This window comes from Anaeromyxobacter soli, from assembly GCF_022808855.1.
Taxonomy (GTDB): Bacteria; Myxococcota; Myxococcia; order Myxococcales; family Anaeromyxobacteraceae; genus Anaeromyxobacter; species Anaeromyxobacter soli.
Genome location: NZ_JAKZLF010000004.1, coordinates 56,960 through 114,630, shown reverse-complemented (window position 1 = coordinate 114,630; position 57,671 = coordinate 56,960). Strand labels below are relative to the sequence as shown.

The window sequence follows — 57,671 nt, the reverse complement described above, 5'->3', positions numbered from 1 at the left end:
GCGGCGCCCGGTGCCTGAAGGCCACCTTCCCCAGGGTCGAGGTGGCCGGCGCACGGCGGGCGTACCTCGCCTACGAGGCAAACGTCCCGCGCGCCTTCGCGCTCGAGCGGATCCTCGACGGCGACGCGGTGACGGGCGGATTCTGGGTGGGGAACGTCGCGACGCCGAGGACGCTCGTCGACGAGCTCGACCCGGAGCGGCTGGGGACGGCGAGCGGGGTCACCCTCTGCGTGCCACCCGACGCGACGGGGAAGGTGCAGGTGGCGGGGCTCCGCCTGCTCGTGGTGTCGGACGACGGGCTCGATGTCTTCGATCGAGAGACGCACCTGAAGCAGGCGGACGCGGTGGACGGTGAGGCGACGCCGTCGCCGGTCTCCGGGACCGTGGAGCTCACGCTGGATCGTCCGATCGCGCTCGACGACGGCTCCGTCCGGCTCGGATCGGCGCCGTTGACGCTCGCGGCGCTCGAGCTGCGGGACGCGAGCGGCTGGGATCGGGTGCCGGACGTGGAGCTCGCGACGGAGTCGAGCACGCTGCCCGTGGCGGGGCGCGAGGCGAGCGCGCTGCGGCTCGTCTTCCCGTCGTCCGCGCGCGCCGACGTGCCGGCGGCCAGCGTGGCGGAGATCTCGGTGGCGGGCAGCGGCGTCGGTCCGAGGGTCGGCGCCGCCCGCATCGTCCTGACCGCGCCCCACCTCACGTTCGAGGGGGGACGCGAGGTGGGTGAGCGCTTCGGCGATCGCGCGTGGATCGCCGGCTGGGCGGAGTCGCCCGCCGGCGTCGGGCGCGTGGAGATCGGGGGCGCGGAGGTGGGCGTCGCGGGAGTGTTCGGGGTCGCGCTCGACCGCCCCGCGGCGGCACCGACCCCGTGGACGGTGGACGTCAAGGCCACGTTCCCCGACGGGACGACGGTGGTGCGCACGGTGGTCCTCGAGCGGGACGGCGCCGCGGAGCTGCTGACCGGCGCCTCGGGGAGCGCGGCGCTGCTCTCCGATGCCGCGCGCTTCGGGCAGGAGAACCAGACCGGCTGGGGTACCATCGATCCCGACGCCGGAGGGAAGGTGATGCTCGGGACCGACGTCACCTTCGAGGCGGGGCCGGGCGCCGTCGGAAAGCGTACGAACGTAGGCATCACGCGGAAGGGGCCCGAGTTCATCCCGCCGCTCGACGCGGGGATGGTGAACGTGACGGCGCCGGCCAACGGCGCGTACCGGTTCCTGCCGAAGGGGCAGAAGTTCGCGAAGCCCGTGCGCGTCGGGCTCCCCTACGACCCGTCGCTCCTCCCGGAGGGGATCGCCCCCGAGGAGATCCAGACGTGGTTCTACGACGAGGCGGCCGAGCAGTGGACGGCGCTCCCGCGCGCCGAGCTGCAGCGCTCGACGAACCGCGTCGTCAGCGAGACGACGCACTTCACGTTCATGATCAACGCTGTGCTCGTGCTCCCCGAGCACCCGGGGCCGTCGTCGTTCAACCCGAACTCCATCAAGGATCTGAAGGCCTCGGATCCGTCGGCCGCGATCGACCTCATCGCGCCCCCCGGCGTCAACAACCTGGGGACCGCCCAGCTCGCGTTCCCGATCCGCCTGCCGGCGGGTCGCGGCGGCTACCAGCCGGAGCTGCGCCTCGCGTACGACTCCGGCGGGTCCAACGGCTGGCTCGGCGTCGGCTGGGAGCTCCCGTCGTCGAGCGTCCAGATCGACACGCGCTTCGGGGCGCCGGAGTACGGCGCCAGCGAGCCCCGCTACCTCCTCGACGGCGAGCAGCTCGTGCCGACGAGCGAGTCGCCGAGGTGCGAGGACGGCTCGGCGGGGACGCGCTATCGCGCCCGGGTGGAGAAGAGCTTCCGCAGGATCCTCCGCTGCGGGACCGGCCCGACCGACCACTGGTTCCAGGTCCAGGACAAGCAGGGGAACCTGTACGTCTACGGCAGGAGCGGCGCGGCGCGCCTCACCAGCTACGAGGGGCTGGCCAACATCGGCGCGTGGTACCTGGAGCGTGTCGTCGACACCAACGGGAACCTGACGCAGTTCGTCTACGACACGGACGCGAAGGCGCGTCCCACCGTCCGGCACCCGCAGCAGACGGCGGCCACGCACGAGGAGGACTTCCGGCAGCTCTACCTGAGCAGCATCCAGTACACGGGGCGCGCGTACGACGGGGCGCGGGATCCCTTCGGGACGGCGGAGATCGGCCACTACCACGTCGAGCTGCGGAGCGAGCAGGACACGCGCGGCCGTTACCTCGATCGTCCCGACGAGATCACCTCGGGCCGGCTCGGCTTCAAGACGGTGCTCCGGCGCCGCCTCAAGTCGATCCTCGTCCAGCTCGACCGGGACGGCAGGACCGACACCATCCGGGAGTACCGGTTCTCCTACGAGCGGAAGGCGGAGAGCTTCTGGAAGTCGCGCCTGACGAAGGTCGAGGTCTTCGGAGCGGGAGAGGGGACCGCGCGGAAGCTCTTCCACACCCACGCGTTCTCCTGGTTCGACGCCGACTACAGGAACTCCTTCGCTGCGCCCGTCGCCTGGAGCTTCAAGGAGGCGCCGGACGACCTCTCGCTCTCGCACGCCGAGGAGAGCGGCTGGTCGATCCACGGCTACGGAGGGATCGGCTTCACCTACGACAAGATCACCGGCACCGTCGGCGCCCGCGTCGGCCGCACGCAGCACCGGTCGGTGACGAACAGCCTCTTGCTCGACGTGAACGGCGACGGGCTGCCGGACCGCGTCACGGGCCGAGGCGGAAGCTACGACGTCCGGTTCAACAGCGGCTCTCTCGTCTCCGGGTCGCGCGAGCTGCGGCGCGCGCTGCCGGCCGGGGATCCGGGCGACGGCGAGGTGGCGTCCGTGCCGCTCCCGACCCTGGGCAAGGAGGAGGGCAAGGGGTGGAACACGGCGGGGCAGGCGTCGTACGGCCCGGTCTCGGTCAACGCCGGCTACTCGCACTTCTCGTCCAAGACGACGGAGTTCCTGGGAGACGCCGACGGGGACGGTCTCGTGGACGTCGTGCAGGAGTCCGGTGTCCTCCTGAACCAGCACCGATCGGGCACCGCGAAGGCGTTCGCCTTCGCGCCGATGGTCACCGGCACGAGCCTGGCGTCGACGCCCACCGGCGCCAACCCGGACCAGGAGGCGCTCGAGCAGAGCATCCGCGAGCAGCTCAAGCCCTCCGACGCCGTCCTGGAGTGGATCGCGCCGTTCACGGGACGCGTCGACGTCGCCGGGAACCTCTTCTTCGTCGATCACGCCCAGCCTTCCCCCCTCCCGGCGGAGCGGGACGGAGTCCGCATCCAGGCGTTCGTCTGGGACGGAAGCCGCGATCACGCTGCGGTGAAGGTCTTCGAGCGCGTGAAGACGCTCGCGGACGCGGGCGTGCCGACCCCGGTGGGCATCGCGAACCTGGACGTGTTCCCCGGGTTGCGCGTCTTCTTCGTGCTCTCGACGCTCGCGGACTTCCCCGTGGATCGGGCCGTTCCGTCGCCCCTCGAGGACGTCCACTTCTCGCCGACGATCTCCTACTCGCACCTGGGCCCGTGCAGTGTCGGGGCGTGCCGTCCCCTGAGCGACGAGGAGCAGGGCCGCGTCGACCCGAGCGGCGCCGCGACGTTCCAGTTCGACCAGGCCAGTGACTTCAGGATCGCCGGCCAGCCCGCGCCTTCCGTCGCGATCCCGGCCACCGGGGCCCTCCGGATCGAGACCTCGCTCGTGAAGAAGGAGTCGACCGACGACGTCCGCGTCTGCGTCCAGCGCTTCGCGCAGAAGGCCGAGGTGAAGGACCTCCGCTGCGAGGAGAAGGACGGGGGGTTCGACACCCTCATCGACGAGATCCTGCCCGCGGACGCCGTCGGGAAGTGGGACCTGGCGGCCACCGCCTCGGTCCTCGCCGGCGAGAAGCTGGTGTTCCGGATCCAGACGGACCTGCCCGTCGATCCGGCGGTCGTCGACTGGACGATCGGCGGCCGGATGGAGACGGCCGGCGGCCTGGGACCGAACGGCTGCGAGGCGCCGCCGCCCGAGCTCGCCGAGGCGATGTCGTTCACGGGCGACGCCTGGTTCCCGGTGCACAACGCGATCTCGCCGCGCTGGTACCTCCTCCCGAACGCCGACGTCTCGGCGGCGCCCGACGATCGCCCGATCGAGCCGTGGGTGGCGCCGGAGCCCGGCACCATCCGGGTCTTCGTCAACCCGAAGTACCCGGATCCGCGAGATCCACGCGGGTACATCCCGGCGCTCCGGGTCGGAGACCACGCGTCCGACGCGCTCTACGTCGCGGCTCGAACGGCGAAGTCCCTGATCGTGAAGCGGCGCTTCGACCAGCTCTACGGCTCGCCGTACGAGTCCATCATCCAGGAGCTGCACGTCGACGCCGGAGAGCGGGTCTTCTTCGAGATCTTCTCCGACGCCCAGTTCGACGCGACGTGGACGCCGGTCGTCACGTTCGTGCGGGACGCGACGGGCCTGTCGTCGACCGAGAGCGTGAAGGTCAACGAGCGGTACTCATCGTACCGGAGCGGCTCGAACACCTACGCGGTCCGCTCGCGCTTCGGCGGCGGCCATCACCTCTTCCACTACGGCACCTGGCGCGCCGCGAACGACCAGGACCTCGATCCCCGGCGGCTCTACAAGAAGGTGGACGCCTACGAGCAGGGGGAAGTGGACGTCGAGCACCAGGACCCGGACGTGAAGGACACGACCGAGGTCGCGTCGCCCCTCGTGCCGAGGCGGCTCGGGACCTGGGTCTCGCAGGCGGAGCCGGGGCTCGCGCCGCGCGTCCCGTCCTTCGTGAGCAGGGAGGGGACCACCTTCATCTCGGCGGGGATCTGGCACGCCTCCCGCGAAGGGGAGTTCGTCCAGCAGGGCGGCGGGGCGGGGGAGACCACCTCGCTCATGGCGATGTTCGCGCTGGGGCCGGCGCTCCGGCAGAGCGAAGGCGATTCCACGTCGCTCTCGGCGGGGGTTTCGGTGGGCCCGGTCGGCGTGAGCCTCAACGTGGCGACGGGCGCGAGCTATCAGAAGACGGACGTCCTCGACATGAACGGCGACCGCGTTGTCGACGTCGTCTCTCGCGCCGACGACGGAACGGCCGTTCGCGTGACCGACATCCGCGATCCGGGCAGGCCCGGCATCCAGAGGGGCACCGAGGGCTTCCGGCTGCGCGTGAGCAAGGACGGCTCGGCGAGCCTCGGGCTCGGCGTCTCCGACCCGTGGCGACGCATGTCCGACGACGGCGTCGTCAAGGCGCTCGTCGCCATGTACCCGTCCGTCGGCGGCGGCATCGGCGTCAACTTCAGCTCGACGGAGCGTGAGCTGGCCGACGTCAACGGCGACGGCCTTCCCGACGAGGTCTCCCGGGACGGCGGCTACTTCCTGGTCCGCCTGAACCTCGGCTCGCACTTCGCGGCGTCCGCGGACCGCATCCCGGTGGGCAGCTGGAGCGAGGGGAACCTCGACGAGCTCATCGGGAGCCTCGGGAGCGCCCTCCCGGACGAGATCGTGTCGCCGGAGCGGGTGCGCAAGACCACCTCGATCAGCCTCAACGCCAACGCCGGCTTCACGCTCTACGAGAACTACGGCGCCTCGGTGAACTGGGACTCGAGCGTCGCGGCGACCGGCATCTCGCTCGCGGACGTCAACGGCGACGGCCTGCCGGACTACGTCCGAAAGACCACCGGGACGAGCCACTTCACCGTCCGGCTGAACAACGGCTTCGGGTTCGACGACGAGGTGCAGCTCCCAGTGCAGCCGTGGCCGGCCTCGGTGACGAAGCCGTGGCTGCGCGACACCGGGCTCGCCGCCGGCGTCAACAAGGTGCTCCGGCTGGTGAACGGTGACACGCCCAGCGTGGACGCCGTCGAGGCGAGCGGGACGTACGGCGAGCTGCCGTCCATCGGCTTCGTCGTCTCCTGGGGTGTCGGGCCGCTGTCGCCCGCGATGACCCCCTGGCTCCACTTCTCCGTGGGGGGCGACAAGACCTTCAAGCGCGTCTCCGGCTTCGCGCTGGGGCTCCAGGACATGGACGGCGACGGCCTCGCCGATCACGTCCTCAAGGCGGAGAAGAACCCGGGCGGTGACAACGAGGCGGTCTGGGTCCGGCTCAACCAGCTGCGGAAGGGGAACCTGCTCAAGGCGGTCTCGCGGCCGCTCGGCGGGAGCTTCGAGCTCGACTACGCGCGCAAGGGGAACAGCGTCGCGATGCCGGAGAGCCGCTGGGTCCTGTCCAGCGTCGTCGTCCACGACGGGCGCGCGGACGGCACCCCCGGTCACGACCTCGCCACCTCGTTCGACTACGGCGACGGCCGCTACCACCGCTACGAGCGCGACTTCCTCGGGTTCGACGCGACGACCGAGACCCGCGGCGACGGAGCGAAGGTCGTGCGCACCTACTGGAACGACTCGGTCCTGAGGAAGGGCCTCGTCGTGACGGAGACGCTCTCGGACGTCTCGGGGCGGGTGCTGACCACGACGACCAACGCCTGGTCCGCGCCGTCACGCTTCGCGGACACCGAGGCGAGGCCCGCGCCGGCCGTCGACCCGTGCCGGGAGGCGGCGCCGTTCTTCCTGAGGCCGACGCTCGACGAGTGGTGCGGCTCGCACGTCATCACGCTCGACAGCGTCACGCAGGAGCTCCACGAGACGACCGGCGACCCCAACGCCAAGCTCGTCACCTACCAGAGCTACACGTACGACCGCTCGAACGGGAACGTGCTGACCTTCACCGACCTGGGTGACGCGGATCCCCTCGACACGGGCGACGACGTCCACGCGACGGTCAACTACGCCGACGACGAGGCGGCGAGGGCCTTCTACTCGATCGCGCGCCCGGAGCTGCTGCTGGTGAAGGCGCACGCGACCGACGCCGACGACGCCTTCCTCCGCAAGCGGATCGGCCACTACGACGCGAGGGGAAACCTCAAGGACCTCCAGTCCTTCGTCGACGCCACGAGGTACGTGCAGGTGGACCTGGCCTGGAACGCCGACGGAAAGCTGTTCGAGGTGCACCAGCCCAGGGTGAAGAGCGGCCGGTACTGGGTCCGCTATCTCTACGACACGAGCGGCGTGACCCGGAACTTCCCGACCCGCGTCGAGGACGCGCACGGGTACGCGTCCTCGGCCGTGTATGACGAGCGCTTCGGCGAGGTCGAGACGGCGACCGACCTCAACGGCAACCTCACGCGCCGCGTCCTCGACGCGAACGGCCGCATCTTCCAGGTGTTCGGGCCCTACGACAGCACGATCCCTGCGGTCCGCGTCGAGTACGCGCCGGACGCGAGCCCGGCGCGCGCGGCGACGCACAACCTGCTGCCGAGGAACGGCGGCTGGCTCGACACGTTCGTGTACACGGACGGGCTGGGGCGCACCCTCCAGACGCAGAAGACCGTGCTGGCCCACGGCAAGGGGCTGGGCGTGACCGCGTCGGGGCGCCAGCGCTTCGACGTCATGGGACGCGTCACGGAGCAGGGGATCCCCTACTTCATCGGCGGCCGGGACCCGGGGTTCCGCGAGGACGCGCCCGTCTACGAGACCACCACGACCTACGACGTGCTGGGCCGGAAGACCCGGACCGTCGAGCCGAACGGCGGCGTCTACGAGCTGACCTACGACCTCGCGCGCGCGGCGAAGGATCCCTTCCTTCGCCGGCGGGCCACGGTGGTTGACCCGCTCCGCAAGACGCGGGTCATGTACCGGCGCCTCGACGAAAAGATCTCCGCGGTGGAGGAGCACATCGACTCGCTCGTCCACACCACGCGGTATCAGTACGATCCCCTGGGCGACCTGCGCGCCGTGATCGACGCGAGGGGGAACGAGACGCGCGTCGAGTACGACCGGCTCGGCCGGCGGAGGCAGCTCGTCAGCCCCGACGCAGGGACGACGGACTTCGCCTACGACGACATGGGAAACCTCGTGTCGCGCCAGGACGGGAACCTCGTCCAGGCCGCCAAGGGTGGCAAGCTGCCCGCAGACCAGGCCTTCGTGTTCTACGAGTACGACCTCGAACAGCTCATCGCGGTCAACAAGCCCTTCGGCACCGACGTGAAGTACGAGTACGGGCCGCCGGGAGCTCCCGAGAACGGCGCGGGCAGGATCGTGCGGGTGGTCGACGACGCCGGCGCCGAGACGCGCGGCTACGGGAAGCTCGGAGAGACGATCCGTTTCACCCGGACGGTGAAGCCGCTGAAGCCGAACGACTCGCCCCAGACCTTCGAGACGCGCTTCGAGTTCGACTCCTTCGGCCGGATGCTGCGGCTCTGGTATCCGGACGGCGAGGAGCTCACGTACCTGTACGATGCCGCCGGGCTCGTGAACCACGCGGAGGGACACCGGCCCGCCACGAAGCACTGGGAGGAGGCCACCGAGGTCTACCTCACCACGCTCACCTACGACGAGTTCGGGGCGCGCCGCCACGCGGTCCTCGGGAACGCTGCGACGACCACCTGGACGTACGAGCCTGACACGCAGCGGCTGAAGCACGTGGACACCGCGTCGCAGGGGCGTACGCTCCAGGCGCTGACGTACACCTACGACCTGGTGGGCAACGTCAAGACGCTCACGAACGCGCTGGGCGAGGCGACCGGCCGGCGCTCCGGCGCCGTCTCGTACACGTACGACTACGACGATCTGTACCGGCTCACCACCGCGACCGGGACCGCGCTGTCGCGTCCGGGCGTCGTCGACAGGTTCAAGACGACGTACGAGTTCGGCGACGAGATCCACAACATGACGCGGCTCCACCAGAAGCACTGGCTGACCACCGCGAACGATCCCGACGACGAGACGGCGCACCCGCCGCACACGAACCACGACTTCGACTACGCCTACGGCGATGCCGGGCCGCACCAGGCGACGAAGATCGGGGATCGTAACCTCGTCTACGACGCGAACGGCAACACGCTGCGCGAGTGCCGCGACCACGGCGATGCGGCCTGCCAGGCGAACTCCGACAAGCTGCGCCGGTACTTCTGGGGCGAGGAGAACGAGCTGAACGCCGTCATCGACGGCGGCGGCTGGAACATCACCCGGTTCATGTACGACGCCGGCGGCCAGCGCGTCGTGAAGCTGGGGCGCGGAGGCGAGTCGATCACGATCGGCCAGTTCTTCGCGCTGAAGGGGCGCAAGGCGGCGACGAAGCACATCTTCATCGGGGAGACGCGCGTCGCCTCGAAGCTCTTGCCGTCTCCCGGCTGGGAGCCGAGCTGGAGCGAGGGGACGGCGGTCTCCGGGCCGATCCTGGCCGGAACGGCGGTGGAGACGGTCAGCGGGTGCGATCCGAGTACCTACCAGCCACAGAAGTGTCCGATCGATCCCGCCGCGAACCCGGTCATCGACCGGCGTCCGGATACGACGAAGATCAAGCCGGCGACCTACTACTACCACTCGGATCACCTCGGCTCGACGTCGTGGGTGACCGATCAGAACGGCCGCGTCCACGAGCACGTCGAGTACTTCCCGTACGGCGAGGTCTGGCGCGACGCACGGTACGACTCCGACGGCGACCCCGTGCATCGGCAGCAGTTCCTCTTCTCGTCCAAGGAAATGGATGAGGAGACGGGGCTCTACTACTTCGGCGCGCGGTACCTGGATCCGGTGAGGGCGAGGTGGGCGAGCAGTGATCCGATGCTGGCTTCCTATCTTCCTGGCCAAGAAGTTGGCGAATCCCTTCCTGGGCGTGGAGGGATCTTCAGAACGGAGAACCTGTCTCTCTACCTCTACGCCCACGCGAGTCCCGTTGTTCTCCAGGACCCTGACGGCAACGAGGTGCGCGTCGACTTTCATGAAGTGGCTCGGGGGTCTTTTCACTCGCTTGTTCGCATCACGCCGGAAAATCAGGCGCGGTGGGCGAACGATCCGCGTTTTCGCGATCCGGCGACAGGTCAGCCACTTCGAGACGACCAGGGTCGTGTATTCATGACCCTCGGAGCTGGGCCCGTACCTGCGATCAACGGCAGTCTCGTGAGTGAGCACAATCGGACGCGGGACGCACGGCCTCATCAGGGCGGGATTGTGGTCCCGAATCCTGCGGACGTGAAGGCCGGGCCGCTCGGGCCAGGAGATCCAGTGGGCGAGGATCAGTTCATTGATAGACTCCTGACACTCGACGCCAACTACGCCGACGACCTGGATTACGACCTGTTTCCTGAGGCCAACCCGGCAAATAGAAGCATGTTCGTGGCCGATGATGGATTCAATTCGAACTCCTACGTCTCCGGCCTGCTGGAGGCGGCCGGCGTTGCGCCTCCGGTGCTGCCGGTAAGCACGCCGGGTTACGACCGCCCAGTCCCAAGGGCGTCGTTTGCGCCTAACGGAGCCGGTCAGGGAGGGGGAGCCCAGCCCGGTGTCCCCGTGCCGCAGGGGAGGGCAAGGTGACGATAGTGGCGTCAACGATCGGATTGATCAGTCGACGTATCGTGACGAGTTATGTCGCGTTCGGGCTGGTGTTGCAGTGGTTGGGCGATGCTCTGGGAACGCGGTATGACGATCGCGGGGTTCGCGGTCTTTTGAATGTCGTGTCCTTGTTGTTCAGCGCCGTGACGTGGGGCATCGGAGAAATAGCGCGCGCACTCAATGGTGGTCACTCGGCGCCAGGGCAACGCCTGTGGGTCCCGGTCGTGTCACTGGGTCTCGCGGTGGTGCTCGATCTAGGTATTGCGACCCTGAGAAGGAGAATGAGGCATCCCGACCGAGAGTAATGAGAGCCCGTCGTGGAGCGGTCATGGCATCGCGGTCGGGCAATTATCAGCCGCAACGCCACATTGACCGCGGGTCTAGCTGGCCAGAAACGGTGATCGAGTGAGCGACAACGAGACTCCTGCAGGACTCACCAGCTCCAGGCGACAGGTCGTGACCGCCGTAATCGCGGCGGTGATCGCCGGTGTCGCGGGCTATTTCATCGGCCACGCTGGCGGTGGCGGCAGCCCGCTCGACGGCCGCCCGTCGAGCGGCGCCGTCCTCGCGCGGTTCGACGGTGAGAAGGTGACCGCCGACGAGATCGAGGCGCTCGCCGGGCCGAAGGATGGTCCGCTTCGCGCGCAGCTCACGGACCCTGCGGCGCGAAAGGAGTTCGTCGAGGGCTGGACGCGGACGCTCCTGCTCGCGCGTCGAGCCGAGGCGGAGGGCTTCCACCGCACGGGCGAGTTCGCGCGGAGCTACGCGCAGGAGCTGTCGAGCGCCTTCGTCGAGAAGAAGGTCGAGGAGTCAGCCGCCGGCCGGCCGTTGAGCGACGATGAGGTGCGGGCCTGGTTCGCGGAGCACGAGATGGAGCTTCAGCGGCCGGAGCGGGTCCGGCTCGCGGTCATCACCTTCGAGGCTCCGGACGCCGCCGCGCGGGCGCGGAAGCTGGGCGCGGCCCAGGCCGCGCTGGCGGCGGCGCAGCAGCGCCCGCTCGACCCGCTCGCGTTCGGAAACCTCGCGCGGCTCCGCTCGGAGGACCCGCGCACCCGGGCGCTCAACGGCGAGCTGCCGCCGATGAGCCGCGAGGAGCTCACGTCGCTGTACGGGCCCGAGCTGTCCGCCGCCGCGTTCGAGCTGACCGAGGCCGGGGCGATCCTCCCGCGCGTGGTCGAGACGGCGAGCGCGCTGCACGTCGTGAAGCTCGTCGTCCGGGAGCGAGAGCAGCGGCCGTCGTTCGACGACCTGAAGGAGGTGCTCCGACAGCGGCTGACGTCGGAGCGGCGCTCCAGGGCGCGCAGGGAAGTCGTGGAAGCGGCGGTGAGGGACGCCGCGATGAAGGTCGACGAGAAGGCGATCGCCGGGATGTAGGCAGGCGGGCGCCGAGCGGCGCCATCGGCTCCTACGCAGGGACGGGCGCCGGTCTTCGCGGGCGGCCCTCGGGGAGAGGACATGTCCAGGCATTCAACGGTGAGTCTAACGGCAGCTCTCGCGCTGGCGCTCGCCGCCGGTGGCGGCTGCTCGAGCCGAGGTAGGTCCTCGGAGGCCGCCCCCGCCGGAGCCGAGCGGATCGCGCGCGTGGAGCAGCCGATCCCGGATCAGTACCTCGTCGTCCTCGCGGCTGGCGACGGCGCAGCGGACGTGGCCGCGGTCGCGGCGAGCGTCGCGAACGATCACGGCGCCACCGTGCTGAACGTCTACCAGCACGCGCTGCGCGGCTTCTCCATGCGCGCCGGGCTCGCCGCCGCCGGCGCCGTCGCGCTCGATCCGCGCGTGGAGCGCGTCGAGCAGGACGGCGTCGCCCGGGCGGCCGCCGTCGCCTGGCAGTACGGTCCGACCTGGGGTCTGGACCGCGTCGACCAGCGCGGCGCCGCGCTCGACGACAGGTACGGCTGGGACGATCGGTGGACCGGAGTAGGCGTGGACGCGTTCGTGCTGGACACCGGCGTGCTCACGTCACACGCCGCGTTCGGCGGGCGGGCCTCCTTCGCGTTCGACGCCCTCGGCGAGGGCGTCGTCGGGGACTGCAGCGGTCACGGCACCCACGTCGCGGGGACCATCGCCGGAGGGCCCTACGGCGTCGCGAAGGGCGCCAGCATCCGGTCGGTGCGCGTCCTCGACTGCAGCGGGAACGGCAGCGCCTCGAGCGTCGTCGCGGGGCTCGACTGGGTGATCGCGAACCACTCCCGGCCGTCCGTCGCGAACCTCAGCCTCTTCGCCAGCCCATCCTCGGCGATCGACGCGGCTGTGGAGGCGGCGACCGCGAGCGGCATCGTGGTCGTGGTGGCCGCGGGCGACGGTGGCAAGGACGCCTGCGACGTCTCTCCGGCGCGCGCGCCCGGCGCGCTGACCGTCGCCGCCCTGCAGCAGCGGACGCCTCCGGTGGTCGGTGGAGCGCCGGTGGATGAGCTCGCGCCCTTCTCGAACGTCGGCGACTGCGTGGACTTCGTCGCGCCCGGCGCCGGGATCGTCTCTGCGTGGAACACGACGGCGGTCGCCGACCTGCCGCTCTCCGGCACGTCGATGGCGGCGCCGCACGTCACCGGCGCGGTGGCCCTCCTCCTCTCGCGGAACCCGGCGGCGACCCCGCAGGACGTCGTCCGGGTGCTCGTCGCGAGCGCGACCCGCGCTCCGGCGGGCGCGCCCGGGTTCACGCCCGATCGGCTCGTCTACACGCGAGGTGTGGAGCTCACGCCCACCGCCGACGACGCCGCTCCGACGGTGGCCGTCACGGCGCCCGTGGAAGGCGACGCCCTCACGGGCGCCGTGAACGTCACCGGCACGGCGAGCGACGACCACGGGCTCACGCGCATCGAGCTGCTCGTCGACGGGCGCTGGCGAGGCAGCAGCGACTCGAGCTCGTTCGAGATCGCCTGGGACACCTCCACGTCGCTCGACGGCGCGCACTCCCTCGTGGTCCGGGCGTACGACTCGGCCGGCCACGCGACCGACTCGACGGCGATCTCTGTCACGGTGAGCAACCCGGGCGTCGCCCACCTCGACCCGGGGCTGCGGATCGCGCGGTGCGAGACGCTCGCCGCCTCCTGCGACTCGCGGGACCTGGTCCGCGGGCGCGCGGCGCTCGGCCCGGAGCGGTACGCCCCGAGCGTGCTCCGCGACGGGTGCGACGCAGATCCCGCGGGCTGTGTCTGCCACGACGGCGAGCTCGGGGTGTACCAGCTGGACGAGTCGATCGAGCAGCTCCGGATCTCCTCCGACGACGGGAAGCCGCTCGTGGTCGGCGGAAACGTGAAGCTGGAGGTGGACGCGATCGTCGGCGGCGAGCTGGGTGACTCCCTGGACCTGTACGCGTCGCCGGCGGTGAGCCCGCCCTCGTGGCGCCACCTCATCACGCTGACGCCGGTGGCCTCCGGCCCGCAGACGCTCACGGCCTGGTACACGCTCTCCGCGGGCGGCACGCAGGCGGTCCGCGCGGCCTTCCGTCGCGGCGGGGACGCGGCGGCGGTCTGCACCTCGGGCGGCTTCGACGACCGGGACGACCTCGTCTTCGAGGTGGGGGGCGGCACCGCGGACGGCGCGCCGCCGACGGTGGAGATCGTTGCGCCTGCGGCCGGCGGGGTGCTGGCGGAGAGCACCACGGTCGAGGTCGCGGCGGCGGACGATCGGCTCGTGTCGAAGGTGATGGTGACCGCCGACGACTGGAAGGGGAAGACCTACGCGATCGCCCAGCTCACCGCGACGCCGTACACGGCGGCTTGGAACCCGGCGCTCCTTCCGAACGGTGAGTACGTGCTGCGGGCGGTCGCGCACGACGGCGCCGGCAACATCGCGACCGACGAGGTGGCGGTCACGCTCGCCGATCTCACCGGGCCCACGGTGGCGATCCTGGAGCCGCTCGACGCGGCGTCGCTGCCGTCCAACCTCATCGAGGTCGCGGCGAGCGCGACCGACGCCGGAGCGGTGGCGAAGGTGGACCTGTTCCTCGACGGCGTCTTCCAGGGGAGCGACGTCGTGGCCCCGTGGGGGTTCGAGCTGCGGGCCCCGGCGAACGGCACGTACGCGCTTCGCGTGCGCGGGACCGACCTCCAGGGGAACGTGACCGAGTCGGCGCCGGTGACCCTGACGGTGAACGACGTGACGCCTCCGGACGTGAAGGTGCTCGCACCGGAGGAGGGGGCGGTCGTCCCGAACGCCGTCACGTTCTCGGTGGACCCGACCGACGACAGCGGGATCCGCAAGGTGGAGTTCTTCCTCGACGGCGTCTCCCTCGGCACCAACACGGGCGCGCCTTGGGAGATCCCGTACGACTTCTCGCGCGCTCCCAACGGCAGCTACGTCTTCTCCGCGAGCGCGTACGACGGCGTCGGCAACGTCGGGACCGCGAGCGTCACCGTGAGGCGTGAGGACCTGACCCCGCCGACGGTGAGCGTCACGTCACCGCCGTCCGGCTCCTATCTCAGCGGCGAGGTCCAGCTCACCGCCGACGCCGCCGACGACAGCTCCGTGAAGCGCGTCGAGTTCTGGCTGCACGTGCCCTACACGACCTACGGGTTCAAGGTGGGCGAGACGACCTCCGGCGCGCCGTGGACGTTCACGCTGGCGAGCAGCACCGTTCCGTCGGGGACCTATCTCCTCTACGCCAAGGCGTTCGACTTCGGTGGAAACGTCGGGGACTCGAAGTCGGAGCCTCTCGTCTGGGTGAGGACCGGCGACATCACGCCGCCCACCACCACGCTGCGGGCGCCGGTCTCCGGGCTCGCGCAGGTCGCAGGCACGATCCGCGTGGCGGCCGACGCCGCCGATCCGGGCGGTGAGCTGGCGAAGGTCGAGCTGCGCGTGGACGACGTGCCGTTCGCCACGTTCACCGCCGCGCCGTTCGAGGCGACGCTCGACACGACCTCCGTTGCCAACGGCGATCACGTCCTCACGAGCAAGGCCTACGACACCGCGGGCAACACCGCCGTCAGCGACCCGGTGACGATGAACGTCCAGAACCCCGGCGCCGCGTTCGATCCCGTGGCGGGGGCGCCGTCCTGTGACGTGGTCTCGCCGTTCTGCCACACGGGGATCCTGCTCATGGGGCGCGGGCCTCTCGGCCCGGAGGCGAACGCCTCGAACACGGTGGACGGGTGCCCCGACGGCACGGAGGGCGTGTACCGGAGCGACGAGTCGATCGAGCACGTCGCGATCTCGTCGCTCGACGGCGCGCCCCTCACCGGCGGCAAGCTCGCGCGGGTGGAGGTGCGGGCCTTCGTCGCCGATCCTGTTTACGACCGGCTCGACGTCTACGTCGCGGCCGACGCTGCGGCGCCGCAGTTCGTGCTCCGCGCCACGGTCGAGCCGACGCTCACGGGCGAGCAGATCCTGTCGGCGACCGTCCCGCTCGCCTACTCGGAGCGGCAGGTCGTCCGCGTCGCCCTCCGGGGCGGCGGGCTCCCGGAGGCCTGCGGGACCACCGGGTACGACGACCGGGACGACGTCGTGATCGCCACCGAGCCGGGCACGCCGGACACGACGCCTCCGTCCGTGTCCATCTCCGCTCCCACGGCCGGCGCGAAGGTGCGCGATGCGGTCGCGGTGTCCGCCGCCGCGAGCGACGACGTCGGCGTGGAGCACGTCGACTTCGAGGTGGACGGGGGCGCCCTGTCCTCCGACGGGTCCGCGCCCTTCACGGCGAGCTGGGACACCACGGGGCTCGCGCCGGGGACCTACAGCCTGACGGCCGTGGCGTTCGACTACTCGGGCAACTGGACGAGGAGCGCGCCGGTCTCCGTGGAGGTCGAGGACGTGGTGAAGCCGACCGCCACCATCACGGCGCCCGTGGACGGCGAGACGGCCTCCGGGGCGATCACGGTCCAGGTGGCGGCCACCGACAACGTGGCGGTGACGGAGGTGAAGCTCGTGCGGCTCGACGCGGCAGGCGTCGAGACGCTCGTCGCCACCGACACTGCCGCGCCGTGGGCTTTCCCGACCAGCCTCGCGGGGCTCGCGGACGGCGCGGACTACCGGTTCGTCGCGCGCGCCTACGACGCGGGGAAGAACGTCGGGGAGAGCGCACCGGTGACCGTGCACGTGGCTCAGACGGGGCTCGCGTCCTTCGACAGGAAGCTGAAGGCTCCGAAGTGCGCGCTCGCGGGGGCGAGCTGCTGGACGGGAGGGCTCGTGGTGGGACGCGGCCCGCTCGGCCCGGAGCCCTCGGCGCCCAACACGATCGCCGCGAGCTGCCCGGACGGCGGGTCGGGCTTCTTCCACCAGGACGAGTCGGTGGACGTCGTCACGGTGCGGGCGCTCGACCCGGTCGCGGGTCTCAAGGAGGGCGGCGCCGTGCGGATCGAGGCGAAGGTCTGGGCGACCGCGAGCTACGTGACCGACGCGCTCGACGTCTACGTCGCGCCGAACGCGCTGTCCCCCTCCTGGCGCTGGGTGGCGACGCTCACGCCGACCCGCGCCGGCCTCCAGGTGCTCGGCGTCGATCACGTCCTCGAGCCGGGGGCGCTGCAGGCGGTGCGAGTGCAGCTGCGCCACGCGGGGACGCAGCAACCTTGCAGCACCGGAGAGTTCGACGATCATGACGACCTCGCGTTCGCCGTCTCGAAGTGAAACGCTGGAGTCGGGAGGACACATGACGTCGAAGAGGATCGCGCTTTCGTTCCTGCTCCTCGCCGCCGCGTGCTCGAGCTCCGGCGGAGGCGACCCCGGCGGCGGTGGCGGCCCCGGCGGCGGATCGGCGCCCGCGACGGTCTCCGAGTACTGCGACGCATACTGGGGCGCGTACGCGGCCCGCTGGGCGGCCTGCGAGCGGGCCTCGGCGGCCGAGGCGGCGGCGGTGTTCGCGCCGGCGGCGCGATGCGCGGACCCGGTGCAGGCCGTGGCGGCGGGACGCGCGACGTACGACGGCGCGCGCGCCGGTGCGTGCCTCTCCTTCCTCGAGACGGCGAGCTGCGACGTGCTCGAGGCGTTCATGAACGGGACCTACCCCCAGGCGGACTGCGGGGCGGCCGTCGCCGGCAAGCTCGCGGACGGCCAGGCGTGCTTCTCGGACGAGAGCTGCGCGTCGGGCGTCTGCCTCTGGTCGCCCGACGCGTGCCCCAGCACCTGCTGGACGCCGATCCCTTCCGGATCACCGTGCGAATCGGGCCTGCCCTGCGCCGCGGGGACCTCCTGCAACATCCTCCTGGCGACGCCCGTGTGTACGCCGCTGGCGGGGGTGGACGGCCCATGCCTGAACGACATCTGGTGCGGCCCCGGCCTCTTCTGCCAGTGGAACTCGTATTACGACAGCAAGTGCCGCCCGCGGGCCACGTCGGGGAGCTGTACGCGGGATGAGGAGTGCGCGATCGGCTACCGGTGCTCGAGCGCCTCCACCTGCGTCGCGTGGCGCGGACCAGGCGAGAGCTGCACGCAGGGGGAGAACGCCTGCGGCCCGGGGCTCTATTGCAGCGCGGGCGGCACGTGCGTGGACGGTCCGAAGCCGTCGGAGCTCTGTAGCAACGTCAACGGCGAGGGCCGCCCCTGCATCGGCGGGTGGTGCTCCTGGAGCGGCGTGGCGTACGTCTGCACGGCCTGGCGCGCGCCGGGCGAGACCTGCTCGCTGCAGTCGCAGTGCAGGCCGACGGACGTGTGCGACTACGCGAGCAGCGGACAGTGCACGACCCTCTGCGCGGAGCCTTGACCGGCCCGCACCCACGGGAACAAGGACGTGACTGCCCCTCCAGGCCGGCAGACGCAGCCTCGTGCCGCCTTCACGACCTGGGGAGGCGAGCGGCGCTGGCGAGCGTGTCTGCGGCAATGGGGTTGGCCATCGCATCGCTCTCCGCGGCGTGGATCAGCGCCATGGATCTGGGTCGCCGGTGGGGTCGCGTTCCGGCCGGCTGCTACGAGCTGGACCACTGTGGCCGCTCGTCGTGGTGGACGCTTGGGTTCCTCGTCGTGGGGTGGGGCCTGCCCGCCATGGCTTTCGCAGCGGCCGGGTGGAGGGCACCGGGAGCTCGTTGGTGGGTCCGTATTCGCGCTGCACTCATTCTCTCGGTCGGGGTGCTTGCTTACCATTGCGCTTGCGAGTCCATTTTCGTCTTCGTCGCGTATAGATGACCATTGGGACGGTGACGGCGAATGAGGAGGTCGGTCCGTGCCCGGCGCAGTACCAGGACGAGCAGCGGTCATGGCACCGCGGCCGGGCAACCCACTGATCATCTCGAATGACCTGCGCCTGGCGCCGGAGTTGCCATGAGCAGCAGAACCTGGAAGGTGTTTGCAGCGCTCCAGGTGGCCGGGGTGGCGTGCTACCTCGGGTCGCCGTGGGTGCTGTGCTGCGGCCCGGAGATCTTCTTCTCGGGCGTTGCCCTTCTCTTGCCCGGAAGCCCCGTGGGCCTGTTCGTCGTGGAGAAGCTGCTGCCCGAGCTGTTCTCCCCGAGCAAGCTCGCTGGAGCGATTGGCGAGGTGTCCGTCGCCGTGATCGTCAACGCGCTTCTGTGGCTCGGGGCTGCCAGGTGGGCGCGGCGCGTGAGGCACGGGCGGTTGCGTGTCGGCCCGAGGCGGCGACAGGGGTAATCGCGCTGCCATGCATCGGCCACGAGCATGGCGGGTGCCGCCGTGCGTGCTCATCGCACAGGGGTAAGCGCGACCCTTCGGCGCGCCAGGGCGGGCGACGAGCCGCACCTGCAGTGATCGCGGAACGTTGACTGTTCGTGCTTGACACTGACGGTGCGCTCCCGCGAACGTGGGGCCCTCGGCACGACAAGAGCGACCCCGACCGCGAGGCGGGGGAGCAAAAGCCCGGACCCACGTGGCCCTAGGGCATACCGAATGCCGGGGAGCGCAGCGACCTCGCCCTCTCCCCGCGTGCACGAGAGGGGGGAAGCATGCGCCGCGCTCGCTCGTGGTCCGCCGCCGTTCCGTTCGCGCTCGCCGCGCTCGCCGCGTGCAGCGGCGGCTCCTCGGACGCCGGGGCTTATCGCCTCGCCGCCCGCGGCGGCACCTACCAGGACGGCTCCGGGCGCGTGGGCCTGGCGGTGCTCGCCACGCTGCGGGACGCGAGCGGCGCCGGGCCCGCGGCGCCGGGGACGGCCGCGGTGTCGGACGGCGCCGGACCGCTCGCGGACGGCGTCTACCCGGCAGGCGGGGCGGGGTCCTACGCGGCGTGGTGGTGGCCGGAGGTCGCGGTCCGCGACGGCGAGCGCTACGCGCTGCAGGTGACGGGAGAGTCGCTCTCGGTCCGGGGCGGGCTCTCGGTCTCCACCGCGGGAGGCCTGACGCTCCCGGAGCCCGTCCTGTCGGGCGACGCCTCGTCGATCACCTGGCCCGCCGTCCCGGGCGCGGCGAGCTACGCGTGCCGGGTGTACGCGGCCGGCGTCCCGCAGCTCGAGCTCGCGGTCCACGAGCCCGCGTGCGACCTGTCCGCGCTGCCGCCGGGCGCGTACGTCGCGTCCGTGCTCGCGTTCACCGCCGATCTCCTCGCCCTCGCGGCCTCCGGCGCACAGGAGCCGCCCCTCCCGGCTCGCTTCGACGTCTCGGAGGCGCGGCTCGGGTTCGTGCGCCCGGACGCGGCCGCGCCGGCCGTGACGCTCTCCGCCGCCGGCGGTGCCTTCGACTTCGGCACGTCGACGCGCGGCCTCGCGATCTGGGTCGCGATCGCCGCCGCCGACGGTACGCCCACCGACCTCCCGTGGGACGTGACCGTCGTCGGGCCGCAGCTCCCGGCCTCCGCGCCGGTGGCGTTCACGTACCCGGCGCGCTTCCCGCGCCAGATGGTCTGGTCATACGACATCCCCGCGATCCCGGGCGCCTACGCGCTCACCGCCACCGCGGGCGCGCTCGCGCTCTCGACCACCTTCACCGTGGGCGACCCTGCGCCGCTCCCGTTCGTGCTCGACGCCGCGGCGGCGCCGGCGGGCGCGGGGGGCGCCTCGGTGAGCTGGACCCCGGTCGCGGGCGCGCGCGCCTACCTCGTCGAGGTGTGGGACTCCGCGACGGGCGCTCCCGCTGCGAGCCAGTGGGTCGCCGAGCCGCCGGCGCGGCTGCCCGATGGGAGCTTCACCCCGGGCGTCACCTACGACGTCTACGTCGCCGCCACCGACGCGGACATGTCCGGCGGCGCCGTCCCCACCGGCTTCGCCGTCTCCGAGTACCCCTACGTCGCCGCGAGCTTCACCGCGGCGTCGAGGTGATGATCATGCTTCGTCGCCCGCGCACCCTCCCGCTCGTCCTCTCCGCCTCGCTCGCCGCCCTCGCCTGCAAGGAGGCGCCGCGCGGCGGCTCGGTGCGGCTCTCGCCCATCGAGGCGTTCACCGACGCCGGCGTGGATGCTGGCGCGCTCGTCGACCGGGACACCACCACCGGCGTCTCCATCGAGCGCCGCACCCGGCTCACGCTGCGCCTCGCGCGCCCGACCGAGCTCCGGGCGCTGAAGGTTCACGGCGCCCAGGCGCTCGCGATCCGCGCGGCGCACCTCGGCGCCCTCGAGCCCGCCGCGGAGGGTGGGTGGCAGGCCGCCGAGCTCTCCGCGCCCGTCCAGACGGTGACGCTCGAGCTCGAGCCCACCGGTCCGGGCGCGCGCCTCTCGGAGATCGAGCTCTGGGGCGCCGGCAGGCGGAGCGAGCGGCAGGACCCGCTCGCGCTCGCGCATACGGTCGAGCCGCGTGGCGCGGCGCCCTCGGGGCCGATGGGCGACGGAGCTTCGCCGCGAGGCGCCGACGACGCGGCGGCGATCCTGGCCGAGCCCGTGGCGGCGATGCTGCGACCCGGCGGCGGCGACACGGGCTGCGTCCGCGCGGTGCTCGACGCAGGCGTCCTCGTGCGGAGCGCGCGGCGCGCCTACCTCGTCTACGACGCGAACCTCCGCCGTCCCTTCGAGCTCTCGCGCAGCGTGAACGGCGGCGCGCCCGCGGGCGGGTTCGCCCTCCCGGCGACGCGCCGGGTGGCCACGCAGGTCGACGAGCTCGATCCGGAGACCCTCACCGGCAAGGACACGGTCCTCCTGTGCCTTCCGCAGGAGGCGACCGCCGAGGTCACGATCCACGGGCTGCGGCTCCTGCTCCTCCTCGACTCGGGCGCGAACGGGTTCGACCGGGACGCCGAGCGGGCGCACCGGGCCGCGCTCGACGGCGACCCCGACACCTCCGCCGGCTTCGCGGGCGAGCGGACCGAGCTCGGGCTGGACCGGGCCCTCGCGGTGGAGGAGGGCTCGATCCGGATCCAGTCCGAGCCGGTGCGCCTCCACGCGCTCGGCACGTTCGACGGGCGGGCCTGGAGCGAGCAGGGCGGCGTGGAGCTCGAGCGCGGCACGACGCCGCTGCCGCTCGCCGGGCGGGTGGCGGCGGCCGTGGCGCTCACGTTCCAGCCCGCCGCGCGCCCCGGCGTGCCCGCGGCGAGCGTCGCGGAGCTGTCGCTCGGCGGCAGCGGCGTGGGCCCGCGCGTGGGCGGGCGGCACCTCATCGTGAGCTCGCCCGGGCTCGAGCTGCGGGGCGGCGCGCTCGTGGGCGAGCGGTTCGGGAACCGCGCGTACGTCGCGGGCTGGGCGGAGTCGCCGGCGGGGCGGGGAACGATCGAGGTGGACGGCGTCCCGGTCGGCACCCATGGCGCGTTCGCGGTCCCGCTGGAGCGAGCGACGGGCGCGACCGGGAGCTGGGCCGTGGAGCTCCGCGCGCGCTTCCCGGACGGCGCCGAGGCCGTGAAGATCGTGTACCTCGATGACGACCGGGCGGCGGAGCTGGAGCCCGACGCCGGGGGCGCGACCACGGGAGAGGACGCGCGCTTCGGCGCGGAGAACGCCACGGCTTGGGGGCTGCTCGGCCCGAAGGGCGGGAGCGTGGCGCTCGGGTCGGAGGTGCTGCTCGAGGCGCCCGAGGGGGCGGTCGGAGCGGCGACGCGGATCGGGATCACGCGCAAGGGTCCGGAGGTCATGCCGCCGCTCGACGCCGGCATGGTGAACGTCAGCGCCCCGGCGCACTCCGCTTACCGCTTCCTGCCGAAGGGCCAGCGCTTCGCGAAGCCGGTCCGCATTCACCTTCCGTACGACCCCGAGCTCCTGCCCGAGGGCATGACGCCGGCGGAGATCCAGACCTACTACTACGACGACGCGGAGCGGCGCTGGCTCACGCTGCCGCGGGCCGAGGTCCGCCGGGACGTCCGGCGCATCGTCAGCGAGACCACCCACTTCACCTTCATGGTGAACGCGGTGCTGGTCATGCCCGAGCACCCGGGGCCGGTGTCGTTCGATCCCACGTCCATCAAGGACCTCAAGGCCGCGGACCCCACCTCCGGCATCGATCTCGTCGAGCCGCCGAGCGGGAACAGCCAGGGCACCGCGAGCGTGTCGTTCCCGTTCCGGCTGCCGAGGGCGCGCGGCGCCTACCAGCCGTCGCTCGGGCTCGTCTACGACTCGAGCGGCGGCGGCGGCTGGGTCGGCGTCGGCTGGGACCTGCCCACGTCGAGCGTCTCGATCGACACCCGCTACGGAGTGCCCGTGTACGACGGCGAGGAGCGCTACGTGCTCGACGGCGCGCAGCTCGTGCCCGCCTCGGAGCCGGCCACCTGCCTCGACGGGAGCGCCGGGCGCAGGTACCGGGCGCGCGTCGAGCGCGAGTTCCGCCACGTCGTACGCTGCGGCACGAACACCACCACCCACTGGTTCGAGGTGACGGACAAGGGCGGGACGCTGCTCGTCTACGGCAAGGACCCGAACGCGCGCCTCACGAGCTACATCCCGCGCGTCACCTCCGCCCCGAGCCGGACGGCCACGTACGACGTCGGCCAGTGGTTCCTCGAGCGGGTCGTCGACGCGAACGGGAACACCACGCGCTTCGCCTACCAGCACGATCAGGGCGACGGCCGCTCGGAGCTGCACCGCGAGGACTTCCGCCAGGTGTACCTGGCGGAGATCGTCTACACCGAGCGTGGGCGCCGCGGAGACGCGACGTCGAGCGAGGGGGCGCCGTACCGCGTGGTGCTCGCGCACGCCGAGGACGATCGGCCGGACGTCGTCACCTCGGGCCGGCTCGGCTTCAAGGTCGTGACTCGCAAGCTCCTCGGCGGCGTGCGCGTTCTCTCCGAGGGCAAGGTCGTCCGCGACTACGCGCTCGAGTACGAGGACGGCGACTTCGGGAAGCAGCGGCTCTCGAAGGTGAAGGTGCGCGACGGCGGGGGCCGGGACTTCTACGAGCACCGCTTCGAGTACACGAGCAAGGTCGCCCACGACCGGGGAGGGAAGGTCTCGGCGTTCGCGCCCCATGTCGCCTGGCGGGAGCCCGACGGCGAGGACCCCGCCGCGATGACGGCGTCGCGGGACACCGGCTTCGGCGGGCACGGGTTCGTGGGCGTCAGCATCGGCGCGACGAAGCCCACCGGAACCGTCGGGTTCGCCCTCGACGTGAACCGTCGCGAGTCGAGGACCGACGCGACCTTCCTGGATGCGAACGGCGACGGGCTGCCGGACCGCTTGTTCCGAAGGGGCGGCGCCTGGCTCAACCGGCCGGCGGTCCCGGAGCTCACGGTGGGGCGGGACGATCCGACCGTGCCGGTGAAGGGGACGGCCTTCGTCGTCCCGGGGGCCCGGCTCGGGAAGGAGACGAGCCAGGCCTTCAGCGGCGCGGTCCAGGTCATGGGGTTCGACGCGTTCGCGGCGACGTTCGGGGGGACGTACTCGACGACCGAGTCGAAGGAGCTCGTGCTCGACGCGAACGGCGACGGCGTGCCAGACCTCCTGTCGCGCGGGCAGGTCTGGTTCGGCCAGCCCGGCTGCCGCGGCGGCGCCTGCTTCGATCAGGCAGTCCCTGCGCCGGTGCTGCAGAACCCGCACCTCGCGATCCCCCTCTCGGCGACGGACCCCGCGGCCGGTGCGCCCGCCGCAGCGAGCGACGCGCGCAAGGCGGCAGTCGCGCCCGAGGACGTGGTCCTCGAGTGGACGGCGCCGTTCGACGGCGCGGTCGACGTGACGGGGGCGCTGCGCTTCGCGAACGAGGTGCTCGTCGCCGGCCGGCACGACGGCGTGCGGCTCCGGGTGTTCCAGGCTCCGCCGACCGGCGCGGCGCCTCCGCCCGGCGCGCCGCCGCTCATGTTCCAGCTCGCGGAGCTCGTGAAGTACCCCGCCGACGGGGAGGCGGCGACGCCGCTCGCGCGCCGTGCGTACGTCCGCCGCGGGGAGCTCCTCTACTTCGTCCTCTCCACGCTCTCGGACTTCCCGCTCGGCACGCGCGCCGACGGCAGCCGTTACGCGCCGGAGCAGGTCGGGTTCGCGCCGGTCGTCAGCTACTTCCAGTCGGGGCTCGGCAACGCCGCCGCGTTCGTGGACGAGTACGAGCGCGAGCGCGTCGACGCGACCGGCACGCCCGTGTACCAGTACGACTCCGCCGCCGATTTCCGGCTCGCTGGCGGCCACTTCAGCGCCGTGACGGTCCCGAGGGACGGCCGCATCCGCATCCACGGTCGCCTCGACAAGTGGCCGGCCGGCGACGACGTCGTCGCGTGCGCGCAGTACCTCGCGCCCGGTGCGGATCTGTCCGCGCTCCCGCCCTGCCGCGCCGGCGATCCGGAGGGAACGCCGATCTACCTCCCGCTCGCGTCGGCGGACGAGTCCACGCGCGACACGACCCTCGAGCGCGATGTGGAGTCGGGCGGCACGCTCGTGTTCTGGATCCGGAGCCGTCTGCCCATCGATCCGGGCGCCGTCGTCTGGAGGATCGACGGGGAGCTCACGTGCGTCCGCGAGGGCGGCACCTGTCGATCGCCGACCGAAGAGGAACGGCCCGCGCTCACGTTCCGCGCCACGCCGAACGTCCCCGTGCACGTGCCCGTCCAGGTGACGGACACCGAGCGCTACCTTCCCGACGCGCGCCTCGCGAGGCCGTTCGTGCCTTGGGCGAACGGGACCGTGACCGTGACGGTGTCGGGGAAGGTCGACTATCGAACCTCCTGGGACCCCGCCAAGGCGCTCGAGCACCTCGCGAAGCTCCTCAGGAGCCCGGTGACGTTCTCGGTCCGCAGCCCCCAGGCTTCGTACGGGAGCTGGACCCTGCCGGCCCGCGACGACAGGGGCGACGTGGTGAACACGCTCCGGAAGAGCGTGTCGTTCAGCGTCAAGAAGGGCGTCCCGGTGTTCATCGAGGCGCACGGCGAGCTCGTTTACGGCGGCCACTACCGCGTCGAGGAGCTGAAGTTCCGCCCGGACGGCGCGAGTGAGCCCGTGGAGCTCGAGCCGGGAGAGCTGCCGGGCGCGGTGATGACCTCCTGCGGCGAGGAGGCCGAGCTGTCCGACGGAAACAGGCCGCTGCTCGGTGGCGGGTTCCACGGCTGGCGGTACGGCGTGTGGCAGGGCCGCGGGGACGAGACGTTCCAGCCGTGGGTGTTCCGGAGCGCGCCAAAGGAGGAGTACCCGGAGCCCCCGGAGCCGCCCGGTGGGCTCACGGATGAGCAGCGGAAGCAATACTACAAGTTGATGCTGCGAAGCCGGCTGAAGAACCCAGCGAGCGCGGAGCGGCAGCGGGGTCGCCTCATGGCGCTCCTCGTCCCGAGCGCGGATGGGACCCGGCGCGGGCTCGACGCGGGGCTCTTGCCAGGCGTGCCTGCGTGGATCTCGGCGGACGCGAACGCCTACGCGATCGCGGGCGGACTGCACGCCGCCCGCCGAGGCGGGGCGGTGACGCCGGCGGCCGGGGCGGCCGTCGTGGACTCGAGCTTCGGGATCGGCGACGTCGGCCGCACGAGCGTGTCGACCTCGGTGACCGGCGGCGTGACCGCCGGCCCGTTCAGCCTGTCGATCGGCGCAGGCATGTCGCACCAGCAGGAGGATCTCGTCGACCTGAACGGCGATCGGATCCCCGACGTCATCCTCTCGAGCAGCACGCCGGACGTGTCCGACCTCGACTCGGGCAAGCTCGCCACGTTCCTCGGAGTCGAGAAGAAGATCCCCGCCCGCCTCACGAACGCGTGCTCCTACACGCCGGGCGGCCAGGTGACCATCCCGATCCAGCCCCGGCTGAACGTGGACGTCTCTGGCCAGGCCGGGCTCGGCCTCGCGGAGGCGGTGAAGCTCCTCTCTTCGAAGAACCGGGTCCAGGCGGTGGCGGGGCGCCTGCCGGATCGCAGCTTCACCGGCGGGCTCGGCGTGGGCGTGAACGTCTCGACGACGGTCGAGGACCTCGTCGACGTGAACGGTGACGGCCTCCCCGACGCGGTGAGGAGGACCGACGGCTGTCCCGGGTTCTCCGTGCGCCTCAACCTCGGGACCTCCTTCGCGCGTGGCGAGGACTGCATCTCCACCCAGGCATGGGACCAGGACGTGCTCCCCGGCCTCGCGGGCAGCCTCGATCCGAGCGGCGCGGAGAACCCCGACGGCGACGAGGACACGGACAAGACCATCGCAGTCGCGGGCGGCATGCTCGCGCACTCGCGGAACCCGTCGGCGCTCCGGCAGGTCTCGACCGTTACCCTCATGGGCAGCCTGGGCGGCAAGATCGACTCGACCGAGTCGTACGGCGCTTCCGTGTCCTCCGAGTCGAGCCTGTCCGCGACGAACGTGACGCTCGTGGACGTGACCGGCGATGGGCTGCCGGACTACGTCGCGAAGGGCAACGGGTCCGCCGACTTCCTCGTGAGCGTGAACGAGGGCTACGGGTTCGCGCGGCCCGAGCACTGGACGGCGCCGTCCTGGCCATCCGAGGCGAAGCCCACCTTCCAGACCGGCTTCTCGAGCCTCGGGGGAGTCGAGTCGCTGCTCGCGGGCTTCTGGAAGTCGTCCTGGGGCGGAATCGACCCCGTCGAGGCGACGGGTACGCACACCGAGCTGCCGACGACGGGCTTCGTCTTCACGATCTCCTTCCCGCTCGCCCCGCCATCCCCCACGCCGTGGATGCAGATCTCCGCCGGCGGGAACGCCACGCTCGGCCGCTCCACGGGCTTCGAGCTGGGGATGCAGGACATCGACGGCGACGGCTTCGCCGACCACGTGCTGAAGCGCGATGGCCAGGCGCCCGTCCTCGCCCGCGTGAACCAGCTCGCCGGCGGAAACCTCCTGAAGCGCGTGACCCGCCCGCTGCACGGGACGTTCGAGCTCGAGTACGAGCGGTCCGGGAACACGGTGGAGATGCCCGAGAACCGGTACGTGCTCGCCAAGGTGACGGTGCACGACGGCGTCGCAAAGGGCACCGGGCACGACCTCGTGACCGCCTACGCGTACGACGGCGGCCGCCACGACCGGAACGAGCGCGAGTTCCTCGGGTTCGCGACGGTGACCCGGACGAACCCCGACGCGTCGAGGCTCGTGCAGCGCTTCCTCGTGGACGACTTCCGCTCGAAGGGGCTCCTCGAGCGCGAGGTCGTGCTCGACGCGCAGGGCGCGACGCTCGTCGAGAGCCTGAACCAGTACGAGCCGGAGCTCGTCGGCACGCCGGTGGGCGAGTGCCTCGACCGCACGCCGATGAACCTGAGGTACCCGCAGGACGAGTACTGCGCGGCGACCTTCATGAAGCTCACCGCCACGGAGAAGCGGCTCTTCGAGGGGGAGGCCACGGCCGGAGTGATCTCGCGGCAGGTCTTCGGTTACGACGGTGCGGGGAACGTGTCCTCGTTCCACGACGAGGGCGACGTGGCCGATCCCGCCGACGATGTCTTCGCCACGGTGCTCTACGGGCCTACGCAGGCGGCGGCCATCCACTGCACCGGCGCGCCTACCGAGATCACCGTGAAGAACCGGGCGGGGGGCGTGCTGCGCTACCGCCGCGGAGTCTACGACGCGTCCTGCAACCTCACCGAGCTGCACTCCCGGATCGAGGGCACGGCCGAGGCGGTGGCGGCGCTCTCCTGGTTCCGAGAGGGCTCGCCGTGGGCCGGGAACGTCGAGAGGGTCACCTCGCCCGAGAACCACGTGGGCGACGCGTACTGGGTGGAGTACCAGTACGAGGGGCGCAACGGCGTCCACGTGGCCCACACGAGCGACGTGCACGGCTACGTCTCGGAGGCGCGCTACGAGGACCCCGTCGCCCCCGACGAGAGCACCTGGACCCGGGACGTGAACGGCCAGGTGACCGCGCGCGCGTTCGACGGCTTCGGGCGGCTCACGAAGGTTGCCGCGCCGGGCTTCACGCTCGACGCCCCGACGATCGACATCAGCTACGACCACACGGCGAAGCCGGCGGCGTGGGCGTTCACGCGGAACGCGCTACCCCAGGGCGGCACGCTCGACACGGTGGTCGTCGCCGACGGCCTCGGGCGCGTCATCCAGACGAAGAAGACGGCCGAGGTCTGGGCGGGCAGCGACGAGGCGACGCGCGTCGGGTGGTCCGTGACGGGCGGCCAGGTGTTCGACGCGATGGGGCGCGTGGCCGAGCAGGGGCAGCCGTTCTTCGACCCCAGCATGACCCCGGGCTACGCGCCGCGGCCGCTCGAGCGTCCGACGCGCTTCGCCTACGACGCGCTCGGCCGCACGATCCAGACCGTCGAGCCGAACGGCGCCATCACGCGCATCGCCTTCGCGTTCGGGAGGGCGGCCGGCGATCCCATCCTCCGCCACCAGACGACGGCCACGGACGCGCTCGGCAAGACGCGCGCCGTGTACCGCGACGCGACCGAGAAGACGGTCGCGGTCGAGGAGCACGTGGAGGGGCGAACGCCGACGACGCGCTACGCGTACGACCCGCTCGGCCAGCTCGAGCACGTGACGGACGCCGCCGGCAACGTGACGCACGTGAAGTACGACCTCCTCGGCCGGCGCACCGAGCTCGACAACCCCGACGCAGGCCGCACGGTGTACGGGTACGACGCGGCGGGCAACCTCATCCGCCGCGAGGACGCGAACCTCCGCGCGGAGGGGAAGGAGATCCGCTACGTCTACGACTTCGAGCGGCTGAAGGAGATCCGGTACCCGACCTCGCGCCGGAACGTGACGTACACCTACGGCCCGCCGGGCGCGCCCGAGAACGGCGCGGCGCGGATCACGAAGGTGGAGGACGAGCTCGGGGAGGAGACGCGGGGCTACGACGGGCTCGGGAACCTGGCGCGCTCGACGCGGACGGTGGATCCGCTGCGGCCCGGGGACCGGCGCCGGACGTACACGACGACATTCCAGCTCGACGTGTTCGGGCGGATGCTGTCGATGGTGTACCCGGACGGCGAGGTGTTGACGTACGGGTACGACCGCGGCGGGCTCTTGAAGAGCGCGCGGGGGGACCGGCCTGCGACGGCGCACGCGCCGGCGGAGTACGAGACATATCTGCAGGCGCTGCTGTACGACCACTTCGGCCAGCGGGTGTACCAGCGGGTCGGGAACGGCGTCGTCACGAAGTACGGGTACGAGCCGGACACGCGGCGGCTCGCGACTCTGTACACGCGCAAGCCGGGCGAGCGGCTCTTGCAGAACCTGTTCTACTCGTACGACCTCGTCGGCAACGTGCTGGGCGTGAAGAACGCGCTGGGCGAGGCGGTGCCCTCGCACGCGGGGGACGTGGAGTTCACGTACCGGTACGACGACCTGCACCGGCTCACGTACACGCACGGAGAGGCGAAGTCGCGGCCGTCGACGCTGGACACGTTCACGTCGGTGTTCAAGTACTCGGACATCCACAACATGACGTCGAACGTGCAGGAGCATCACGTCTTGCACGGGCCGACGGGCGGGGGCGAGTACCCGCCGCACACGAACCACGCGCTCGAGTACGGGTACGGCGGGAAGGGCCCGCACCAGGCGACGCGGATCGGGGACGCCTCGTTCGTCTACGACGCGAACGGGAACACGCTGCGCGAGTGCCGGGACCCGGCGGACTCGACGTGCACGCAGCGCCCGGCGCATTTGCGGCGCTACGAGTGGACGGAGGAGAACCGGCTCGACACGGTGATCGACGGCGGCGGGAGGAACGCGACGAAGTTCTTCTACGACGCGGACGGGCAGCGGGTGGCGAAGCTGGGGCGAGGGGGAGAGTCGATCACCATCGGGCAGTTCTGGGCGCTGAAGGGCCGGCGCGCGGCGACGAAGCACGTGTTCGCAGGGACGGCGCGCATCGCCTCGAAGCTGCTGCCGCCACCGGGCTGGGACGACGTGCCGCGCGGGCCGGTGGACTCGACCGGCACGGTGGTCTCGACGGTGGGCGACGTCGACAACGGCTGCAACCCGTCGAACTACCAGCCGCAGAAGTGCGGGGTCTTGCCCGGCGGCGAGCCGGTGCTGAACGACTACTATGCCGACGCGAAGGTGCGGCCGGAGACGTACTACTACCACCCGGATCACCTCGGCTCGACGAGCTGGGTGACGGATCAGAACGGCCGGGTGCACGAGCACGTGGAGTACTTCCCGTACGGCGCGGTGTGGAGGGATCCGCGCAGCGACGTGGGCGCCTCGCCGGTGAAGGGGCAGCGGTTCCTGTTCACGGGGAAGGAGCTCGACGAGGAGACGGGGCTCTACTACTTCGGGGCGAGGTACTGGGACCCGTCGCTGGCGCGCTGGAAGACGCCGGACCCAGCCGATCGATTGACCGACCTCGTTCCCAGTGCTCTCGACCCATATCAATACGCAAGATGGAGCCCACTCCGGTTCGTTGACCCCTCGGGCCGTCAGGAAGTTACGCAGGAGGAGCTGGACTACTACTTCAGTCAGCACCGAGTCGCTGACACCAAGACAAGAGAGACTTTCGCGAAGATGAAGCCGTTCGCGGAGGCGCTCGTCCAGCTGCACCCTGCAATCGCAGCGAACGTGGTGCTCTCCGGCGAGCAGGCAACCGGAGGCAAAGCCTCATTATGGGACCGTTTCCTCGCAGGCGTCGGGATAGTTCCTATCGCCGGGGTCCTGAAGTTCGCTAAAGGAACACTAGTCGAGCATGCAGCGGAAATTCTGGCGCGAGCGCACATCCGAGACGATGAGGTGATCAAGGTCTTGGTCGGGCACTTCCCGAACGCAGGCAGGAGCGCAGTGAAGAGCGTGTTCTACGAAGGAACGGACTTCCTCCAGCTCGTCGAGACCGCGGTGAGGTCTGATAGTAAGACGATGTACGAATCCGGCGGCAGGCTCGTCGTAGAGCATGCCTTCGATGCAATGATCGGTATCGACAAGAGTGGACAGGCGACAAACAAGCTGCGGGTTGTCCTAGAACCGAACGGCCAGGTCGTAACGGCCTTCCCGTTCCTGTAAAGGTGTTCCATGCACGAAGAGCTCGAGGTGGAGTATGTGATCCCGGACGACGAGTGGCTCACCGTCGCGTCAGGAGGTCCCGGCCTGGAGGGCGAGGCGGCATTCAATTACCTCAAGGGAACTGTCGAGCTCCAGCTTGCCGGGCGATCTCCGTGGCCGGCACCGTTCTACGTGTCAGTCGCGGATCTGGCGCTGCAGTTCTTGAACGCCGCAGAGAGCGGGTTTCCGGCGTCTGAGCGAAAGGCGTTCGTATCCGAGACAGACGGCGGGCTCGACCTTCAGTTGGAGCGCATAGGCGAGCACGTGAAGATGCGCGTGCCGCCGTACTCAGCGGTCGAAGTATCGATCCGCGGATACATCGAAGGGGTAGAGCGCTTCTTGCGGCGCTTCGCAATCGAGATCAAGGCGCGTGCGCCGAACGTACTGCTGGTGGACGAGCTCGCGGCATTGGCACCGTGGGCCGCGTCCGGAGTCCCCTGACGCCGCGTGCCGACGGTGATGCCCTCGCAGGCGTGGACGTTGAGTTCACGTACCGGTACGACGATCTGTACCGGCTCTCGTACGCGCGCGGAGAGGCGAAGCCGCGGCCGTCGACGCTGGACGGTTCACGTCGGTGTTCAAGTACTCGGACATCCACGACATGACGTCGAACGTGCAGGACCATTACGTCTTGCACGGCCGACGGGGGGGCGAGTACCCGCCGCACGCGACCCACGCGCTCGAGTACGGGTAGGGCGTGAAAGGCCCGCAGTAGGCTCCGCGGAGCAGAGACACCTCGTTCGCCTACGACGCGAACGGCAACACCTGCGCGAGTGCCGGGACCCGGCGGACTCGCCTACTGCCTTGCGCCGGATCACACGGCAGGGGCCGCGAATCCTGCAGCGTCCACCGGATTCACGCAGGGTTGGTCGAACACGGCGCAGCACCTTGCATGTCGGCAGGATCAGTCGCCGATCTCGAAGTCGAGCCCGGCGAGGCGCGCGGGATCCATGACCAGGTCGATCGCCGTGATCTTGCCATGCGCGATTGTGAAGACGAACGCCGCGCGCACCTTGTCGTCAACCGCCCAGACGGCGCCCGGCTCGCCGTCGATGAGCGCGGGCGAAGCGCCGCGGGAACGGCCCTTGAACGCCTGGGCGATCTCAGCCGAACCACGAACCTCGGGAGCGAGGCGAGGCGCGCCGTGCTTCTCCCTCGCCGCTGCGGTGCGCACCGCCAGCTCGTCGGCGCGCAGCACGGCGTCGGGCGAGAGCACGGCGAGCAGCCCTTCGAAGTCGCCGTCGCGCGATGCGGCGAGGAATGCGCTGACGAGAGCGCGGTTGGGAGCTGCCGAGGGGGCCTCGGCGCCGCGGACGCGCCGGCGCGCGCGGCTCGCGAGCTGACGCGCGGCCGCAGGCGTGCGATCGACAATTGGCGCGATCTCCTCGAACGACAGATCGAACATGTCGTGCAGCACGAAAGCGACGCGCTCGTCAGGCGCGAGCGTATCGAAGACGACGAGCAACGCAGGACCGATGGCGTCCGCCAGTCCAAACTCGAGCTCCGGATCGCTGCCCGCCTCCGGCGGCTCCGGCGCACCCTCGGGCCGCGGTCGCCGCGCGCGCAGCATGTCCAGACAGACGCGCGCGACGACCGTGGTCAGCCAACCGTTCAGGTTCTCGACGCCGCGCGTGTCGGCTCGGCTGAGCTTGAGCCACGCCTCCTGCACGGCGTCGTCGGCCTCGCTGGCCGAGCCGAGCATTCGCTGCGCCACTGCCCGCAAACGAGCGCGGCTCTCCTCGAATCGCTCCGCCAGCCAGTCGCTCATCGGCTCACCAATACTTCTCGGTCGGACGGATTTCCACCGCACCGCCCAGCCGCGCGGCCGGGATCCGGGTGGCGAGCGCGGCGGCCGCCTCCACGCTCTCGGCCTCGAGCACGAAGAAGCCGGCGATCCCTTCGCCGAGATGAGTCCCGCTCTTGATTTGCGGTTTGCCGTCGCGCACCTGCACCGTCCTGGCCGCGCCAGGCAGGCCCAGCGGCAGCCCCGGCGTCAGCCCAGGTGTGTCGTTGAGCGCCGCGTAGTCCGCGTAGATCTCCTTCTGCTCCGCCTCCGGCAGCGCCTTCCAGCGCTCCGACCCGGGCAGCGGCGTCGTCCCCTGGTAGATCAGCAGCACAAATTTCATTTCCAGTCTCCTTTGGCGACATGACGAACGGCGAGGCAGGAATGTGACGGCGTCGACGCCACGAGCACCGTCGCGCCGCCTCCTCGGCCGCGGAGGGCTCGCGAACGCCCGTGCGATGCGCTGCGGTGCCTTGGTCCGTGCGTACATCCGCTCCATGTACGCCTGCGTACTGCCGCTCGGGACTGGCGCTGCGGCTCGCAAAGGAAATGACCTGTGACCTCGCGACCGCCGCGTACGCGCAGGCGACGGCGGCGGAGTTTTCGGCGCTGTGCTCGTGAGTCGACCCCTTCGTCGCGGCAGGGCGGGTCGCCTATTCGCCGCAGGCGGGTGAGGCATGCCTCCGCGCGCTCGAGGCTGCGCCGTGTGACGGGCTGGACCACGCCGAACTCGCCGAGCCCGCCTGTCGCGCCGCCGTCACGGGGACGGTCGCGCCGAACGGCTCCTGCCGCATCGACGAGGAGTGCCTGGGCGGCACGTGTCATCTCACCTCCAGCTGTTCGGGGTGGTGCGCGAGGGACCTCGCCGAGGGGGAACCTTGCATGTCGGTCATGCAGCAATGTGGCCCCGGCCTCTGGTGCGACGAGCTCAAGAACAGCTGCGTCCGGCAGTCGCCGGGCGCGGCCGGCGCGCCATGCGACGGGGCCTCGCCCGAGTGCGACGTGGGGCTCTATTGCGATGCCGGGGTCTGCAGAGAGAAGCTCGCCGCGGGCGGAGACTGCACCGACACGCTGAGTGCGTGCGCCAGGGGGACCACCTGTCTGGTGGCCACGAACAGCTCGCTCTGGTGCGTGCCCTACGCAGGGCTCGGGGAGGCCTGCGATCCGCGGTGGAGCTGGCCGTGGTGTGCCCGCGGGACGTACTGCGACGGCACGACCGCCCGGTGCGAGGCCGACAAGCTGCCGGGAGGCAGCTGTGCCGACTCGGACGAGTGCCTGAAGGGCTACTGCGACTACGCGACTGCCCGGTGCGTCGCGCTGAAGGCGGCGGGTACGCCGTGCACCGCGCATCGCGAGTGCGCGAGCGGGTTGTGCGACAGCGCGTCCCTCGTGTGCAACGACTGGCTGACCTTCTGCGCACCGTGACGGGTCTCAGCGCGACGCGCGTCGGTGACTCGGTCCTGCAGGAGGCCCGTTGACGGGCAGCTCCAGGCCGAAGATCCTGGGCGCGGGTGGTCCGCTGGGCGGCGGCGGTGCCGTTCGCTCGGTCGGGCTGCGACGCAGCCCAGGGTCTGGCGTCGACACACCTCGGACTCGATACTCCCACCTCGACGGCAGGTGACGCACAAGGGTTCGGCCGGACCTGCGGACGCGTGGATTGTCGACCCGCCCCCGGGTCACGTGTGCCCCCGGGACCTCTCGCACAGCATTTTCACGGCGCTACGCAGTACGGCGGCGTTGTGGATCATTTGTGGACAAAGGAACTCATCGCGAAACTCGCCGGGAGCGTGCCCCACCCGAGCCGACGCTCATGGACGAGCCGCCGGTGGTCGTCGAGCTCGCCAGCGGCGCGCGAGCCCATGGCGCGAGGCCGCGCGCCGCCGAACCGTCCGGGTCGTCTACCCGGACTCGCAGTGGACCCGGGTCGAGGCGGCGCCGGGGCGTGTGCGCAGCTCGCGTCCACCCGCTCACCTCATGTCACGCCGGGTGGGAAGGCGCACTCACCGTTCACGCATCCGTTCCGTTACAGTGCGCTCACCCTCGGTGACGACCGCGCTACGCGCGCGGGCGCGCCGCCCCGACCGCCGCCGTCCGCCTCCCGGAGCGCTCTCGTGAAGAAGGCTCTTCTCCTGTCCCTCCCGCTCGCGCTCGCCGCGTTCGCCGCCGGTCACGTCGCCGGGCGCCGCTCCGTCGTCCCCGGGCTGCTCGACGCGGCCCGGCCGGCGGGCCCCTCCGTCGCCACGTTTCGCGGCGGCGCCGTGGGGCGCGCCGACGTCGAGGCGCTCCTCGCGCGCCACCCCGAGGCGTTCCGCGCCCAGCTCCGCTCCCCGGAGGCGCGCAAGGCGCTCGTCCAGGATCTCGTCCGGCGCGAGCTCCTCGCGCGCGAGGCGGAGCGCCGCGGGCTGCAGCGCGATCCCGAGTTCCTGCGCCGCTACGAGGAGGAGCTCGCGCGCGCGCTCCTGGAGAAGGAGGTCGACGCGCCCCAGCGCGACGCCGAGCCGACCGACGCCGAGCTGCGGGCGTTCTACGACGAGCACCGCGCGTCGCTCGCCCGGCCCGAACGCGTGCGCCTCGCGGCCGTCTCCTGGCTCGCGCCCGCCGGCGACGCCGCCCGGCGCCGCGAGAAGCGTGCCCGCGCGGACGCCGCGCTCGGGCGCCTCCGGGGCTCCAAGGATCCGTTCCTCTTCGGCGACCTCGTGCGGACCGAGTCCGAGGACGCCGAAGCGAGGCGGACTGCGGGGGAGCTGCCGCCCCTCACGCGCGAGGAGCTCGCGCAGCGGCTCGGCGCCGAGGTCGCGACCGCCGCGTTCGGCGACGAGGCGCCCACCGGGGTCCTGCCGCGGGTCGTCGAGACCGCGGGCGGGGTCCACGTCGTGAAGCTGCTCGGGCGCGAGGCCGGGTACGCCCCGGCGCTCGAGGAGGTGCGCGACGCGATCCGCGCCCGCCTCGTCTCGGAGCGCCGCGCCGCCGCGCGCGCGGCGTTCCTCGAGCGGATCTGGAAGGACGCCGCCGTCTCGCTCGACACCCAGGCCATCGAGCGGCTCTCGGTTCCGTGAAGCTCCCGGAGAAGAACATGCGACGCGCCATCACCCTGGCCCTCGTCCTCCTCGCGGCCGCGTGCAGCCGCGGCGCGAGGCAGGACGCGCCCGCCGGGCGCACCGACAAGCTCGTCCGCGCGCGCAGCGCGGTCTCCGGCCAGTACCTCGTGGTGCTCGACGACGCGGTCGCCCCCGCGGACCTCGCCGCCGCGGCCGCGGACCTCGCGCGCCGGCATCACGCGAGCGTCCTCCACGTCTACGGCGCGGCGCTCCACGGCTTCGCCATCCGCGCGTCCGCCTCCGACGCGCAGGCCCTCGCTTTGGAGACCCGGGTGCGCTTCGTCGAGGAGGACGGCCGCGTGCGGGCCGCCGCGGTCGCGACGCCCGGGCCGGTGCCGAGCGTGCTGGCCACGACGGCCACGCCGCCCGTGACCGGCGCCGGCGTGGACCTGTTCGTCCTCGACACCGGCGTGCGCCTCGACCATGTGGCCTTCGGCGGTCGCGCGACGGCCGAATGGCCAGCCGGCAGCGACGGCGCGGACTGCAGCGGACACGGCACCTGGGTGGCAGGCCTCGCCGCGGGGACGCCGTACGGCGTCGCGCCGGGGGCGCGCGTTCGTTCGGTGAGGATCCTCGGGTGCGACGGGGCGGGCGAGGTCTCGACCCTCGTCGCCGGCCTCGACTTCGTCGCGAGGAACCGCGCCGGCCCCGCCGTGGCGCTCGTCGCTTCGGCCACGGGGCCGTCGCCCGCGCTCGACGCCGCCGTCGCCCGGCTCGTCGAGGTCGGCCTGCCCGTCGTCGCCGCCGCCGGCAACGCGGGGGCCGACGCGTGCGAGGAATCCCCGGCGCGCGCCGGTGGAGCGATCACTGTGGGCGCGGTCGGCGCGGCGCCGGGCGGGGCGGCGACGCCCTGGACCTCGCTCGCGCTCTCGAACGGCGGCCCTTGCGTGGACCTGCTCGCCGAGGGCGAGCAGCTCTCCTCGGCGTGGAACCTGGACGCCGCGTCGACGTACGCGATGAGCGGCACCTCGGGCGCCGCGGCGCGGGTGGCGGGAGCCGCGGCGCTGATCCTCGAGCGCCGTCCCGACGCGACCCCGGCCCAGGTGGCCGCGGCGCTCGTGGGCACCTCGCGCAGTGGCGGGGTGGAAGATCTCGCCGCCGGGACCCCCGACCGCGTGCTGGACGCCGAGCGCGTGCGGACGCCGGGACCGCCGGATCGGACCGCCCCCACCACCGCCATCGTCGTCCCGGCTCCCGGCGCGACGCTCGGCGGGATGGTGAGGCTCGAGGCGACCGCGTCGGACGACGTCGCAGTGACGAAGGTGGAGCTCCTCGTGGACGGCGCCTGGGTCGGGGCGGCGGACGCGGCGCCCTACACGGCGCCCTGGGACACGGCCCGCGTCGCGAACGGTCCGCACACCGTCTCGAGCGTCGCCTACGACGCGGCCGGAAACGTGGCGGCGAGCGCGCCGGTGGAGGTCGTGGTCGAGAACCCCGGCTTCGCCATCTTCGACGCGACCCTCGGCGCGCCCCGCTGCGCCGCGCCGGGCCCGGTCTGCGACACGGGGCCCGTCGTGCTCGGCCGCGGCCAGGTCGGCCCGGAGCGGAACGCGCCCAACACCATTCACTCTATGTGCGTGGACGGCGCGGGCGGCGCCTTCCACCTCGACGAGTCCATCGACGCGATCCGCATCTCCACCCCGGACGGCGGCGCGCTCGCGGTGGGGAAGGCGGCGGAGATCCACGTCGGCGTCTTCGCGTACGCGGACTTCGCGGCGGATGCGCTCGACCTGTTCGCGGCGCCGGACGCCGCCGCTCCGACATGGCGTCACCTGGCGACGCTCCCGCTCGCGAAGGCGGGCGCACAGGAGCTCGTGTACGTCACGACGCTCGAGCCGGGCGCGCACCAGGCCATCCGCGCCGCGCTGCGCTTCGGCGGGCACGAGGCCCAGCCCTGCACGGACGGCCTCTACGACGACCGCGACGACCTCGCGTTCGAGGTAGCCGACGGCGAGGCGGACCGCACGCCGCCCGAGGTGGCCGTGGTCGAGCCGACCACGGGCACGACCGTGGGGGGTCGCGTGACGCTCGCGGCGACCGCCACCGACGACCGCGGCGTCGTCGGTAGCGTCGAGTTCCTGGTGGACGGAGCCCGCGTGGGCTCCGCGGACGCGCCGCTCTCCAGCACGACGCGCTACGAGGTCGCGTGGGATGCGTCCGGGGCGGCGGACGGCGTCCACTCCCTCGTCGCCCGCGCAGTGGACGGCGCCGGGAACGTGCAGGACAGCGCGCCGCTCTCGTTCCGGGTCGGCGACGTAGAGCCGCCGCAGGTCGAGCTCGTCGCGCCGGCCGCGGACGCGTCGGTGCGCGATGTCGTGACGCTCGAGGCCGCCGCGACCGACGACCGCGGCGTCGCCGAGGTCGCCTTCCTCGCGAACGGGGCGGCCGTCGGCTCCGCGACCGCGGCGCCGTGGCGCGCCACCTGGAGCACCGCCGCGTTCTCGCGCGACGTGGTGCTCGTCGCGCGAGCGCGGGACGCGGCCGGCCACGTGACGGAGAGCGCGCCGGTGCCGGTGTACGTGGACCGCCAGCCGCCCTCGGTCGCGGTGACTTCCCCGCAGGACGGCGTCGTCGTGAGCGGCCAGCTCGAGGTCGTGGCGAGCGTCTCGGACGATCGGCGCGTCCGCCGGGTCGAGCTCCAGGTGGACGGCGTGAAGGTGGCCGAGGACGGCCAGAGCTACCCCACCTCGACGATGAGGCTCGTCTGGAACAGCGGCACCTTCGCGAACGGAGTGCACGCGCTCGTCGTGGTCGCCGAGGACGCGGCGGGGAACGTGACGCGGAGCGCGCCCGTCTCGGTGGAGGTGAACGACGCGACCGCGCCGTCGGTGGCGATCTCCGCGCCCGCGGACGGCGCGAGCTTCCGCGCGCCGTTCGACCTCGTCGCGACGGTGACGGACGACGGGATCGTCGCCCGCACCGAGGTGTCCGTGGACGGCGCCCTCGTCGCGACCGACGCGACGCCCCCCTACGTCACGACCGTCGACACCGCGTCGCTCGAGGAGAGGGAGCACAAGCTCTCCGTGACGGCGCTCGACGGCGCCGGCAACACGGCGTCCAGGGAGATCGCTTTCTGGGTGGACCGCACGCCCCCGACGGCGGAGCTCGTCGCCCCCGCGGCGCCCGCCACGGTGAGCGGCACGTACGTGCTCGAGGTGCGCGCGGCGGACGCGCAGCGGGTCGCGCGCGTGGACTTCTACCTCGGCGCGGCGGTGCTCGGGAGCGTCGCCGAGGCGCCGTACCAGCTCTCGTGGGACACCGCTGCGTTCGACAACGCCGACCTCGACGTCACGGCCATCGCCTACGACGCGGCCGGCAACGAGGCAGTCACCGGCACGGTGCGCGTCACGGTCCGGAACCGCACCACGGCGGACCCCGACGCCACGCGCGGCGCGCCGGCCTGCGCGCTCCCGGCCTCCTCCTGCTTCTCGGGCACGCTCGTCGAGAGCCGCGCCACGATCGAGGGTCGGCCGGAGCGCGGCGCGCCGAACACCCTCGACGGCTGCCCGGACGGCGCCGCCGGGAAGTACCACGTGGACGAGTCGGTGGACGCAATCACGGTCCGTACGCTCGACGGCGCCGTCCTCGCGCCGGGCAAGCCGGTGCAGGTGGACGTGCGCGCCTTCGTGGTCTCGCCGGAGCTCGACCGGGTGGACCTCTATTACGCCGCGAACGTGAACGATCCCGCCTGGACGCCCATCGCCACGCTCGCGCCGCCCGCGGCGGGGCTGCAGACGCTCTCCGCGACCTACACGCTGCCGACCGGCCCGCTCCAGGCGGTCCGCGCCGTCCTTCGCTACGCCCAGTCGTCCGCGAGCGCTTGCTCGGACGCCACGGTCGCGGTCTACGACGACCGCGACGACCTCGTCTTCGCGGTCTCGGAGCCCGGGGTGGACGCGACGCCGCCGCTCGCCTCCATCGCGACGCCGCCCGCGGGCGCCGTCGCGCACGGCGAGCTGCCGGTCCGCGTCGCCGCCTCGGACGACCGCGGCGTCGCCTACGTGGAGCTCGCGGTGGACGGCGCCGTCGTGGCGAGCGACACATTGGCGCCGTACGAGCTCGCCTGGGACTCGAGCCTGCACGCGGACGGGCTCCACGCGCTCACCGCCGTCGCCCACGACACCTCCGGCAACGTCTCGACGAGCAACCCGGTCTTCGTGACGGTGAGCAGCGCGCCCAACGCGGCGCTCGATCCGGCGCGCTCCGCCCCCGCCTGCCTCGTGCCCACGAGCTTCTGCGACACGGGCGCGCTCGTCGCGGGGCGGGACACGCTCGGCCCCGAGCCCTACGCGCCGAGCACCATCGCCTCGTCCTGCCCCGACGGCGACGCGGGCGCCTACCGGGTGGACGAGTCCATCGAGCGGATCGAGCTCCGGACCGAGGACGGGCGCGCGCTCGCGCCGGGGGTCCGGGCGCGCGTGGACGTGACGGTGTTCGCCGCGCACCCGTTCGACGGCGACGCGCTCGAGCTCTACCACGCGACTCGCGCCGGCGCGCCCGCCTGGCGGCTCCTCGCGACGCTCCTGCCGGCGCGCGCCGGCGAGCAGGTGCTCTCGACGACGCTCGTCGTGCCCCCCGCCGGCCTGCAGGCGCTCCGCGCGCGCTTCCGCTACGGCGGCGAGCCCGGCGCCTGCGGAACGACGGTGGTGTGGACGGAGGTGGGGGGCGTGCGGACGCGCCGCGTCGTCTCCGGCCTGTACGACGATCACGACGACGTGGTCTTCGCCGTGCCGTTCTCGCCCAACGCCGCCCGCGACCGGGCCCTCGGCGCGCCGCGCTGCGCCGACCGGCGGTTCTACTGCGACAGCGGGGCGCTCCTCGACGGTCGGGGGAGGCTCGGCCCGGAGGACGATCCTCCGAGCACGCTCGCCCGGAGCTGCGACGACGGCGCGGCCGGCGCGTACCACCAGGACCCCTCCGTCGACGCCATCCGCCTGTGGGTCCCCGACGCGACGCCGCTCGCCGCAGGGAAGGAGGTCCAGGTCGAGGTGGACGTGTTCGGCGCCGACACCTGGGCGTCCGACGCGGTGGATCTCTGGTACACCGCCGACGCGCTCGCGCTGCGGCCGGCCTGGACGCGCGTGGCGGCCCTCGTGCCGGCGAGCGCAGGGCCGCAGTCGCTCGGGGCGACCTTCGTGCTCGAGCCGGGCACCGTCCAGGCGGTGCGCGCCATCTACCGCGACGCCTCGGCGCCGCAGGAGGTCTGCTCGGTCGGGCCCTTCGTGGACCACGACGACCTCGCCTTCGAGCTCGCCCCCTGACGACCGCGGGCCGCCCGCGCGCCGGCGCGGCGCGGGCGGTCAAATGTGGACCCGTTCCGTCAGGAAATATCCAAGGAAATTCGCGGACCTCCCCTTGACGCCCCGAGCCGGTCGCTGCTACGACCGCGCTGCCGCGCGCCTTTTCGTCACCCCCAGGGAGGCACCGAAATCCCGATGTACAAGATCGTTCGCCGCGAAGCGTTTTCCGACACGACCTTCCTCTGGGAGGTCGAGGCCCCCGACGTCGCCGCCTCCGCCCAGCCCGGCCACTTCGTCATGCTCCGCCTCCGCGAGGGTGGCGAGCGCATCCCGCTCACGGTCGCCGACTACGACCGCAAGGCGGGGACCATCACGATGGTCGTCCAGACGCTCGGCAAGACGACCCGGGAGATGATGACCGACTTCGCGCAGGGCGACAGCTTCGTCGACTTCGTCGGCCCGCTCGGCCTGCCGCAGCACATCCAGAAGTACGGGCACGTCGTGCTCGTCGGCGGCGGCCTCGGTGTCGCGCCGGTCTACCCGCAGCTCCGCTCCTTCAAGGAGGCGGGGAACCGCACCACCGGCGTCATCGGCTTCCGGAACAAGGACCTCGTGTTCTGGGAGGACAAGTTCAAGAAGTACTGCGACGACCTCGTCGTCTGCACCGACGACGGCTCCTACGGCAAGCCCGGCTTCGTCACCGCGGCGCTGAAGGAGATCCTCGAGAAGGACAAGCCGGACCTCGTCGTCGCCATCGGGCCGCTCCCGATGATGAACGCCTGCGTCGAGACCACGCGGCCGTTCGGCGTGAAGACGATGGTGTCCCTGAACGCCATCATGGTGGACGGCACCGGCATGTGCGGCTCCTGCCGCGTGACGGTGGGCGGCAAGGTCGCCTTCGCCTGCGTCGAGGGGCCGGACTTCGACGGCCACAAGGTGGACTTCAAGGAGCTCCTCTCCCGCCAGAAGCGGTTCAAGAGCCAGGAGCAGCGCGCCAGCGAGGACTACGCGCACGTCTGCAACCTCGAGAAGCAGCTCTTCGAGGAGAACAAGAAGAACTACCGCAAGATCAAGGACCTCCTCCCGAAGCAGACGCACATGCCCGAGCGCGACGCGCTCGACCGGTCGCGCAACTTCAAGGAGGTGAACCTCGGCTACGGCCTCGAGGACGCCCTCCAGGAGGCCGAGCGCTGCATCCAGTGCGCGAAGCCGACGTGCGTCTCGGGGTGCCCCGTCCAGATCGACATCCCGGGCTTCATCAAGCACGTCGCGATCCGCGACTTCGACGGCGCGCTCGAGGTCATCAAGCAGGCGAACGCCTTCCCGTCGGTCTGCGGCCGCGTCTGCCCGCAGGAGTCGCAGTGCGAGGCGCAGTGCGTGATCGGCAAGAAGGTCGAGTCGGTCGGCATCGGCCGGCTCGAGCGCTTCGTCGGTGACAACGCGACGCCGAAGCCCGTCGCGCCCCCGCGCTTCGCGAAGAAGCTCGGCAAGGTCGCCATCTGCGGTTCCGGCCCCGCCGGCCTCTCCGCCGCCGCCGACCTCGTGAAGTACGGCGCGGACGTGACCATCTACGAGGCGCTGCACGTCGTGGGCGGCGTGCTGCAGTACGGCATCCCGCCGTTCCGCCTCCCGCGCGACATCATCGCTCGCGAGGTGAAGCAGCTCGTCGACCAGGGCGTGAAGATCGAGACCAACAAGGTCATCGGCAAGACCTTCACCGTCCCGCAGCTCATCAGCGAGAAGGGCTACGACGCGGTGTTCCTCGGCGTCGGCGCGGGCGCGCCGGCGTTCATGAACATCCCCGGCGAGTCGGCGAGCCAGGTCTACTCGGCGAACGAGTTCCTCACCCGCGTGAACCTGATGGGCGGCAACGTCTTCCCGTTCAAGGACACGCCCGTCACGCTCGGCAAGAGCGTCGCCGTGGTCGGCGCCGGCAACACCGCCATGGACTGCCTGCGCGTCGCGAAGCGCCTCGGCGCGCCGACCGTCCGCTGCGTCTACCGCCGCACCGAGGCGGAGGCGCCGGCCCGCATCGAGGAGCTCCGCCACGCGAAGGAGGAGGGCATCGAGTTCTTCTTCCTCCACGCGCCGGTCGAGATCTACGCGGACGCCGACGGCAACGTGACGGGCATGAAGGTCGAGGAGATGGTCCTCGGCGAGCCGGACGAGAAGGGGCGCCGCAAGCCGGTGCCGACCGGGAAGTTCAAGGACCTCGACTGCGACACCGTCATCGTCGCCCTCGGGACCAAGGCGAACCCGATCGTCACGCAGTCCACCCCGGGCATCGCGCTCAACAAGTGGGGCAACATCGCCGCGGACGACGGCCAGCTCGACTCGACGCAGTCGACGAACCTCCCCGGCGTGTTCGCGGGCGGTGACATCGTCACCGGCGGCGCGACGGTGATCCTCGCCATGGGCGCCGGCCGCCGCGCCGCGAAGTCCATCGCGACGTACCTCTCCAGCGGCAAGAAGTGGCCGCTCACCAAGGAGGACGTCGCCGCGTTCAAGCCGATGGCGCCGCTCCCGGAGACCGCGCGCTTCGCCGGCGCCTCCGCCGCGGCGGGCGCGCTCGAGACCCCCGGTCCGACCTGCCCGAAGTGCCACCGGCCGGTCGAGGGCGACGAGGCGTACGTCTGCTGCGCCGGCTCGACGCTGCAGTGGCGCTGCGACGACTGCGGCAAGGTGAGCGAGGGCTTCGCCTTCCCGTACGGCATGTGCCCCGCGTGCGGCGGCAAGCTCGCCGCCCTGGAGCGCGGCAAGGTCGAGGACGCCGCGGCCCAGGACGCCATCCGCGTCGCGTTCGAGATCGAGCTCGGCGGCATGGCGTTCTACAGCCGGGCTGCCAAGGAGACGCCGGACGCCGGGCTGAAGGCACTGTTCGGGAAGTTCGCCGCCATGGAGCAGGAGCACATGGCGACGCTCTCGCGCCGCTACCACGCGGACATGCCCGCGCCGTCGGCCGACTTCAAGGTCGAGCGCGCCGCGATCTACGCGGGCATCGCGAACCGCCCGGAGGATCCGGCGAACCTGTTCCGGATCGCGATCGCCTTCGAGGAGCGCGCGGTGAAGTTCTTCACCGAGCGCGCCGAGAAGACCGTGCCGGCCTCGGCGGAGCGCCAGCTCTACAAGGAGCTCGCGGCGGAGGAGCGGGAGCACGTCGACCTGCTCACCACCGAGTTCGAGCGCTGGAAGCTGGGCAAGCCGGGGCTCCTCTAGCCTCGTGACGGACGGGCGGTGCGCGGGAGCTCGCTCTCGCGCACGCGCCTCGCACCTCGACACCGTGCGGCGGGCCGCCCTCGCGAGAGGCGCGGCCCGCGCCGTTCGTGAGGCCCGCTGACGGGCGACGGGCGCGCCGCGCGCGCGTGGCCGAACGCCGCGGGGATCCCCAAGCTAGATGGGAACCCTCACGTGGAGGACTCCCGCGGCGGCGGACGATGTCGCGGCCGACGTGCGCGCCAGGCGCGTCCGCCGTGCGAGCGGGATCCTGCGTCCAGGGCGAGCGGCCGTCGCCTCGAGGGGCGCGGCCCGTGCTGGCCCCCTGTCCTCCTTCGCCGCCGGGGCTCCCCTCCCTTTGCTCCCGCCGCGCGGGAGGGCAGGGGGACGGTACAGCGCCGGTGCCGTCGCGACCGCCGTGAGGAGCCGCCTGGCTCCTCGCGAGGCGGGGCGGCCAGCCCGGTTCGCTGGGCGTGGCGACGCGAGGGGAGGGCGCGGCGAGAATCCGCGCACCTGCGGCGCACTCGCGCATAACCTGCGCGGAGTCCGCGGAAAGTGGACGGCGCGCGCACCGAGATCCTCGGCAGGTCCGAGCCTCCGGACTCTCCGGGCTCCTGCTCCGCGAGGACCGGTCCAGCGCAGCTGATCTCACGCAAGACCGCGAGATCCCGGGCGAGGCATGGTGCTCCTGGGGGCGGGGACGCGGCAGGGAGCCGCAGCGGGCGAGCGTCCCGGCGACCGCTCCCGCGCGGATTATTCCTAGCGATCCCGGCGTTCTGCCGGTGGCCCGAAGATGGCAGGGACGCCACGTGGCCGTCGCGGCCGTGCCGCGATGGCCTGGGCTCACCTGTGGGGCCCAACCCGATGTTCGGGTCGCCCGCTTCCGGCGGGAGATCCGGCGTGTCGCCGGATCGTTTCGGAGGGTTCGCGTCGATGAAGAGGCTCCTGAACCAGCTCGCATCCCTGAAGCTCGCCGTGATCCTGCTCGTGCTGCTGCTCATCGGGCTCGCGGCGGGGACGATCATCGAGTCGTCGAGGGGCGCGCCCGTGGCGGCGCGGACCGTCTATTACGCCTGGTGGTTCCTCGCGCTGCAGGGCCTGTTCGCGGTGAACCTCATCGCGTCGATCCTGTCGCTCGCGCCCTGGGGCAAGCAGCGCATCGGCTACCTCATCACCCACACGTCGATCATCGTCATCTTCCTCGGCGCGGGGCTCACCTACTTCTTCAAGACCGAGGGGCAGCTCGGGCTGTGGGAGGGGCAGAGCGCCGGCGAGATCGCCGCCCTCGACGCGAACGGGCAGCCTTCGGCGGCGCACGAGCTCCCGTTCCTGGTGAAGCTCGACGACTTCGAGGTCGAGAACTACCCCGGGACGATGCGGCCCTCGCAGTTCCGCAGCCGCATCCACGTCACCGACCGTGAGACCAAGGAGACGTTCGCGGCCGAGGTCTGGATGAACCACCCGCTGCACTACCGCGGGTACAGCCTCTTCCAGTCGAGCTACCAGCAGGATCGCGACCCGCAGACGAACGAGGTCACCCGGGAGGCGACGGTCCTCTCCGTCTCGAAGGACCCGGGCCAGAACCTGGTCTTCGTCGGCTACGCGTTCCTCGTGCTCGGCATGATCGTCGTGCTCGGCACCCGCATGGCGGAGGCGAAGAAGCGCGGTCAGCTCGAGCGCATGCTCGCGGGCGACGACGCCGGCAGCGCGCGCCCCTCGGGCCGCGCCGGGAAGACCGCCGCTGCGATCGCGCTCGCGCTCTTCGCCTCGGCCGGCTCGGCGCAGGCGCCCGCGCCCGCGCCCGCGGCGATGGACGGCTGGGCCAAGGTCGACGCGATGCGCCGGCTGCCGGTCCAGCACGACGGGCGGACCATGCCGCTCGACACGCTCGCCCGCGAGGCGGTCTGGAACGTGACCGGCTCGTACACCTGGAACGGCGAGGACCCGGTCGTCACCGTCGCGCAGTGGCTCTTCGACCCGATGCGCGCGGCGAACACGCCCCTCGTCCAGCTCGGCAGCCCCGAGCTCGCGGTCGCGGTGGGGCTCCCGGGCGGCACGAAGTACGCCTCCTTCGCGCAGCTCGTCTCGAGCCAGCGCGTCCTCGGCATCATGCAGCAGGCGCGGCAGGCGGCGATGTCCGACCGGCCGCGCACGGGCGTGCTCGCGCAGGCGGAGAAGCTCGAGGAGCGGCTCGTCTGGATGCAGGGCTTCCTCGAGAAGGACAAGCTCCGGGCCATCCCCGTGGCGGGCAAGCCCCGCGCGCGCTGGGGCGTGCCGCAGCCGATGAGCACCGTCGACGACCTGGTCGCGCTCTCCACCGGGCCGCGCCTCGACGGCTGGCCGTCGCCGCAGGCGATCGACCGGGAGATCCTCTACAAGAAGGTCCGCGCGACGCGCGTCGCCTGGATCATCCTCCTGGGCGCGCTGGTGGTCTCGCTCGTCGCCTGGAACCGCAAGTCGAAGCTCCTCGAAGGCCTCGCGTTCGCCGGCCTCCTGGGCGGCTTCGCGGTGATGACCTGGGGCATCGCGATGCGCTGGGCGGTCGCCGGGCGCATCCCGGCGTCCAACATGTACGAGTCGCTCTTGTTCCTCGCGTGGGGCGTCGGGCTCTTCGCGGTGGTGGCGCTCCCGGTGCTGCGGAACCGCCTCGTCGTCCTGAACGCCAACGCGATGGCGGCGCTCACGATGGGGCTCACGGACCTCCTGCCCATCGACCGCTTCATCCACCCGATGCCGCCGGTGCTCTCCGGCACGCCGTGGCTCGCCATCCACGTGCCGATCATCATGATCGGCTACTCGGTGCTCGCGCTCGGCGTCGTCATCGCGCACATGCAGATCGGCTTCACGATCTTCGCGCCGCGCCGGACGGATCTCACCGTCCGCATGTCCGACCTCAACTACTGGTACATGCTGGTCGGCTCGATCCTGCTCATCGCCGGCATCCTCACCGGCTCGGTCTGGGCGGCGTCGTCGTGGGGCCGCTACTGGGGATGGGATCCGAAGGAGGTCTGGTCGCTCGTCGCGTTCCTCGCGTACATGGCGATCGTCCACGGGCGCTTCGACAAGCTCATCGGCCAGTTCGGCGTGGCGGCGCTCTCCATCATCGCCTTCCAGACGATCCTCATGACCTACCTGGGCGTGAACTTCGTGCTCGGCACGGGCCTGCACTCGTACGGCATGGGCGATTCTCCGGTGGTGAACTGGATGATCATCGTCGCGCTCGCCGAGGCGGCGTTCGTGACCTGGGGCTTCCTCGCGCACCGCAAGCAGGAGCAGGCGCTCGGGACGTCCACGGCGGCCTGAGCCGCTCGCCAGCCTCGCCTCGTCCAAGGGCCGGTCCGGGTGCTCCGGGCCGGCCCTTCTCGCGCCCGGCGTCCTGCGGGGCCGTCACTTTCGGTGCGTTCACCCGGGGCCTGTCGAGCAGCCTTCGAGGGTGAACCCCGTGAAGGGAGCGGCCAGCGCACGACTCCGCACACACCGTGCGCGAGGCAAGCGACCGGGCAGGCCATCGCTCGAAGCTCCGGTGAGCGGGATATGGATCGGGCGCTCGCATGGGGGCTGTCATGCGATTTTCCTGTCATCGCTGCGGCGAGCGCTTCGCGACGTCGAGCGAGCCCGTGGCGGGCTGCGTCTATCAGGTGCCGTGCAGGTGCGGGCACAGCACCTTCGTGCTCTCGTTCGACCCGACCATCGCCGAGCCGCCGGAATCCAGCCCGCCGCGGTCGCCGCTCGCCATGGAGCGGATGACGTGGATCGCCATCGGACCTCCGCTTCCACCGAGCGTCTCGGAGGATGCGCCGTGGGTGGAGCCCCTCTCCGACGACTCGGTCGAGCCGCCGCGCCTCGCGCAGCGCGACCCCGACGCGCCCCCGGAGGAGGCGGACGCTCCGGTCCCGCCGGCTCCCGTGCCGTTCGGCGCCGCCGCGTGGCGCTTGATCACCGAGGGTTCCTCCCGCGGCGCCGTCGTGGCCCTGGGGCTGCGCGCCTGGCTCGTCGCTCGCGCGCACCCCCGCGCGACCCTCGCCGCGTCCACCGCGGGCGGCGCCCTGGTGGCGGCGGCGACGGTCGCCGCCCTGTCGACGGCCCTCGCGGCCGGGGCCGCGCCCGCCAGGACCCCGGCGGCGAGCCGGGAGCCCGTGGCGGCGCTGGCGGTCGTGGCCGGAGGCGGCGCACCGACGATCGCGGCCGCCGAGGCTCGTGCGCTGCCGGCGCCCGCCTCGCCCGCGCCGACCCCGGGCAGCGCGGGGCGGTCGCAGCCCACGCCGCGCCGCGACGGGGCGAGCGCCGGGTCCCGCGAATCCGCTCCAGTCGCCGCGGCGGCGACGCGCGAGGCGGCTCGCCCTGCCGAGCTCGCCGCTTCTCGCCCCGAGGACAGCAGCACCGCGGCCGAGGAGGCCGAGGCCTCCGGGGAGCCCGCCGCCGGTACGGTGGAGGACCCGTTCGACGCCGTCTTCGATGCCCTCGTCGAGGCCCCCGTGCCGTCGCGCGAGGCCACGGAGCCGGCGCCCGAAGAGGCGGACGAAGCGACCGCGGCGGCCGTCGCCACGGAGGCGCTCCCCGCTGCGCTCGAGGGCGGAGAGGTCGCGACGCGCGTGCCTGCCGTGGCGGAGCAGGGCACGCCGGCGGACTGACGCTCCCTCGAAAGCGAGAGGCCCGTCCCCGGGCATGAATGCCGCTGGGACGGGCCTCTCTGAGTGGCGCGCGGTACAGGATTCGAACCTGTGGCCTTCGGCTCCGGAGGCCGACGCTCTATCCAGCTGAGCTAACCGCGCTTGCGAGCCGCCGTATCTAGTGCAGGTGGGGCGGAAAGGCAAGGAGTTCGCGGCGCTGCGTGATCGCGCGCGATCCTCTCCGGAACGGCACCCGGGGCCGGGGCGGGAGGGGGGACTCCTCGCAGGCGCGGCAAAATGACGCGGTTCCGCCTTGAAGTGCCCGGACCCACATGGTAGCAAAACCGACCGTGCAAGAGATCAACTCGCTCGAGCAGCTCCTCAAGCTGACGGCGGTCGCGGCCGCCGCCATCGCCGCCCTCATCATCATCTGGTACCTCGTGAAGCGGCCGCCGCTCGGGCGGCTCACGAAGGTGCTGCTGCTCTTCGGGCTCGGCGTGATGCCGATCGGCGTCGCGCTCACCGGCAACGTCTCCGGGTTCGAGTACACGCTGAAGCGCGAGTTCTGTAGCTCCTGCCACGTGATGCTCCCGTACACCGAGGACGCGGCGGACCCGAGGTCGAACAGCCTCGCGGCGATCCACAGCCGCAACGCGACCTTCGGCGGCGAGAGCTGCTACACGTGCCACGCCGACTACGCCCTGTTCGGCGCGATGACGACCAAGCTGAACGGGCTCAAGCACCTCTACTATTACATCACCGAGTACGCGAGCTCGGGCCCCTACGGCGAGAAGGGGCCGCGCATCCACCTCTACAAGCCGTTCAAGAACGGGAGCTGCACCCGCTGCCACTCGACGACCGCGCCGAACTGGCTCGCTCGCGAGGAGCACGCCGGGATGATCGAGGACCTCCGCAAGGGCGACGCGGGCTGCATCGACTGCCACGGCGGCGCCCAGGTCCACCCGCGCTCGTTCAACCACGGCGGCAACGGCCGCGCGCCCACGGCGTCCGCCGCCGGCGAGAAGAAGGAGTAGCGCCGTGATCGGACTCTCGAAGATCACCGTCCGCCGCCTCGTCAACGTCTCCGCGGTCCTCACGCTCGTCGCGCTCGGCCTCATGGTCGCCGGCCTGTTCTGGCCGTCGCCGCTGCTGCTCGTCCTCGCGATGAGCCTCGGCCAGCTCTTCGGCACCTCCTCGCTGGCGCTGTACCTCCTCGCGATCGCGCTCGACCTCCAGGGCGTCGGCGAGGACGAGGCGCTCGGCGGAGGGGACCGCCCGCAGTCCTGATGCAGCCACAGGCGCCAGGCGTCGGCCTGGGCTCAAGCCTCACGGACGGCCGCCCCGCGCACGCGCGGGAGCGGCCGTCGGCGTTTCAGGGCGAGACCCCGACCCCGACCTCGACCCCGACCTCGAGACTTCTGACCGCCGCCGCGACATCGCCGCCCGCCGGACCGGAAACCGCGACCTCCAGAAAGAGAACGGCCGCCCGCGCGTCGAGCGCGAGCGGCCGTTCGTACGACGACTTCTGGTGGCGCTAGCCGATTCCCACGCAGACGCAGTTCATGCCGGTCGTCGGATCGCAGCGCTGGGTCGTGTTCGCCTGGTTGACGCACACGCCGTTGCAGCAGCCCGGCGTCGGCGAGCACGCCTGACCGAGCGGCGCGCAGACCGCGGGCTTGACGCAGACGCAGCTCGAGCCGTCGGTGCAGGGCTGCGCCGTGTTCGACGCGAGCGCGCACACGTCGTCGGTCGCGCAGCATCCCGAGGTCGTGTTGCAGGAGGTGCCCGTGTTGGCGCAGACCGGCGCCTCGCAGGCGCCCGTCGTCAGGTTGCACGACAGGCCCGTGCAGCAGTCGCCGTTGGTCGCGCAGGGCAGCGCGACCCCGGAGCAGCTCGGGGGCGGGACGGCGCACACGCCACCGAGACACTGCTCGCTGGGCGTGTTGCAGCAGTCCGCGCTGGCGGCGCAGGCCTGGCCGGTGGCCGCGCAGAGGGTACCGGTCGTGCCGCAGGTTCCGGCGGTCGCGCCCGGCGGGATGTCGCAGGAGAGCCCGGAGCAGCAGTCGCCGCCGACGGTGCAGCTCGCGGAGGTGCCCTGGCACGGCGTGCGGCAGACGCCAGCGTCACACGTCCCGGAGCAGCACTGACCGTCCGTCTGGCAGGTGTTGCCATTCGGCGCGCACGCGTTGCAGGTCCCGGCGACGCAGGCGCCGGGGCCGCCGCAGCAGCCGGTCGTGTTCGCCGTGCAGGAAGCGCCGTCCAGGATGCACTGCGGCGGCGGCGGCGCGGTGTCGGTGCAGAGGTAGCCGATCTCGCTGACGAGCTGGCAGGTGGTGCCCTCGCAGCAGCTCGTGTCGCTCGTGCCGGTGCAGAGCGTCCCGCGCGGCTTGCAGGAGTTCGTGTCCGCGCAGCGGAGCACGCCCTGGGAGTCGGGCACGCAGGGCGCGAACCCGCAGCACTGGTCGCGGAACTGGCAGATGTCGCCCGGCGCCATGCAGCAGAGCGGGTTCGACCCGTCGTAGCCCGTCGGGCAGTTCGTCCCGGTGCCGCCGCCCGGCGGCGAGCCGAAGCAGCGCGCGACGTTGTTCATGTCGAGCTTGCAGACGAGCTTGCCGCTCCCGTTGAACTTCACCCCGGTCGCTCCGTCGGGGACGCAGCAGTTCTGGGAGGCGTTGTCGCCGAAGGCGCCGCAGATGTTCCCCGGCGGGTTGCACGATCCGCCGTTGTCACAGGTGTGATCGGCGGGATCGCAGTGGATCGCCTGCGAAGGCGCGACGAGCTGGTTGATGTTGCAGCACGAGGCGTCGCCGTCGCAGTAGTTGCCCGTCATGCGGCAGCCGCCGGCGGGCTGGCACACCCGCGTGCCGCTGCCGAGGTCGACGCACTTGCGCGTGCAGCAGTTCGAGTCGTTGTCGCAGGGCACGCCGTCCTGCGTGCAGCCGCCCGGCGCGTCCTCGCAGCGGCCCGGGGCTCCGCCCGTCGCGCTGCAGAGCCCGGAGCAGCAGTCCTCCGTGCGCGTGCAGAGGTCGCCCGGGGCGTGGCAGGAGTAGGCCGCGGCGCAGGTGCCGCCCTGGCAGTTGCGCGAGCAGCACTCCAGCGCCGCCGTACAGGCCTCACCGAGCGTGGTGCAGGTGTAGCCGGTGCTGCCGGAGGGGAGCTTCGCGCAGGTGAGCGTGCCGTTCAGGAGCTCCGCGTACTCGGAGCAGCACTGCGACGCGTCGGCGACCGCCGTCCCGGCCTGCTTGCAGACGGTCTGGGAGCACGCGCCGCCCGTGCAGGTGCGTGAGCAGCACTCGCCGGCGTTCGCGCACGCCTGGCCCGGCTCCTTGCAGAACCCCGACGGAGCGCACGCCCCGTCGACGCAGTTCGCGGAGCAGCACGCGCCGTCCTGCGTGCAGGCGACGCCTTCAGCGAAGCAGCCGGGCGTCGTCGGCTCCGCGCACTTACCGGCAGTGCACGTGCCCGTGCAGCACTCGCTCGGCGCGGCGCAGCTCGCGCCGAGAGCGAAGCAGCCGCCAGGACCGGGGGGCTCGGTGCAGATGCCCGAGCCGCACGAGTTCGAGCAGCAATCCGAGGGGGCCGTGCAGGGCTGGGCGACCGCCTTGCAGGTGCCGCCGCAGACGCCGCCCGGGCAGGTGTTCGAGCAACAATCGGCCGGGCCGGCGCACGCGGCGCCGTCTGGCGAACACTGCCCCGCGGGGACGCAGACGCCCGCGCCACCGCAAGTGCTGCCCGCGCAGCAGTCGGAGGCCGCCGTGCAAGCGGCGTCTAGTCCCTTGCACGAGGTACTGCCGCCGCCACCGCCGGAGCTGCAGGCGAGGATGAATGAGGTGAGGGCAGCGACGAGCAGCCCGAGCCGAGCGTGTCCGCTTCGCATGAAAGCCTCCTGGACGACCAGGCGAGCAACCTGACACAGCTCTGTGGAGATTTCCATTTGGTGTCAGGTACTTCCGTGTGCGGACGGGTAGGCGATGGGTCTCCAGGGTGCCATCTCTGCGGGGGGGTGGGTTTCTTGACCCCCTGCGCGCAGGGCTGCTACTTATGAGCGGGTTTTTCCGGAAGGTGGGGGGTCCACCTCCGTGTGAAGGTGGGGGAGCATGGCTATCCGGGCGATCGCGGTCGAGGACGACGAGGCGGTCTCTAGGCTCATCGCGCAGGTTCTCACGTCGCACGGATTCGAGGTCTGCGGCACCGCGGCCACCGGAGAGGACGGGGTGACGCTCGCTCGCCGGGAGAAGCCGGACGTGGCGCTCGTCGATCTCGGGCTTCCGAAGATGAGCGGCGAGGACGTGATCGCGACAATTCGCCACGAGCTGCCCAAGACCGCCTGCATCGCGCTCACCGCCGTCGACATCCCCGCCCGCGTCCTCGGCGCCATGCGCGCCGGCGCGGCCGGCTACATCCTGAAGCCCTTCCACGCCGCCGAGCTCACCCGGGCGGTCGAGGACGTGCTGACCGGCGACGCCGCGCCCATCAGCCCGCGCGCCGCGAAGGTGCTGCTGTCCGAGCTGCGCGGCGATCCGCCGGACCAGAAGGCCAAGGACGGCCCGGCGCTGTCGAAGCGCGAGCTCGAGGTCCTCCAGCTCCTCGTGCACGGCCACACCTACGCCGACGTGGCGCAGGCGCTGGGCATCGCCGAGGGGACGGTCCAGACCTACGTGAAGCGGATCTACGAGAAGATGGACGTCTCCACGAAGGCCGAGGCGGCGCTCCTCGCCGTCGCGCGCGGCCTCGTGAAGCCCTGATCCCGGGGCCTCGCCCGGAGGTTCGGCCCCTCGCGCCGCGATGAAGTAGGCTCGCGCGGGGGTTAAGTAGGTCGTCTCCTTCGGCGAGAAGGGGCGGCGGTCGGCGCGCGCCGTGGCTCGGCGCGCCTTGACTTCGCCTGATCGACCCCTATAATGAGGCCCTTTTTTGGTCTCGGGAAGCGTTGTAAATGCGCGTCAACATTGACGAAATCAAGGAGGCCGGACTCCGGCGTAGCTGGGACGTGGCCCGCGAGCAGGTCGACGAGCTGGTGTCGGGAGAACGCGCGGGATATCGCGCGCGTGGCCCTGCTCACGTGGAGGCGAAGCTCGACAAGATCGAGCGGCGCGTCCGCATCGACGGGCACGTGAAGGCCGAGCTCTCGGCGGCGTGTGGCCGCTGCCTCGGCCCCGTCTCCATCGACGTCCCGGTCGACTTCGAGGTCACGCTCGTCCCGGCCGACCAGTACGGCGACGAGGCGCGCGCTGCGAAGGACTCGAACACCGGCCCGACCGCCGGGAGCTTCGATCTCGATGATGCGGAGGAGGACACGTACTCGGGCAAGACCATCGATCTCGACCCGATCCTCCGCGAACAGCTCCTCCTCGCGCTGCCGGGGTACCCGGTGTGCGGCGAGGGCTGCAAAGGACTCTGCCCCGTGTGCGGGGCCAATCTGAACGATCGCGAGTGCGGCTGCGATCGCCACGTTCCGGATCCGCGCTGGGCGGGCCTCAAGAACGTGAAGCTTTAAGCGGCCGCACGAGAAGCCAAAGGAGCACGCCGTGGGTGTCCCGAAGAAGCGTACGAGCAGCATGCGCCGCGACCGCCGTCGCGCGGCCAATTTCAAGATCAAGGCCGCGAACGTCACGAAGTGCCCGAAGTGCAAGGAGCCCGTGCTCTCGCACCGCGCCTGCCCGTCCTGCGGGACGTACAAGGGCGAGCAGATCACCGAGGCGACGTAAGCCCCGATGGTCGAGAAGATCGCGCCCGTCGCCGTGGATGCGATGGGGGGCGACCACGCCCCGGGCGCGATCGTACAAGGTGCCATTAACGCAGCGCGTAAGGGGCTGGCCGTCATCCTGGTCGGCCCTGAAGCGCGCGTGCGTGAGGAGCTCGCTCGCCACCGCGCCGGGCACGCGCTGCCCATCGAGGTGCATCACGCGGGCGAGGTGGTCGAGATGCACGACCACCCCGGCCAGGCGATGCGCCGCAAGCGCGACAACTCCATCCGCGTCTGCTTCGAGCTCGTGAAGGCGGGCAGGGCGAGCGCGATGGTGTCGGCCGGCAACTCGGGCGCGGTGATGGCGGGCGCGATCTTCGTGCTCGGCCGTCCGGAGGGCGTGGAGCGGCCGGCGATCATCTCGGTCCTGCCCGCGCTGAAGGGCGCCTCGATCCTGCTCGACATGGGCGCGGTGGTGGACTGCAAGCCCATCCACCTCGTGCAGTTCGCGCTCATGGGCGAGGTCTACGCGCGCCGCGTGGTCGGCGTGGCCCGCCCGAAGGTCGCCATCCTCGCGAACGGCGAGGAGGAGTCGAAGGGCACCGAGCTCACCCGCGCCGCGGCGGCCGCGCTCCGTGAGGCGCCCATCCACTTCGTCGGCTACTGCGAGGGGCGCGACCTCCTCACCGGCGAGGTGGACGTCATCGTCACGGACGGCTTCACCGGCAACGTCGCCCTGAAGACCATGGAGGGCACCGCCAAGGTGGTCGGCGAGTACCTGAAGCGCGCCCTCCGCTCGACGGCGGTGTCGAGCCTGGGCGGCCTCCTCTCGAAGGCCGCGCTCGACGGGATGAAGAAACGCCTCGACTGGCGCGAGGTGGGGGGCGCGCCGCTCGTGGGCGTGAACGGCGTCGGCTTCATCTCCCACGGCCGGTCGGACGCGCTGGCCGTCGAGAACGCCATCCGCCGCGCCCGCGACGCGGCCCGCACCCGCTTCACCGACGAGATCGCCCGGGCAGTCGCGCCCGCGGAGTCGCTCCTCGAGCGCGCCGCCGACCGCGCCGAGAAGGCGTCCACCCCCCCGCGCCGCGCCTCGTCGCACGACGCCTGATCCGAAAGGTAGAGATGCGCTCGTTCATCGCCGGTACCGGCTCTTACACGCCCGAGAAGGTCCTCACGAACAGCGACCTGGAGAAGATGGTCCAGACGAGCGACGACTGGATCGTCGAGCGGACCGGCATCCGGGAGCGGCACATCGCGGCGCCCGAGGAGGCGACGAGCGACCTCGCCGTGAAGGCGTCCATCCGCGCGCTCGAGGCGGCCGCGCTCGACCCCAAGGACGTCGAGCTGATCGTGGTCGGCACCGTGACCCCCGACTATCCGTTCCCGTCCACGGCGGCGGTGCTCCAGGGCCGGCTCGGCAACAAGAAGGCCTTCGCGTTCGACCTCTCCGCCGCGTGCGCGGGCTCGCTCTACGCGCTCTCCGTCGCCGATCGCTTCGTCGCGAGCGGCGCGGTGAACAACGCGCTCGTGGTCGGCGCGGACACGCTCACGCGCATCACGGACTGGACGGATCGCAACACCTGCATCCTCTTCGGCGACGGCGCGGGCGCCATGGTGCTGAAGCCGAGCACCGACCCCAAGCGCGGCATCCTCACGACGCGCCTCCACACCGACGGCTCGCTCGTGCCGATCCTGCTGCAGCCCGGCGGCGGGTCGCGCGAGCCGATCTCGGAGAAGCTCATCCGCGAGAAGTCGCACTTCGTGAAGATGAACGGCCGCGAGGTGTTCAAGATCGCGGTGCGCGCGCTCGTGGAGAGCTGCCAGGAGGTGCTCGCCGCCGAGCAGCTCACCACCGACGACGTGACCTGGGTCATCGCGCACCAGGCCAACAAGCGGATCCTGGACGCGACCCTCTCGCGGCTCGAGATCCCGGCCTCGAAGTGCTGGATGAACCTCGAGAAGTACGGCAACACCTCGGCGGCCAGCGTCCCCATGACGCTCGACGAGGCGAACCGCGCCGGCTGGTTCAAGAGCGGCGACGTGATCCTGATGATGGCCATCGGCGGCGGCATGGCGTGGGGCGCCAGCGTCGTCCGGTGGTAGGCGAGGAGACCGCACGAAGATGGGCAAGCTCGCGTTCGTCTTCCCCGGCCAGGGCTCGCAGGCCGTGGGCATGGGCAAGGATCTCCACGACCGGTTCCCGGAGGCGCGCGCCGTGTTCGACGCGGTCGACGCCGCGCTCGGCGAGCGGCTCTCCGCGCTCTGCTTCGAGGGTCCGGAGGATCGGCTCCGCCTCACCGCCAACACCCAGCCCTCGATCCTGACGGTCTCCGCGGCGGCGGCGGCGGTGCTCGCGGCGCGGGGGATCGCGCCCGACCTCGTGGCCGGCCACTCGCTCGGCGAGTACTCCGCGCTCGTCGCGGCGGGCGCCTGCGGCGCCGCCGAGGCCGCGGCGGCGGTCCGCGCGCGCGGCACGTTCATGCAGGAGGCGGTGCCGGCCGGGCACGGCGCGATGAGCGCGGTGCTCGGCCTCGACCCGGCTAAGGTGCGGGA

The 57,671-nt window shown here is 71.9% G+C and carries 26 protein-coding genes and 1 tRNA gene (2 of these 27 running past the window's edge); 22 read left to right on the top strand and 5 right to left on the bottom strand.

The genetic code is table 11. The features are described 5' to 3' along the window. From MLV88_RS04820 to MLV88_RS04785, 8 genes are all read left to right on the top strand, one after another. Positions 1 to 10,358, top strand: partial view of a SpvB/TcaC N-terminal domain-containing protein gene (locus MLV88_RS04820; RefSeq protein ID WP_243336961.1) — the 3' portion only. Its footprint begins 559 nt before the window's first position; 10,358 of the gene's 10,917 nt are visible here — the last part of the coding sequence; its start codon lies off the left edge, out of view; the stop codon is at positions 10,356 to 10,358. Between the two features lie 474 nt (positions 10,359 to 10,832). Beyond that, positions 10,833 to 11,750: a peptidylprolyl isomerase gene (locus MLV88_RS24485; protein ID WP_242337473.1), complete on the top strand. Its 918-nt coding sequence runs from the start codon at positions 10,833 to 10,835 to the stop codon at positions 11,748 to 11,750. An 81-nt stretch (positions 11,751 to 11,831) separates the two neighbouring features. Next, positions 11,832 to 16,940, top strand: coding sequence for an Ig-like domain-containing protein (locus MLV88_RS04810; protein WP_243336959.1), 5,109 nt, complete (start codon positions 11,832 to 11,834; stop codon positions 16,938 to 16,940). A 22-nt stretch (positions 16,941 to 16,962) separates the two neighbouring features. Then, positions 16,963 to 18,012, top strand: a complete 1,050-nt coding sequence (locus MLV88_RS04805) for a dickkopf-related protein (protein ID WP_242337477.1) — start codon at positions 16,963 to 16,965, stop codon at positions 18,010 to 18,012. A 554-nt stretch (positions 18,013 to 18,566) separates the two neighbouring features. Next, on the top strand, positions 18,567 to 18,890 hold the full coding sequence (locus MLV88_RS04800) for a hypothetical protein (protein ID WP_242337479.1): 324 nt from the start codon (positions 18,567 to 18,569) through the stop codon (positions 18,888 to 18,890). A gap of 311 nt (positions 18,891 to 19,201) precedes the next feature. Beyond that, on the top strand, positions 19,202 to 20,506 hold the full coding sequence (locus MLV88_RS04795; RefSeq protein ID WP_242360259.1) for a hypothetical protein: 1,305 nt from the start codon (positions 19,202 to 19,204) through the stop codon (positions 20,504 to 20,506). A gap of 5 nt (positions 20,507 to 20,511) precedes the next feature. After that, on the top strand, positions 20,512 to 31,449 hold the full coding sequence (locus tag MLV88_RS04790) for a SpvB/TcaC N-terminal domain-containing protein (RefSeq protein WP_242360260.1): 10,938 nt from the start codon (positions 20,512 to 20,514) through the stop codon (positions 31,447 to 31,449). A gap of 9 nt (positions 31,450 to 31,458) precedes the next feature. Further along, positions 31,459 to 31,929, top strand: coding sequence for a hypothetical protein (locus MLV88_RS04785; protein ID WP_242336834.1), 471 nt, complete (start codon positions 31,459 to 31,461; stop codon positions 31,927 to 31,929). A 463-nt stretch (positions 31,930 to 32,392) separates the two neighbouring features. Here MLV88_RS04785 and MLV88_RS04780 read toward each other — a convergent pair whose 3' ends face one another. After that, on the bottom strand, positions 32,393 to 33,256 hold the full coding sequence (locus MLV88_RS04780; protein ID WP_242336838.1) for a sigma-70 family RNA polymerase sigma factor: 864 nt from the start codon (positions 33,254 to 33,256) through the stop codon (positions 32,393 to 32,395). A gap of 4 nt (positions 33,257 to 33,260) precedes the next feature. Next, positions 33,261 to 33,605, bottom strand: coding sequence for a YciI family protein (locus MLV88_RS04775; protein ID WP_243336956.1), 345 nt, complete (start codon positions 33,603 to 33,605; stop codon positions 33,261 to 33,263). 548 nt (positions 33,606 to 34,153) lie between these two features. On the opposite strand from MLV88_RS04775, the gene MLV88_RS04770 reads away from it, so the two are divergent. From MLV88_RS04770 to ccsA, 5 genes are all read left to right on the top strand, one after another. Further along, positions 34,154 to 34,696, top strand: a complete 543-nt coding sequence (locus tag MLV88_RS04770) for a hypothetical protein (protein ID WP_242360262.1) — start codon at positions 34,154 to 34,156, stop codon at positions 34,694 to 34,696. A 686-nt stretch (positions 34,697 to 35,382) separates the two neighbouring features. Next, a complete protein-coding gene (locus MLV88_RS23960) occupies positions 35,383 to 36,327 on the top strand; it encodes a peptidylprolyl isomerase (protein ID WP_308197116.1) in 945 nt (314 codons plus the stop codon). A gap of 17 nt (positions 36,328 to 36,344) precedes the next feature. Next, the gene (locus tag MLV88_RS04760) at positions 36,345 to 41,630 is read left to right on the top strand and encodes an Ig-like domain-containing protein (protein ID WP_242360263.1); all 5,286 of its coding nucleotides are present in this window, start codon (positions 36,345 to 36,347) and stop codon (positions 41,628 to 41,630) included. A gap of 174 nt (positions 41,631 to 41,804) precedes the next feature. Further along, entirely contained in the window at positions 41,805 to 44,825 is a 3,021-nt protein-coding gene (gene gltA, locus MLV88_RS04755; RefSeq protein ID WP_242336847.1) for an NADPH-dependent glutamate synthase, read from the top strand. 930 nt (positions 44,826 to 45,755) lie between these two features. Continuing rightward, positions 45,756 to 48,125: a cytochrome c biogenesis protein CcsA gene (gene ccsA, locus MLV88_RS04750; protein WP_242336850.1), complete on the top strand. Its 2,370-nt coding sequence runs from the start codon at positions 45,756 to 45,758 to the stop codon at positions 48,123 to 48,125. Positions 48,126 to 48,456: 331 nt separating this feature from the next. Here the strand turns inward: ccsA and MLV88_RS23955 are convergent, their stop codons facing one another. Then, on the bottom strand, positions 48,457 to 48,582 hold the full coding sequence (locus tag MLV88_RS23955) for a hypothetical protein (RefSeq protein WP_255821625.1): 126 nt from the start codon (positions 48,580 to 48,582) through the stop codon (positions 48,457 to 48,459). Positions 48,583 to 48,625: 43 nt separating this feature from the next. Between MLV88_RS23955 and MLV88_RS04745 the strand changes: the two genes are divergently transcribed. Next, a complete protein-coding gene (locus tag MLV88_RS04745; protein ID WP_242336853.1) occupies positions 48,626 to 49,453 on the top strand; it encodes a hypothetical protein in 828 nt (275 codons plus the stop codon). Between the two features lie 64 nt (positions 49,454 to 49,517). On the opposite strand, the gene MLV88_RS04740 is transcribed toward MLV88_RS04745, so the two are convergent. Beyond that, positions 49,518 to 49,594, bottom strand: a tRNA-Arg gene (locus MLV88_RS04740). A gap of 188 nt (positions 49,595 to 49,782) precedes the next feature. Here MLV88_RS04740 and MLV88_RS04735 point away from each other — a divergent pair. Further along, positions 49,783 to 50,466: a NapC/NirT family cytochrome c gene (locus MLV88_RS04735; protein ID WP_242336856.1), complete on the top strand. Its 684-nt coding sequence runs from the start codon at positions 49,783 to 49,785 to the stop codon at positions 50,464 to 50,466. A gap of 4 nt (positions 50,467 to 50,470) precedes the next feature. After that, complete coding sequence (locus tag MLV88_RS04730; protein ID WP_242336859.1) at positions 50,471 to 50,719, top strand: hypothetical protein; 249 nt, start codon at positions 50,471 to 50,473, stop codon at positions 50,717 to 50,719. Positions 50,720 to 50,966: 247 nt separating this feature from the next. On the opposite strand, the gene MLV88_RS04725 is transcribed toward MLV88_RS04730, so the two are convergent. After that, on the bottom strand, positions 50,967 to 53,309 hold the full coding sequence (locus MLV88_RS04725) for a hypothetical protein (protein ID WP_242336862.1): 2,343 nt from the start codon (positions 53,307 to 53,309) through the stop codon (positions 50,967 to 50,969). Positions 53,310 to 53,529: 220 nt separating this feature from the next. Here MLV88_RS04725 and MLV88_RS04720 point away from each other — a divergent pair, with 220 nt between their 5' ends. The 6 genes from MLV88_RS04720 to fabD form a co-directional block, all read left to right on the top strand. Next, a complete protein-coding gene (locus MLV88_RS04720; protein WP_242336865.1) occupies positions 53,530 to 54,177 on the top strand; it encodes a response regulator in 648 nt (215 codons plus the stop codon). Between the two features lie 188 nt (positions 54,178 to 54,365). After that, a complete protein-coding gene (locus tag MLV88_RS04715) occupies positions 54,366 to 54,926 on the top strand; it encodes a YceD family protein (protein WP_242336868.1) in 561 nt (186 codons plus the stop codon). A 31-nt stretch (positions 54,927 to 54,957) separates the two neighbouring features. Then, positions 54,958 to 55,137 (top strand): 50S ribosomal protein L32, encoded by a 180-nt coding sequence (gene rpmF, locus MLV88_RS04710; protein ID WP_242336871.1) that lies wholly within the window; start codon positions 54,958 to 54,960, stop codon positions 55,135 to 55,137. 6 nt (positions 55,138 to 55,143) lie between these two features. Continuing rightward, positions 55,144 to 56,226, top strand: coding sequence for a phosphate acyltransferase PlsX (gene plsX / locus MLV88_RS04705; protein WP_242336873.1), 1,083 nt, complete (start codon positions 55,144 to 55,146; stop codon positions 56,224 to 56,226). 14 nt (positions 56,227 to 56,240) lie between these two features. After that, positions 56,241 to 57,221, top strand: coding sequence for a beta-ketoacyl-ACP synthase III (locus tag MLV88_RS04700; protein ID WP_242336876.1), 981 nt, complete (start codon positions 56,241 to 56,243; stop codon positions 57,219 to 57,221). Positions 57,222 to 57,240: 19 nt separating this feature from the next. Continuing rightward, positions 57,241 to 57,671, top strand: partial view of an ACP S-malonyltransferase gene (gene fabD, locus MLV88_RS04695; RefSeq protein WP_242336878.1) — the beginning only. It continues 511 nt past the right edge of the window; only the first 431 of its 942 coding nucleotides appear in the window; its start codon is at positions 57,241 to 57,243; the stop codon falls past the right edge of the window.

Coding starts and splice junctions, on each gene's coding strand:
- MLV88_RS04810 (WP_243336959.1), top strand. CDS start 11,832: ATGTCCAGGCATTCAACGGTGAGTCTAACGGCAGCTCTCGCGCTGGCG.
- MLV88_RS04805 (WP_242337477.1), top strand. CDS start 16,963: ATGACGTCGAAGAGGATCGCGCTTTCGTTCCTGCTCCTCGCCGCCGCG.
- MLV88_RS04800 (WP_242337479.1), top strand. CDS start 18,567: ATGAGCAGCAGAACCTGGAAGGTGTTTGCAGCGCTCCAGGTGGCCGGG.
- MLV88_RS04795 (WP_242360259.1), top strand. CDS start 19,202: ATGCGCCGCGCTCGCTCGTGGTCCGCCGCCGTTCCGTTCGCGCTCGCC.
- MLV88_RS04790 (WP_242360260.1), top strand. CDS start 20,512: ATGCTTCGTCGCCCGCGCACCCTCCCGCTCGTCCTCTCCGCCTCGCTC.
- MLV88_RS04785 (WP_242336834.1), top strand. CDS start 31,459: ATGCACGAAGAGCTCGAGGTGGAGTATGTGATCCCGGACGACGAGTGG.
- MLV88_RS04780 (WP_242336838.1), bottom strand. CDS start 33,256: ATGAGCGACTGGCTGGCGGAGCGATTCGAGGAGAGCCGCGCTCGTTTG.
- MLV88_RS04770 (WP_242360262.1), top strand. CDS start 34,154: ATGTCGGTCATGCAGCAATGTGGCCCCGGCCTCTGGTGCGACGAGCTC.
- MLV88_RS04760 (WP_242360263.1), top strand. CDS start 36,345: ATGCGACGCGCCATCACCCTGGCCCTCGTCCTCCTCGCGGCCGCGTGC.
- gltA (WP_242336847.1), top strand. CDS start 41,805: ATGTACAAGATCGTTCGCCGCGAAGCGTTTTCCGACACGACCTTCCTC.
- ccsA (WP_242336850.1), top strand. CDS start 45,756: ATGAAGAGGCTCCTGAACCAGCTCGCATCCCTGAAGCTCGCCGTGATC.
- MLV88_RS23955 (WP_255821625.1), bottom strand. CDS start 48,582: ATGGCGATCCACGTCATCCGCTCCATGGCGAGCGGCGACCGCGGCGGG.
- MLV88_RS04725 (WP_242336862.1), bottom strand. CDS start 53,309: ATGCGAAGCGGACACGCTCGGCTCGGGCTGCTCGTCGCTGCCCTCACC.
- MLV88_RS04720 (WP_242336865.1), top strand. CDS start 53,530: ATGGCTATCCGGGCGATCGCGGTCGAGGACGACGAGGCGGTCTCTAGG.
- MLV88_RS04715 (WP_242336868.1), top strand. CDS start 54,366: ATGCGCGTCAACATTGACGAAATCAAGGAGGCCGGACTCCGGCGTAGC.
- plsX (WP_242336873.1), top strand. CDS start 55,144: ATGGTCGAGAAGATCGCGCCCGTCGCCGTGGATGCGATGGGGGGCGAC.
- MLV88_RS04700 (WP_242336876.1), top strand. CDS start 56,241: ATGCGCTCGTTCATCGCCGGTACCGGCTCTTACACGCCCGAGAAGGTC.